52 protein-coding genes (1 of these 52 running past the window's edge) are annotated in these 57,671 nt (G+C 35.4%); 12 read left to right on the top strand and 40 right to left on the bottom strand.

Annotated features, from left to right (window positions below):
• The 16 genes from secA to GXX20_08130 all read right to left on the bottom strand — a co-directional run.
• Positions 1–1,706, bottom strand: partial view of a preprotein translocase subunit SecA gene (gene secA, locus GXX20_08205; GenBank protein ID HHW31639.1) — the 5' portion only. Its footprint begins 1,033 nt before the window's first position; the window shows 1,706 of its 2,739 coding nt (coding positions 1–1,706); it begins with the start codon at positions 1,704–1,706; the stop codon falls past the left edge of the window.
• A 53-nt stretch (positions 1,707–1,759) separates the two neighbouring features.
• A complete protein-coding gene (locus tag GXX20_08200; protein ID HHW31638.1) occupies positions 1,760–2,065 on the bottom strand; it encodes a hypothetical protein in 306 nt (101 codons plus the stop codon).
• A 196-nt stretch (positions 2,066–2,261) separates the two neighbouring features.
• A complete protein-coding gene (locus GXX20_08195) occupies positions 2,262–2,756 on the bottom strand; it encodes a shikimate kinase (protein ID HHW31637.1) in 495 nt (164 codons plus the stop codon).
• Between the two features lie 249 nt (positions 2,757–3,005).
• Positions 3,006–3,689 carry a peptidoglycan-binding protein gene (locus GXX20_08190; protein HHW31636.1) on the bottom strand — a complete coding sequence of 228 codons (684 nt, stop codon included), beginning with the start codon at positions 3,687–3,689 and terminating at the stop codon, positions 3,006–3,008.
• A gap of 138 nt (positions 3,690–3,827) precedes the next feature.
• Positions 3,828–4,400, bottom strand: a complete 573-nt coding sequence (gene lepB, locus GXX20_08185) for a signal peptidase I (GenBank protein HHW31635.1) — start codon at positions 4,398–4,400, stop codon at positions 3,828–3,830.
• A gap of 189 nt (positions 4,401–4,589) precedes the next feature.
• Positions 4,590–5,393: a metallophosphoesterase gene (locus GXX20_08180; GenBank protein HHW31634.1), complete on the bottom strand. Its 804-nt coding sequence runs from the start codon at positions 5,391–5,393 to the stop codon at positions 4,590–4,592.
• Between the two features lie 216 nt (positions 5,394–5,609).
• Entirely contained in the window at positions 5,610–6,767 is a 1,158-nt protein-coding gene (locus GXX20_08175; protein ID HHW31633.1) for an anion transporter, read from the bottom strand.
• 274 nt (positions 6,768–7,041) lie between these two features.
• Complete coding sequence (locus GXX20_08170; GenBank protein ID HHW31632.1) at positions 7,042–7,953, bottom strand: helix-turn-helix transcriptional regulator; 912 nt, start codon at positions 7,951–7,953, stop codon at positions 7,042–7,044.
• 188 nt (positions 7,954–8,141) lie between these two features.
• Complete coding sequence (locus tag GXX20_08165) at positions 8,142–8,489, bottom strand: DUF1667 domain-containing protein (GenBank protein HHW31631.1); 348 nt, start codon at positions 8,487–8,489, stop codon at positions 8,142–8,144.
• Between the two features lie 2 nt (positions 8,490–8,491).
• Entirely contained in the window at positions 8,492–9,892 is a 1,401-nt protein-coding gene (locus tag GXX20_08160; GenBank protein HHW31630.1) for an FAD-dependent oxidoreductase, read from the bottom strand.
• Entirely contained in the window at positions 9,885–11,333 is a 1,449-nt protein-coding gene (locus GXX20_08155) for an NAD(P)/FAD-dependent oxidoreductase (GenBank protein HHW31629.1), read from the bottom strand. The genes GXX20_08160 and GXX20_08155 overlap by 8 nt, the downstream gene beginning before the upstream one ends.
• A 158-nt stretch (positions 11,334–11,491) precedes the next feature.
• The gene (locus GXX20_08150) at positions 11,492–12,832 is read right to left on the bottom strand and encodes a hypothetical protein (GenBank protein HHW31628.1); all 1,341 of its coding nucleotides are present in this window, start codon (positions 12,830–12,832) and stop codon (positions 11,492–11,494) included.
• A gap of 292 nt (positions 12,833–13,124) precedes the next feature.
• The gene (locus GXX20_08145) at positions 13,125–13,694 is read right to left on the bottom strand and encodes a glycerol-3-phosphate responsive antiterminator (GenBank protein HHW31627.1); all 570 of its coding nucleotides are present in this window, start codon (positions 13,692–13,694) and stop codon (positions 13,125–13,127) included.
• Between the two features lie 53 nt (positions 13,695–13,747).
• The gene (locus GXX20_08140) at positions 13,748–15,619 is read right to left on the bottom strand and encodes an AMP-binding protein (protein ID HHW31626.1); all 1,872 of its coding nucleotides are present in this window, start codon (positions 15,617–15,619) and stop codon (positions 13,748–13,750) included.
• Between the two features lie 298 nt (positions 15,620–15,917).
• Positions 15,918–16,109, bottom strand: coding sequence for a cytochrome C551 (locus tag GXX20_08135; protein HHW31625.1), 192 nt, complete (start codon positions 16,107–16,109; stop codon positions 15,918–15,920).
• Between the two features lie 240 nt (positions 16,110–16,349).
• The gene (locus GXX20_08130; GenBank protein HHW31624.1) at positions 16,350–18,203 is read right to left on the bottom strand and encodes an AMP-binding protein; all 1,854 of its coding nucleotides are present in this window, start codon (positions 18,201–18,203) and stop codon (positions 16,350–16,352) included.
• Between the two features lie 213 nt (positions 18,204–18,416).
• On the opposite strand from GXX20_08130, the gene GXX20_08125 reads away from it, so the two are divergent.
• Complete coding sequence (locus GXX20_08125) at positions 18,417–19,697, top strand: LysM peptidoglycan-binding domain-containing protein (protein HHW31623.1); 1,281 nt, start codon at positions 18,417–18,419, stop codon at positions 19,695–19,697.
• Positions 19,698–19,894: 197 nt separating this feature from the next.
• Here GXX20_08125 and GXX20_08120 read toward each other — a convergent pair whose 3' ends face one another.
• Positions 19,895–20,311, bottom strand: a complete 417-nt coding sequence (locus tag GXX20_08120; protein HHW31622.1) for a hypothetical protein — start codon at positions 20,309–20,311, stop codon at positions 19,895–19,897.
• Positions 20,312–20,633: 322 nt separating this feature from the next.
• On the opposite strand from GXX20_08120, the gene GXX20_08115 reads away from it, so the two are divergent.
• Positions 20,634–21,806: an NADP-dependent malic enzyme gene (locus GXX20_08115; GenBank protein ID HHW31621.1), complete on the top strand. Its 1,173-nt coding sequence runs from the start codon at positions 20,634–20,636 to the stop codon at positions 21,804–21,806.
• Positions 21,807–21,984: 178 nt separating this feature from the next.
• On the opposite strand, the gene GXX20_08110 is transcribed toward GXX20_08115, so the two are convergent.
• The 5 genes from GXX20_08110 to GXX20_08090 all read right to left on the bottom strand — a co-directional run bounded on the left by GXX20_08110 (position 21,985) and on the right by GXX20_08090 (position 28,678).
• Positions 21,985–22,797, bottom strand: coding sequence for a hypothetical protein (locus tag GXX20_08110; protein HHW31620.1), 813 nt, complete (start codon positions 22,795–22,797; stop codon positions 21,985–21,987).
• Positions 22,798–22,861: 64 nt separating this feature from the next.
• The gene (locus GXX20_08105) at positions 22,862–24,997 is read right to left on the bottom strand and encodes an ATP-dependent RecD-like DNA helicase (GenBank protein HHW31619.1); all 2,136 of its coding nucleotides are present in this window, start codon (positions 24,995–24,997) and stop codon (positions 22,862–22,864) included.
• A 6-nt stretch (positions 24,998–25,003) separates the two neighbouring features.
• Positions 25,004–26,782 (bottom strand): hypothetical protein, encoded by a 1,779-nt coding sequence (locus GXX20_08100; GenBank protein HHW31618.1) that lies wholly within the window; start codon positions 26,780–26,782, stop codon positions 25,004–25,006.
• Positions 26,783–26,901: 119 nt separating this feature from the next.
• Positions 26,902–27,459 carry a hypothetical protein gene (locus GXX20_08095; protein HHW31617.1) on the bottom strand — a complete coding sequence of 186 codons (558 nt, stop codon included), beginning with the start codon at positions 27,457–27,459 and terminating at the stop codon, positions 26,902–26,904.
• Between the two features lie 343 nt (positions 27,460–27,802).
• Positions 27,803–28,678 carry a mechanosensitive ion channel family protein gene (locus GXX20_08090; protein HHW31616.1) on the bottom strand — a complete coding sequence of 292 codons (876 nt, stop codon included), beginning with the start codon at positions 28,676–28,678 and terminating at the stop codon, positions 27,803–27,805.
• A 226-nt stretch (positions 28,679–28,904) separates the two neighbouring features.
• Here GXX20_08090 and GXX20_08085 point away from each other — a divergent pair, with 226 nt between their 5' ends.
• Entirely contained in the window at positions 28,905–29,798 is an 894-nt protein-coding gene (locus GXX20_08085) for a DUF362 domain-containing protein (protein HHW31615.1), read from the top strand.
• 24 nt (positions 29,799–29,822) lie between these two features.
• Here the strand turns inward: GXX20_08085 and GXX20_08080 are convergent, their stop codons facing one another.
• The 6 genes from GXX20_08080 to GXX20_08055 all read right to left on the bottom strand — a co-directional run bounded on the left by GXX20_08080 (position 29,823) and on the right by GXX20_08055 (position 37,133).
• Positions 29,823–31,235, bottom strand: coding sequence for a LysM peptidoglycan-binding domain-containing protein (locus tag GXX20_08080; protein ID HHW31614.1), 1,413 nt, complete (start codon positions 31,233–31,235; stop codon positions 29,823–29,825).
• 152 nt (positions 31,236–31,387) lie between these two features.
• Positions 31,388–32,152, bottom strand: coding sequence for a MerR family transcriptional regulator (locus tag GXX20_08075; GenBank protein ID HHW31613.1), 765 nt, complete (start codon positions 32,150–32,152; stop codon positions 31,388–31,390).
• 104 nt (positions 32,153–32,256) lie between these two features.
• Positions 32,257–33,342 carry an Ldh family oxidoreductase gene (locus GXX20_08070; GenBank protein HHW31612.1) on the bottom strand — a complete coding sequence of 362 codons (1,086 nt, stop codon included), beginning with the start codon at positions 33,340–33,342 and terminating at the stop codon, positions 32,257–32,259.
• Between the two features lie 436 nt (positions 33,343–33,778).
• Entirely contained in the window at positions 33,779–34,663 is an 885-nt protein-coding gene (locus tag GXX20_08065; GenBank protein ID HHW31611.1) for a carbohydrate ABC transporter permease, read from the bottom strand.
• 15 nt (positions 34,664–34,678) lie between these two features.
• Positions 34,679–35,596, bottom strand: coding sequence for a sugar ABC transporter permease (locus GXX20_08060; protein HHW31610.1), 918 nt, complete (start codon positions 35,594–35,596; stop codon positions 34,679–34,681).
• A 130-nt stretch (positions 35,597–35,726) separates the two neighbouring features.
• Positions 35,727–37,133 carry a carbohydrate ABC transporter substrate-binding protein gene (locus tag GXX20_08055; protein HHW31609.1) on the bottom strand — a complete coding sequence of 469 codons (1,407 nt, stop codon included), beginning with the start codon at positions 37,131–37,133 and terminating at the stop codon, positions 35,727–35,729.
• Positions 37,134–37,992: 859 nt separating this feature from the next.
• On the opposite strand from GXX20_08055, the gene GXX20_08050 reads away from it, so the two are divergent.
• The 3 genes from GXX20_08050 (at position 37,993) to GXX20_08040 (ending at position 40,127) form a co-directional block, all read left to right on the top strand.
• On the top strand, positions 37,993–38,706 hold the full coding sequence (locus GXX20_08050) for an HAD family hydrolase (protein ID HHW31608.1): 714 nt from the start codon (positions 37,993–37,995) through the stop codon (positions 38,704–38,706).
• A gap of 199 nt (positions 38,707–38,905) precedes the next feature.
• Positions 38,906–39,610 (top strand): triose-phosphate isomerase, encoded by a 705-nt coding sequence (locus tag GXX20_08045; GenBank protein HHW31607.1) that lies wholly within the window; start codon positions 38,906–38,908, stop codon positions 39,608–39,610.
• 19 nt (positions 39,611–39,629) lie between these two features.
• Positions 39,630–40,127, top strand: coding sequence for a YjbQ family protein (locus tag GXX20_08040; protein ID HHW31606.1), 498 nt, complete (start codon positions 39,630–39,632; stop codon positions 40,125–40,127).
• Positions 40,128–40,249: 122 nt separating this feature from the next.
• Here GXX20_08040 and GXX20_08035 read toward each other — a convergent pair whose 3' ends face one another.
• Both GXX20_08035 and GXX20_08030 read right to left on the bottom strand, forming a co-directional pair.
• Positions 40,250–41,362, bottom strand: a complete 1,113-nt coding sequence (locus GXX20_08035) for a M20/M25/M40 family metallo-hydrolase (protein HHW31605.1) — start codon at positions 41,360–41,362, stop codon at positions 40,250–40,252.
• 57 nt (positions 41,363–41,419) lie between these two features.
• Positions 41,420–42,778, bottom strand: a complete 1,359-nt coding sequence (locus GXX20_08030; GenBank protein ID HHW31604.1) for an MATE family efflux transporter — start codon at positions 42,776–42,778, stop codon at positions 41,420–41,422.
• 271 nt (positions 42,779–43,049) lie between these two features.
• Here GXX20_08030 and GXX20_08025 point away from each other — a divergent pair, with 271 nt between their 5' ends.
• Positions 43,050–43,595, top strand: a complete 546-nt coding sequence (locus tag GXX20_08025) for a cupin domain-containing protein (protein ID HHW31603.1) — start codon at positions 43,050–43,052, stop codon at positions 43,593–43,595.
• A 52-nt stretch (positions 43,596–43,647) separates the two neighbouring features.
• Here GXX20_08025 and GXX20_08020 read toward each other — a convergent pair whose 3' ends face one another.
• The 7 genes from GXX20_08020 to GXX20_07990 form a co-directional block, all read right to left on the bottom strand.
• The gene (locus GXX20_08020) at positions 43,648–43,854 is read right to left on the bottom strand and encodes a hypothetical protein (GenBank protein ID HHW31602.1); all 207 of its coding nucleotides are present in this window, start codon (positions 43,852–43,854) and stop codon (positions 43,648–43,650) included.
• A 162-nt stretch (positions 43,855–44,016) separates the two neighbouring features.
• Complete coding sequence (locus tag GXX20_08015; GenBank protein ID HHW31601.1) at positions 44,017–44,322, bottom strand: hypothetical protein; 306 nt, start codon at positions 44,320–44,322, stop codon at positions 44,017–44,019.
• Positions 44,323–44,374: 52 nt separating this feature from the next.
• Positions 44,375–45,790 (bottom strand): MATE family efflux transporter, encoded by a 1,416-nt coding sequence (locus tag GXX20_08010; protein HHW31600.1) that lies wholly within the window; start codon positions 45,788–45,790, stop codon positions 44,375–44,377.
• A gap of 275 nt (positions 45,791–46,065) precedes the next feature.
• Positions 46,066–47,463 carry an MATE family efflux transporter gene (locus tag GXX20_08005; GenBank protein ID HHW31599.1) on the bottom strand — a complete coding sequence of 466 codons (1,398 nt, stop codon included), beginning with the start codon at positions 47,461–47,463 and terminating at the stop codon, positions 46,066–46,068.
• Between the two features lie 167 nt (positions 47,464–47,630).
• Positions 47,631–48,968, bottom strand: a complete 1,338-nt coding sequence (locus GXX20_08000; GenBank protein HHW31598.1) for a peptidase U34 — start codon at positions 48,966–48,968, stop codon at positions 47,631–47,633.
• An 88-nt stretch (positions 48,969–49,056) separates the two neighbouring features.
• Positions 49,057–49,209, bottom strand: coding sequence for a DUF1905 domain-containing protein (locus GXX20_07995; GenBank protein ID HHW31597.1), 153 nt, complete (start codon positions 49,207–49,209; stop codon positions 49,057–49,059).
• 3 nt (positions 49,210–49,212) lie between these two features.
• Positions 49,213–49,857 carry a transcriptional regulator gene (locus GXX20_07990; GenBank protein ID HHW31596.1) on the bottom strand — a complete coding sequence of 215 codons (645 nt, stop codon included), beginning with the start codon at positions 49,855–49,857 and terminating at the stop codon, positions 49,213–49,215.
• 155 nt (positions 49,858–50,012) lie between these two features.
• Between GXX20_07990 and GXX20_07985 the strand changes: the two genes are divergently transcribed.
• Positions 50,013–50,414 (top strand): hemerythrin family protein, encoded by a 402-nt coding sequence (locus tag GXX20_07985; protein ID HHW31595.1) that lies wholly within the window; start codon positions 50,013–50,015, stop codon positions 50,412–50,414.
• A 302-nt stretch (positions 50,415–50,716) separates the two neighbouring features.
• Here the strand turns inward: GXX20_07985 and GXX20_07980 are convergent, their stop codons facing one another.
• Positions 50,717–52,546: a heavy metal transporter gene (locus GXX20_07980; protein HHW31594.1), complete on the bottom strand. Its 1,830-nt coding sequence runs from the start codon at positions 52,544–52,546 to the stop codon at positions 50,717–50,719.
• Positions 52,547–52,920: 374 nt separating this feature from the next.
• Between GXX20_07980 and GXX20_07975 the strand changes: the two genes are divergently transcribed.
• Positions 52,921–53,133: a hypothetical protein gene (locus GXX20_07975; protein ID HHW31593.1), complete on the top strand. Its 213-nt coding sequence runs from the start codon at positions 52,921–52,923 to the stop codon at positions 53,131–53,133.
• A 203-nt stretch (positions 53,134–53,336) separates the two neighbouring features.
• On the opposite strand, the gene GXX20_07970 is transcribed toward GXX20_07975, so the two are convergent.
• Positions 53,337–54,059, bottom strand: coding sequence for an N-acetylmuramoyl-L-alanine amidase (locus GXX20_07970; GenBank protein ID HHW31592.1), 723 nt, complete (start codon positions 54,057–54,059; stop codon positions 53,337–53,339).
• Between the two features lie 219 nt (positions 54,060–54,278).
• Here GXX20_07970 and GXX20_07965 point away from each other — a divergent pair, with 219 nt between their 5' ends.
• Both GXX20_07965 and GXX20_07960 read left to right on the top strand, forming a co-directional pair.
• Positions 54,279–54,647 carry a hypothetical protein gene (locus tag GXX20_07965; protein ID HHW31591.1) on the top strand — a complete coding sequence of 123 codons (369 nt, stop codon included), beginning with the start codon at positions 54,279–54,281 and terminating at the stop codon, positions 54,645–54,647.
• A 220-nt stretch (positions 54,648–54,867) separates the two neighbouring features.
• Complete coding sequence (locus tag GXX20_07960) at positions 54,868–55,671, top strand: hypothetical protein (protein ID HHW31590.1); 804 nt, start codon at positions 54,868–54,870, stop codon at positions 55,669–55,671.
• A 105-nt stretch (positions 55,672–55,776) separates the two neighbouring features.
• Here GXX20_07960 and GXX20_07955 read toward each other — a convergent pair whose 3' ends face one another.
• Entirely contained in the window at positions 55,777–56,730 is a 954-nt protein-coding gene (locus GXX20_07955; GenBank protein ID HHW31589.1) for a hypothetical protein, read from the bottom strand.
• A gap of 193 nt (positions 56,731–56,923) precedes the next feature.
• Here GXX20_07955 and GXX20_07950 point away from each other — a divergent pair, with 193 nt between their 5' ends.
• Positions 56,924–57,307 carry a DUF4183 domain-containing protein gene (locus GXX20_07950; GenBank protein HHW31588.1) on the top strand — a complete coding sequence of 128 codons (384 nt, stop codon included), beginning with the start codon at positions 56,924–56,926 and terminating at the stop codon, positions 57,305–57,307.
• Positions 57,308–57,671 lie beyond the last annotated feature (364 nt).

The following is a 57,671-nucleotide window of genomic DNA, read 5'->3' as shown; positions in this document are numbered from 1 at the left end:
TCAGCATCTGTTTCCTTTTTAAAAGTTTCATATATATTTCGGAAAGTTCTTCTGGCTTCAAGAATTATTTCATCATTGGTTTCTTCAAACCCTGTAGCTTTATTTATTAATTCATCTGAATAACCCTTTTTCCTCATCTCCTGTTTAGCCATAAATTCAGGATTCCCACCAAGAACAATATCCGTTCCTCTTCCAGCCATATTTGTTGCGATGGTAACTGCTTTATATTTTCCAGCCTGAGCTATTATCTCAGCTTCCTTTTCATGGTATTTTGCATTAAGAACCTGGTGGCTTATTCCACGCTTTTTAAGCATGGAACTTAACAACTCTGATTTTTCAATGGATATTGTACCTATAAGAACCGGCTGTCCCCTGGAATAACAGTCGGCTATTTCGTTGATGACCGCGTTGAATTTTCCCATCTCGGTTTTATAGACACAATCAGGATAATCCTTACGTATCATGGGCTTATTCGTGGGAATAACAACTACATCAAGATTATAAATTGTTCTGAATTCATTTTCCTCAGTTTGAGCGGTTCCTGTCATACCTGCCAGTTTTTTATACATTCTGAAATAGTTTTGGAAAGTAATAGTAGCCAAGGTTTTACTTTCACGTTCAACCTTTACCCCTTCCTTAGCTTCTATTGCCTGATGAAGGCCGTCACTGTATCTTCTGCCATACATTAACCTACCTGTAAATTCATCAACGATAATTATTTCTCCATCTTTTTCCACATAATCCCTGTCTTTTTTCATTAAACCATGAGCTTTCAATGCCTGGTTAATATGATGGGAAATTGTAAGATTCTCGGGATCTGAAAGATTTTCTATACCAAAAAACTGTTCGGCTTTTTTTACGCCTTTAGCCGTCAGTGTAGCGGTATGAGCCTTTTCATCAACAATGTAGTCTTCTTCAATTTCGTCATCTATATCCTGTTTATTGTCTAACTGGGTAAACACTCTTGCTTTGAGCCTTCTTACAAATGCATCTGCCTTTTTATATAAATCTGTGGATTTATCACCAGCTCCTGAAATAATTAGAGGTGTTCTTGCTTCATCAATAAGGATACTATCAACCTCGTCAACTATTGCATAATTCAATTCCCTTTGAACTATATCTTCTTTATAAATGACCATGTTGTCTCTTAAATAGTCAAATCCAAATTCGTTATTTGTTCCATAAGTAACATCACTATTATATGCTCTTTTCCTTTGCACACTGTCAAGGCCATGAACAATCAAACCAACAGAAAGCCCTAAAAACTTATATATTTTACCCATCCACTCGCTGTCACGGGTTGCCAGGTAGTCATTAACCGTCACAACATGAACTCCCTTGCCTTCCAGCGCATTAAGGTAAACTGGGAGTGTGGCTACCAAGGTCTTTCCTTCACCGGTTTTCATCTCGGCAATCCTGCCTTGATGGAGTACTATTCCTCCAATTAATTGAACTCTAAAATGTCTCATTCCCAGTACTCTTCTGGAAGCTTCCCTGACTACAGCAAATGCTTCGGGAAGAATATCATCAAGGGTTTCACCTTTAGCAAGCCTATCTTTAAATTCACCTGTCTTCCCTCTTAGCTGATCATCGCTCAAAGCTTTTACACTTTCTTCGAGAGCTTCTATTCTATCCACTATGGGAATTATTTTCTTTATTTCTCTGTCACTATAACTGCCAAATATTTTTTCTATTATTTTAAGCATTTACGTTCCTCCAAAATTATTGCATTATCTTTTTCTCATGATATCATGTTCCGTTATTGTTCCTTATTATATGCCGATTCAAGCCTTTCCAATATTAATCTATATCCGTCTGCACCATAATTTAAGCACCTGTTTACCCTACTGATTGTGGCCGTACTTGCTCCAGTTTCTTCACTGATTTCCTGATAGGTCTTTTTATTTCTCAACATTTTTGCTACTTCCAGCCTTTGAGCCATAGCTTTTATTTCCGCAATAGTGCAAACATCTTCAAAAAAACTGTAACACTCATCCACGTTTTCCAATAATAGTATAGCCTCAAATAACCTATCTATTAACTTATCCTTCAACTTGGAATTCATAATTGCCACACTCCCTGCTTAAGAATAAAGGCGGTGAAAATAATAATTAAAATATCATATTTATATTAATAAGAATTATTCTCAAGTCATACATTATCAACTTTTTTTACTATAGTCAAGAACAGGGCAGCTATGAGTGAAATCGCGATAATTACCTGTTACAGGCTTATAGCTTCATGAATAAATATGCAAGGCTTTAAGATAATTTATCCTTTATTAAATTGACTATTTCTTCTACTTCTTTACCAGTACAATCTAATATAATATCTGCATATTTTTCGTATAAAGGTGTTCTTTCATTAAATAAGCCCTGTAAATCCTGTTCTTTCCCAAAAACAATACCTCTTGAAGTAATGTTTGTAAGTCTTCTTTTTATTTCATCATAGCTGGTATTTAAATATACTAAAATTCCATTTTGTTTAAGGTGCTCCATTGCTTTATGGCTGTATATAACGCTTCCTCCGGTTGCAACAACATGATTGTTGCAATTAAGCTCTAATATTATTTCCTCTTCTATCTGAATAAAACTGTCAATACCTTTTTCTGTAATAATATCTTGCAATAATTTGTTTTCTTTCTTCTGAATCAGCAAATCTGTATCAACGAAGTCCATGCCCATTGTTTTTGCAAGAATAACGCCAATTGTACTCTTTCCTGATGCCGGCATTCCTATTAAAACTATGTTTTTCATAATACCTCCAGGATATTCCAAATCATTACATGATAAATCTTCTTTAAAATTTCCTTTAAAGGTAAATACCGTATCTTATGTTTAAATTATTTTTTTATTATTTATTACTTTAATTTAATAACATTTTATCATAATTATTTCTAATATACACAGAAAGTTATATAAAAACAAAAAAGGCCCTATGGCCTTATCAATATATATGATAAATAAATGAAGAAAGTAACTTAATAAGGGTAATGGTATGGCTTACTAAGGATTAACTACTGTAGGTGTACGTCCGATTGATACTGCAGCTTCTGTAAGAGCTTCCCATGTATTACAACCCACAATGCCATCCTGAGTAAGTCCCATTGAACGCTGAAAGTTAATTACGGCATTCCGTGTTCCTGGTCCAAAATATCCATCAAGTCCTGAACCAGAAAAACCCAGAGCATTAAGTGCATCCTGCAGTACAAGTACATAAACGCCTACACTTCCTGTTCGTATAAGTGGATAACCTCCTGCAGCGCAGGCCGGAGGGCTCTGGCGGGCATCAAAATGTACCCAGGTTGGTGTCAGATATGCTGGTTCTACATAAGTCCATACTCCTGATTGTATTGCAGTATTCCGAAGCTGATTTCTTGTATTGTTGTCTAAATTCTGGCCAACATCGAAAGCTACTCCTGCATAATGCTGTGACATAGCTGCATGGCCGCCCTCCCATATACGCTTGAAGGCATATCCCACATATATGGGACGTCCCCATAGGCTTCTTGTAGTATTGAAGGCTTCCATTGCCCGTCTGGTTGTCCATAAAGTGTTAGCCCTGGAGCTTCCCCTGAATTCACCGACAGTCAGTGTTCTTCCAACGTTATAGGGCATTGCATCAGTTTCCCCAAGAACATAATACTCCATGCTGTTAGTCCGGTTATTATATACATAAATATTTGCCATAAGCAATATTCCTTTACATAATCTCTTGCATCCTTTTGTATTATATGCAAAAACCCCACAGATTGTTAATCCAGGGGTTTATAAATATGCTTAACACTTTATTACTGAGTAATAAACATTGTTATAATTTATATTAACCTAAAACTTTATAAACAGTGTCCCTACAATATGGTCAATGGGTATAAATCCAATGTGCCTGCTGTCAGTACTATTATTTCTGTTATCTCCCATTACAAAAACATGTCCTTCAGGTACTTTTATTTTCCCTTCAGGAAAATACATCATCAAATCCTTCACATAGTTTTCTTCCATAAGTATACCATTTAAGTATAGGTTATTGTCTTTATAATCAAGTACATCTCCTTCTTTTGCAATTACTCTTTTCACCCAGTATATTCTAGATTCATAAGAATTATCAAAAAGCTTGTAAGTTATTAAATTATATTTCAATGCATCAATAATATCGTCCTTTAGAGTTCTTTTCCTGTCAATTCTGCTGTCAATTATTACAATGTCCCCATAATTGATATCTTTTTTTAAGTGATGGGATAGCTTGTTAATTATAATCCTGTCTTTGTCATGCAAGGTCGGTTCCATTGACTGCCCTTCCACCTGTGTGGGCTGTATAACAAATACTACAATTACTAAAGCCATTACAAAGGCAATTAATATATGACATGTCCAGTCCAGTATTTCTTTTACTAATTTCATGTTGTATCCCTTCATCCACAAATATTTCAGTCACAAATATACTCAGGATTCATATTCTCAGTGAACTACAATCCATTATTCCCATTCTTGCATCTTAACTGCTTCCTTCATATTTTATTTTATAAAATAATATATTAAAATTAAAGCTTTGTAAAAATCTTGTTAATTTTTATTTAACATTTTTATGTCTTACAGCTCAATAACATTTATCTGCGGCCGTGCAAAAAACCTTATTGGATAATTACTTGCAAAACCAACACCGTTAGATATTAAGACTTGTGTGTGTTCTGTCTTCACTAACCCAGTTCTGTACTTTTGTCCATATTGTGAAGGTACGAAGGGAGACCATAGACCAAAGAATGTTATTTGCCCTCCATGTGTATGACCGCTAAGTACTAAATCTACTTTATTTGTTTTCAGTGTCTCAGCAAAGTCCGGATTATGAGACAATACTATTACAAAATCTGATTCATCCACATCGTGAATGGTGTTTTGGATTATTGTCAGGTCTTCCCAGTAATCTCCTACACCACCTATCTTGATCCTGTCCTTATTCTTATATATCCATAGGGAATCATTGTCAAGACACACTATTCCGGCTTTCCTCATACATTCTTTCGTTAATCTCTCATTTTCCCGATGGTCGTGATTGCCAAGAACACCATATTTCCCTATAGAAGCCTTTAATCTGGCCAATTCTTCAAAACAAGGTTTTATATGGTCCTGGCTATAGCTTACATAATCACCGCCTAATAGAATAATATCCGGATTAAGGCTGTTAACCTTTTCAACTACTTTTCTTATTTGTTCTCTTGCAAAGTTTTCTTTATAGTGAATATCTGTAATGAATACTATTCTGGTATTTTTAAAAGATGGCGGAACATCGGCATCAGTTATTTTAGTAACCTTGATTTGAATCCAAAAGGCTTCAAAAAAACCATAGCCAATAAGAATAATAAACATCACAGTTATTATTATCAATAATTTGGCCATAGGAGGCAGATATAGTGTTGGTGACTTATTTAGCTTTTTCTGCCTATCTGAAATAATAGGTTTCATTGATACAGGTCCCATCAATATTACCTCTGTAATCTGTGTAATCTAGATTATTTTACTTACCTTTGGGATAGGTTATTCTTATATATCAGGTTATTAGCAAAATGAGTCTTTTGCTAAATTCATAACTGTCTATGCATTAATTTCCTGTACTTACCTTCGAATTATAGCAAAGTAGTTAATAAAGGTAAATAAAGCTAAACTTACAATATTGTATATACTAAATTTAATTATGTATTCCCTGCTGCATTCCGGATTTTCTTTTATAAATAGCTTATAAGATATTACACTTGCAAGGGAAGCAATGATTGTCCCCATTCCGCCTATATTCACTCCAAGGAGTAATTCCCTCCAATAAGAAGAAAATTTTGAAAGGAAAACCGCACATGGGACATTACTGATAACCTGGCTCAGTATTATAGAAGAAAAGTATGTTGACTCAAAACTGTTAAGGTTAGTCTTCATGAAGTCAGTTACAGCAGGTATACTTGATATATTTCCGATAAAAATAAAAAAGCAGACAAATGTTATCAGCAGAGGATAATCTACTTTTAAGAATAGCTTTTTGTTCACAAAAAATGTTACTGTTACAGTAAGCAACAAAACCAAAATGTAGTTTACTGCTTCAAAAACAGACAGTATTACAACTCCAAACAGTACCGCCCATAAGCAAATCTTATTGTTATCCTTGGTTTTTATGGGACTAAGGGATAATTCCAAGCTTAGTCTGGCATTTTTAAAATTTAATAAGCATAGCCATATTAACCCAAGTACAGCAAATAAAATTATAGAAGCAAAAAATTGAGAGGCAGTAAGATTATAATAAGAAAAAATATACAAATTTTGAGGATTGCCTATGGGTGTTAAACTGCTTCCTATGTTAGCAGCCAGGGTTTGCAAAACTACAGTTAACAGCACATTCATGCCAGATTTTCTGCTAATAATAAGAGTCAGGGGTACCAGTGTAATTAGTGATATATCATTAGTAATAACCATTGAAGAGAAAAAACTTAATAAAATCATTACCAAAGATACTTTCCGGCTGTCTGTACATCTGTTTATTATACTGACTGCAAATTTATCCAGTAGCTGTAGTTCCTCAAAAGCCTTCACTACTATCATAAGATTAAACAAGCATGCCAGGACTTTAAAATCTATATATTCAATTTTGGGAGAAGCCCAAAAACAGCTTAATAAAGCCAGTATCAAAGATATTAAAAATACAGGATCATTTATAAAAAGTTTGGTAATAAACTGAGCGTGCGCTGTGTTATTACTTGTTTTCAAAAAAAGCTGCCGTGTATGTGCCATAGTTCTTATCCTATAATGTTTGTTAGTTTAAGCAACGTCATATATACGCTATAATTGTTAATATTACTACAAATTTGGCACATGGAAAAGATTTATATTTTCTACTTTAATCGAAAATATTGAAATTATCGTTCGAGTATTTATCCACTCTAAAAGAGTCAATATTATATTGAATATTTTATATTTATTAATATTGAGCATCTTATTTTATTTGCTTTTAAAGAGATAAAAAAAGAGGCCGTTAGGTTCCAGCCTCTGTTCTATAACGTTCCTTCTATTTTTTATTTATCTCCCTGACAGGCCTTGCTTCGATGTATCCTCTGTACCCCAAAGGCTCAAGTTGAATCCTGGGCGCATCTTCATCTGCCCATTGATAACCATAAATCTCAGGATTATAATTATTCATCACTTCCCATAGTTCACTTATTGCTTCTTGAAAATTCTCATCTTCATATGGCTGTCCTTGAAAAACCATCATTTTACACGGCTGCAATTCAATTACATCAAATCCGTCCGGTATCTCTCCCGAATAATCCAAAGATACCTCAACACCCTGGGCATATGTTGATGTACCGGGTTTTCGCATGTTTTCAGGAAGCCACATTCCAAAAGGTTCATAAATAGCCTCTTTTATGTTTGTCAGTACATCCCACACGTCACAACCTACTTCTTCACAATATTCAAAATAATGAGTAGCATTAATCCCTCGTTTAAGGATTAATTTTCTTGCAGGTCTTTCAATTACCTGCACAAAGACAGTTTTTGGGATAGCATCTTTTGTCATCTTAATCTCTCCTTTTTGAAGTTTAAGGTAATAATCTCGGACACGTACGGGCATGAAAAGCTTAATGGGAGGAGCATTTTTACTATATACACGGGGCGTTACACCAAACTGCCTGGAAAATGCTCTTGTGAAACCTTCATGTGAGTCGAAGTCAAAATCCAAAGCCACATCAATTATTCTTTTGCCTGTATTCTGAAGTTTCTCAGCAGCCTTTGACAACCTAAGGGCTCTGATGTATTCAAACGGAGTCTTCCCTGTTAGTTCCCTAAAGATTCTTATACAGTGCCATGGTGAATATTTTGCTACATTAGCCAGCATCTGAAGAGATATATGATCCGTTATATGCTCCTCAATATAATCCTGCATACGTTGCACCGCACTTATCTTTTCCCAGTGTTCCACTTAATTACCTCCAAAAAAAGGATATTACAAACAAATATAAAATTCTTGACTTATATTGCTCATAATATCCTTCAACACATTTCCAAATTACCATAAAATTGTAATTATCATATTTTCTTTGAAATTATTTTATCATAAGATAATCTATGATTATATAACATCATGATAATTTATCCTTTTTCTTTTCTCTAATCTATATCCCTTGTAGTAATAAAATTAGCGCCTGTTCCCAAAATATCCTGAACTACTTTTTCTCCTGCATGAACCGGAGCTGCTATAATTATCCCATCAAGCAGTTTCATGGCATCGAAAATCAAACTCTTGGGTATTGGTCTGTCTGTTTTAACCGGGCAGCGACGTTGCTTTCCGCCTGAGACCCTAATTGTGGAAGTAATGGTTCTGGTTGGATTAGTAAGTTCGATTTTACCGTATTCCTCTCCACGTATGCAGGAATTTCCTCTCACTTCATAATTATTATTTTCATCTACCTGAAGATGACATCCTTTAGGACAAACAATACAAATCAGATGCTTCATATTCATTTCTCCTCTACCATAATTGTAATACTATCATCTTTAACTTTTTCTAACAGTTTAAGAGGCAGAATAATACGCTCCATTTCGCCGGGGGCCATGCGTTCCCGTGAATATTTTGCAATTAATGTGTTCTCAGAACGTAACTGAATAGTGCTTTCACCAAACACCTTATTAACACGGAAAAATATTTCCACATTCTTTTCGATATTGCCTTGCCGCAATTTTTGAGGAACAGTGTATGAAATACCTCTTCCATTTAAAATCCGGATTTCTTGCTTATAAATTTTCTCAGTAAACTTATCATCCTTTATTTCTTGTGCATCTTGTCCATTATTTATGTTAAGACTAGATGAATTTAGGCTGCCTTCTTTCTCCTGTTTAAGCTGAATTATTGATTTATCCTCTTTTTCCTGTCCCTTCATATCACAGCTTAAAACATAGCTCGCAGCAGCTCTGCCTGCCTTCTGGCTTTCAGCTGTCACATAATCTACCAAATCGTGTACATGTACTACATTCCCGCATGCAAATATTCCTGGAACAGAGGTTTCCATATTTTCAAAAACTACAGTGCCTCCTGTACGGCTATCGATTTCAATACCTGCACTTTTACTAAGTTCATTTTCAGGAATAAGTCCTACTGATAAAAGAATGGTATCACAATCAAAATATTTCTCAGTTCCTGGTATAGGCCGTCTGTTTTCATCTACTTTTGATATAGTTACTCCTTCTACTCGTTTTTTACCCTTAATGTTAGTAATAGTATGGGATAAATAAAGCGGAATATCATAATCATGCAAACACTGAACAATATTCCGGTTCAATCCTCCCGAGTAAGGCATGATTTCTACACAGGCAAGTACTTTTGCTCCTTCAAGAGTCATCCTTCTTGCCATGATAAGTCCTATATCGCCTGAACCAAGTATAATTACGCGTTTACCAACCATGTATCCTTCTATATTTACATACCTCTGGGCAGTACCTGCTGTAAATATTCCCGAGGGGCGGTCTCCGGGTATGCCTATTGCGCCCCTGGTGCGTTCCCGGCATCCCATAGCCAAAATAATTGACTTGGCTTTTAATATTTGATATCCCTCTTTACAGTTTACTGCGTGTATCTCCTTTTGCTTTGTAATTTCAAGTACCATTGTATCAAGCTTCACTTCTATGCTTGAATCCTTTAGCATGGATATAAACCTTCCAGCATATTCAGGACCTGTAAGTTCTTCTTTAAAGTAATGTAATCCAAAACCATTGTGGATACATTGATTGAGTATACCTCCTAAATATTGATCGCGCTCAATTATAAGAATACGTTTCAAGCCTGCTTTGTGTGCTTCTATAGCTGCTGCCAGGCCGGCAGGACCTCCTCCTATTACTATAAGATCATATACTTGTTCACTCATTGCATCCACCTCCTGTTTTTGTTTCACCTGTAAGTATGTATGTACCTTCTTTATCCAAAAGTACTTTCTCCGGCTGCAGCTTCAGTTCACGTGCAATTATCTCCAGCACCCTGGGACCGCAAAATCCCCCCTGGCAGCGGCCCATTCCCGCATTTGCTCGGCGTTTTACACCATCCAGTGACCTGGGTGGTATAGGAGAGTGCAGTGCATCTACAATCTCACCTTCAGTAATAGTTTCACACCGGCATATTACCCTGCCATATAAAGGGTTTTCTTCGATAAGTAATCTTTTTTCTTCAATTGGAAGTTGATTAAACCTGATCTGATGTCTGGTGTCTATAAAATCTTCCTTTTTTACAAAATTCAGTCCGGATGTCTGCAATAGTTCAACCGCCATTCTGGCAATTGCAGGAGCCGCAGTAAGGCCGGGGGACTTAATACCTGCGAGATTAATAAATCCTTTTGCTGTTTTAGATTCTGCAATAATGAAATCATCAATATCTGATGTCGCTCTCACACCTGCAAAATTTCTGATTGCCTGGCGGAAATTAATTGATGGAACTGATTTAAGAGCCATTTCTGCCACAAAAGACAGACCATGACTACTGGTAGACACATCTTCAGCATCAGAAATATTCTCAGCATTGGGACCTACTATAAGATTGCCGTGAACTGTAGGTGAAACTAAAACTCCTTTACCCATTTTACCCGGGCACTGAAATATAGTATGTGACACTCGTGTTCCCTCAGATTTATCAAGAAGGTAGTATTCTCCCTTAACAGGTTTAATTGAAAACTCAGGTTCTGCCACCATATTGTGTATTTTGTCTGCATGAACACCTGCTGCATTTAAAACATATCTTGCATGGAATTCTCCTGATTGTGTTGCGATTTTGTAACCATTTCCAATTTTCTCAATAGCATATACTCCACTATTTAAATACAAATCTACTCCATTTCTCACAGCTGTCTCTGCCATAGCCAGAGCATATTCCCATGGAGTGACAATTGCACCGGTAGGTGAATATAGTGCCCCGAGTATATCAGGACTTATATTCGGTTCCATTTTCTTTACCTGTTCTGCAGTCAACAATTCCAATCCTTGTACACCATTTCTTATTCCTTGATCATAAAGCTTTTTCAATATGGATAAGTCTTCCTGTGAAAAAGCAAGGACAAGTGATCCGATTTGCTTATAGGGGACATCCAGACGTCTACACAGTTCTTTTGCCAGTTTAGCCCCTTCAACATTTAATCGTGCCATTAAAGTACCTGGTTTTGTGTCATATCCCGAGTGGATAATTGCGCTATTTGCTTTTGTAGTTCCGCATGCAACATCATTCTCCTTTTCAAGGACTGCAACTGAACAATTGTATTTTGATAATTCATAAGCTGCAGCTGTTCCTACAATTCCACAACCTATAATTATTACATCATACATAATGTGCCTCCTTAAATATACATAAAATAAAAAAGCGAAACATAAACAACCATATGGTTGTAAAAGTTTCGCTCTCAAATCTCACTGAAACAATCAACTATATTTACTTTTGTAAGTATTTAAACTAAATTATATATCTATTATAGCATAAAAAATGTTTAAAGCAATAAATTTAGCTTTACGTTAAAATATCGGAATTCATATTCCGGGGTCCCATAAAAAGCGTCATATAACCGCGCTGTTTGCCCTTTTAATTTCTTAAGTATGTTTGCAGCCTCCTCATATCCTTCTATATACAACCTCATGAATTCTCCTTCCAGGAAACAAAGCTCGTCATGCAGCGGAAACACTTCCCTGAACAAAAACTGTGCATATTTGACAAGTCTGAAAGGCCCGTATGCCCTTTTAGGCTCTCCTTCAATTGCCTCCACTGCAACACTGTACAGATTCTTTATACTATTAATCAAATCATCTTTTTCATTTTTTGATGAAAACACAATTGTATAGTGCCATCCGAAAGAATACACTCCTTCTCTGGAGCTATGAGCATCGCTAACCCCTACAATAGGTATTTTCCTGCCCTTTGCCCTTTCTTCATTGTAGCGCGCAACCTGAAGGGTATTTGAGTCCACATCTGGTTTATTATAGCCCCCAATGACTTCGTTAGCATCATAGGGCTGGTGTTCATACATATATGTGATTACTGAATCTGATATATAGTATCCGGTATTTATTTGCCAGTATGGATGACAAAATATGCCAAGCCCATTTCCTTCACGTATTTTATTAAAACACCATATACATGAAGCACACTGGTAGATTGCGTCAGGATCCGAAACATTTTTGATTGTATTCTCTATTTCCTTAACCTCATTAAAGTATTTATCCTTATCATTTTTAATCAAATCATAAACACTAAAGTTTCCACCAAAATTAACCATATGAACAGGATTACCAGGAGGATGTATCTCCTCTCCGCGGCAGATTAACAAATCGTGTTCTACATCTTCGAAAACATCCTGGGCTTCTATTGATGGTTGATAGTTATTGTGATCAGTAATAGCCATAAAATCCATTCCTATTCTCCTGCAGGAGGCTGCGATAAACCCGGGAGATTCTCTTCCGTCAGAATAATAACTATGCATATGAAGATCTCCCTTATATGGCTTTCTGTCAAAAAGATCCTTTTCTAAAGAATATATTCGAAATTCATATAATCTTGATTTTTCCCCTAGAGTTTCCTTTAATCTCAAAACATGCTCCTGCTCGCCTTTAAAAAACTGCTTAAAGATGATAACTCCATTTTCGGGCTTAACTTTTTGAATCTCCTGATATTTGTATTCTCCTGTTTGAGAATATCTTTCCAAAGGATAATAGTTTATCTCATACTCGGCTTCTTCCTTAAACCTTACATGTAATGCTCTAATACTAATGGTGGCTTCAGTATCTGCAAGCACTATCTTCGGTCTTAGCTCAAAATATCTGTTTTCAGGACCCATTCTCATTTTCCTCCAAGATGCATTCAAAATATCCTCTACGAAACAATCTAAAAGTATTACTATTTATGTTCCATATGGACAATAATTTTTTGCCGTCTCATACATAGCTATAATGTTCTCTATAGGAGTATCAGGTTGAATTCTATGAGATGGGCTAAAGAAATATCCTCCACTGAATTTTTCTTTTAACATAAGCATCAGCAAGAAATCTCCCATCTACAAAGGATGGGAGATTTCTTGCTAAATATTTGCTGTAAGCAACTGATTCCTGGAGTTGTTTGTATAATATACTCTACAAAAACCAAACCTTAGAGTTGGTGGTAGATACTGCTGTTGCACCTGCTGAAAGAGCACTGATAATATCCTCTTTCTCAGTAATTAATCCTCCGGCGATGACAGGTACCTTGCTAATCCTTACAACTTTGCTTATTACATTTGGCATTACACCAGGCAGTATTTCAATAAGGTCTGCATCTTCATAGGAAGCATGTTTTGAAAGGTTTGAAAAAGCTAATGAATCAATCAGGAAAAATCTTTGTATAGTAATTAATCCTTTACTTTTTGCATATCGGATTAAATTATTTTTTGTAGATATTATGCCATCAGCTTTAGTATATTTGACTATAAAATCCACAGCTACATCCTTGGAAGAAAGCCCTTCTATCAAATCAATGTGTACAATTGCATATTTACCTGAGTTTTTAACCTTAGTTACAATATCAGAAATACTGCAAATATCGCCGAATAAAATAAAAACCATGTTGCTTTCTGACTCGATACATCTTTCCAAACCCTGGTAATCCTTTATTGCCGGTATAACCGGCGACTCTGCCAGGATTTTTTCCTGCAAATTTCTATCCACTTTTCCCACCTTCTATCCTATAACCAGCCTGCAATTATTCATCCGGAATTAGGTTAATTATTTGTTTCAACAGCACTTTTATTTTGATTAATTAAAGTATCTATAACTCTGCCCGATGCCTTCCTCATCTCCAGACCTGTCTTTTCCAGTATTGTCCTTATTTTTTCATACTCCACAGACCTTTTTATTTTCAATGTTGTTGTCTTTACAAGATCTTCAAAAGTAATTACGAAGTAACGTATAATCTTATACTGAGGCATGGTCTTGTTAATTTCCCTGATAGCGGCATCATAATGAAGAGCCAGTTCCTCCTCTGAGGGTATATGTCCTGTTTCCTGCTGCAGTTTTTCTTTATCTATTACCAATTTGGCACATACTTGAACTTCACCATTGGAAGATTGGTTACCCCAGACAAAAGACTCTTTTACAGCCGGCAGATTCTTCAACAGCTCTTCATATTCCTCAGGAAATGCCTTTTTACCATTTGACAATACTATCATAGACTTAACTCTGCCTGTTATTTTCATTGTTCCACTTTCGTCAATAATTCCTACATCCCCTGTCCTAAACCAGCCATCTTTATCAATAACTTCAGCAGTTGCTTCAGGGTTTTCGTAATAGCCCAGCATTACACTCTCTCCGCGGGTAATTATTTCACCTGCTCCATTTTCATCAGGAGAATCAATTGCAACTTCCACTCCTGCTATAGGATAACCTACAGTACCTGGTTTGTTTACAAAGTCATTGTTCCCTGAAACAAGAGGGGATGTTTCCGTAAGCCCATATCCTTCTAATATTCTTAAACCAAATTTATCAAAACCTTTGATAATCTCTGGGTTAAGTGGAGCTGCGCCACAGATACCAAGCCTTAATTTTGGTCCCAGCTGGTCGAAAATGCTTTTAAACAGCTTTCTTCTCAAGTCAATTTTCACAAACCGCAATGCCTCTGACACCTTAATAAGGGCATTCACAAGCTTTTCTTTCCCGGATTTTTTTATTCCATCGTTCAACCTCTTATATATCGCTTCAAAAATCGCCGGAACAGCAATTAATATAGTTACTCCAAATTCTTTAATATTCTGGGCAATATGTTTTATTCCCTGGCAGTAGGCTATACAGACTCCACGGTAGATCATATGTGACATTCCCAATGTATTTTCATAGGTATGATGAAGCGGTAAAAGAGAAAGGTGCACATCTCCAATTCCCGCATATACTGAAGCAGCTACTCCTGCAATATTGCTTGTTATATTTGCATGAGACAACATAACTCCTTTGGAGGTGCTCGTTGTACCAGAAGTGAACAACAGCATGGACATTTTGTTTCTGTCAATGGGAGCCTCAACAAATGATTTATCTCCTGACTGAAGTAAAGATTTCCCTTCTTCCATCAATGTGCCTAAAGAAACAAACCTTTTATCAGCATTACCAGCAACAGAGTAATCATCCATACATATAAAGTATCTTATTGTATTGTTTACTTTTGCAATTTCTATCATCATGGGATGGAAATCACCGCTATAAAAAATACCCTCAATCTTTCCTCTATCAATAAGATTTCGGACTTCATTGGAAGGAAGGTTTCTGTCTAATGGAACCACCACTCCGGTTCCGTTTACTACAGAATAATAGCATACAGCCCATTCATACCTGTTTTCACTTATTATTGCTATATGAGAATCTTTAAGTCCCCGTGATATTAAAGCTGTACCTAATGCATCTATATCTTCATCAAACTCTTTATAAGTTTTAGTTACAATCTTATTATCCTTATTCTTAAACTTAAATCCTACAGCGTCTCCATACTTTTTTGCACTGGATTTTACTACTTCTTTAAGGTCTCTTATGTTCTTTTTGCCATAATAACCTAAGCCTTTTATTATTCTTCTTCCGTTTTCAATTGAAATACTTATACCTCTTACCAAATTAAACCAACCTTTCTACCTATAAAACTCTAATTTAATACCTAATGGCAATTTTTTCATATTTTCAGTTATATACCCATAAACAGATAATAATAAACAAAATTATTACTTGGTACTATTATCTTATAATAATTTTATTATGTTATATCATACCTTAAACTCGATAAATATTGAAGAGATTTTTAAAAATTTTTTGAAAATTTTTTACACTAAAATTATATGAAATTCATATTAAAACCTCATGATCAATAACTAGTACAATATAAAAAAGAGAGGTTTTACCCTCTCTTTTGCTCCATTACCATCTATTGCCATAACTTTTGCTTCTGTTACTGTTAAAGCTATTTCTTTGCTGTTTTCTTGCCCTCCTGCACTCAGGACATCTTTGAGGATCATTCTCAAAACCTTTTTCCCTGTAAAAAGCCTGTTCACCTTCTGTGAATATAAACTCACTATTACAATCCTTGCATATAATTTTCTTATCAGCCATTCTATATACCTCCTTAAATATATTTGGAATTAATTCTTCTTGACACTTTGCTCCATTTATTTAAGGAGGCATTGTCTGAAAATTAATCCAATGCTAATACTGAGTACTTAGCTAAGATATTATAACACAAATATAACAGTAATACAATAAATATTTTCAAATTTAATAAAAAATATTCCTAATATTTCAATAAAATTCCTGATGTTATTTATATTACTTCATATTTTATTTCTCATGGTCTTACTGCGTATCACCGCATAGTTTTTCTATTACTTTGCCTGAAGCCTTTCTGATTTCCAATCCTGCTTTCTCCAACATTGCTTTTACTTTTTCCTGCTCAACAGACCTCTTGGTTTTAAGAGTAGTTGTTTTCACAAGTTCTTCATAAGTGATTAAGAAATAACGTATTATTTTGTATTGGGGTATTCTCTTGTTAATTTCCTTGATAGCAGCTTCATATTCTCTGGCCATCTCTTCCTCTGAGGGCATATACCCTTTATCAAGTACCATTCTTTCTTTATCAACTACCAATTTTGCACATACCTGTATATCTCCATCAGGTGCTTTGTTTCCCCAAACAAAAGATTCCTTGACTCCTGGAAGTTTATTAAGCAATATTTCATATTCCTCAGGAAATGCTTTTTTCCCATTAGTCAGAACTATCATGGATTTAATACGGCCGGTAATCTTAATAAATCCGTCCTTGTCAATAAATCCTACATCACCTGTCCTTAACCATCCGTCTTTATCAATGGCTTCTTGCGTAGCAATCGGCTCTTCGTAATAACCTAACATTACATTATCCCCACGGACTATAATTTCTCCAATTCCATTTTCATCAGGATTATCTATAGCGACTTCAATTCCTCCCATTGGATATCCTATGGTTCCGGGGCGGTTAACAAAGTCATTATTTGTTGCAACAATAGGAGAAGCTTCTGTAAGGCCATATCCTTCCATAAGATTGTATCCTAATGCATTAAAACCTTTTATAACTTTGGGATCTATAGGAGCGGCACCGCTTACTCCAAGTCTTAATTTAGGGCCAAGTTTATCGAATATTGGCTTAAAAATTTTTCTTCTTATATCAATTCCAAAAAATCTAAGTGTTTCCGATATTACTAACAATACTTTTATCAGACCTGCTTTTCCTGATTTTTTAATTCCTTCATTAAGCTTTTTGTATATTGCTTCAAATATTGCAGGAACCCCTATTAGTATAGTTACTCCAAATTCTAATATATTCTGGGCTATATATCTTATCCCTTCACAATAGGCTATACAAGTGCCAAAATTTATCATGGCCAGCATGCCCACAGTGTTTTCATAGGTATGATGAAGTGGCAGAATCGAAAGAAAAACATCATTTTGATCCGCATGAATAACAGTTGTTACACTTGTTACATTGCTGGCAACATTAGCATGGGACAGCATAACTCCTTTTGATATGCTTGTTGTACCTGACGTGAAAAAAAGCAGAGACATCTTGTTTCTGTCAATTTCAGCATCAACAAAGTTCCTGTCCCCTGATTCAAGTAGAGTTTTTCCTTTTTCTTTAAGAGTATTTAAGGTAACGAACTTTGAATCATTATTATTTATATCTGGTATTTCATCCATACAAATAAAATATTTTACTCTGCTATTTACCTGAGCAATTTCTATCATCATAGAGTGGAAAGTTCTGCTGTAAAAAATAGCTTCAATCTTCCCACGTTCAATTAGATTCTCTACTTCATTTTTGGGAAGATTTTTATCAAGCGGTACAACTACACCGGTACCGTTAACTACAGAAAAATAGCAAACAGCCCATTCATACCTGTTTTCACCTATGATTGCTATATGTTTCTCTTTCAGTCCTAAAGAAATCAAAGCTGTACCTAGGGTATCCACATCCTGATCGAACTCATTATAAGTTTTTCCTACTATTCTGCCATTACTATCCTTAAATTTAAAACCAACAGAATTACCATATTTTTTTGCGCTCTTTTTTACAAGTTCTTTAAGGTCTTTTACTCCTGAAGCCTCATAGTATCCTAATCCCTTAACTATTTTTCTTCCGTCCTGATAATAAATGCTTATACCCTTATCCAATATAATCTCCTCCTACTCTGAGTAAGATATAATAAATAAAAATAATACCTGGTATTATTACCTTATAATAATTACAGAAATATTATACCTTATTATTGAAAAATATTGAAGAACTTTTTTTGCTCTTCACAAATAACCCAAATACAGACTGAGGAAGGTAACTATTTATTGTCAACCTGAATATAATAAACTAAAGAGAATAGGAGTGTGATTTCCTTGAGAATTCATGTAGTTAGGCCAGGAGATAGTATATATTCTATTTCGAGAATGTATGGAGTATCTGCCCAAAAGATTATTTCTGATAATGAATTGCAGAATCCTGACAGGCTTGTAGTAGGGCAAACCATTGTTATACTAAATGGTGATATGAATTACACTGTCATGCCAGGTGATTCATTATACTCTATTTCCAGAAGATTTGGCGTCAGCATGAATGCAATTTTGTCTGCTAATCCTAATATTACTAATCCCGCTCAGATATATGTAGGCCAGGTTATTATTATTCCTGCAACAAATATTAAGTTTGGTCCTATTGAAGTAAATGGTTATGCTTATCCGGGAACTGACCGGGAGGTACTCAGAAAAACACTGCCTTATCTGACTTATCTAAGTATTTTCAGCTATTCGGTTCGTGAAGATGGAAGCCTCTCAACAATTCCTGATCAACCTTTGATAGATGCCGCAAGAGCAGCAGGTACCGCGCCGTTGATGGTTATAACCAATACTGAAGAAGGTGCTGGATTCAACAGTGATATTGCTCATTCTGTACTTACTAATGCCACTGCTCAGGATAATCTGGTAAACAATATACTTACAACTCTAAGAAACAAAAATTACTATGGCCTGGATATAGACTTTGAATATATATATCCCTATGACAGAGAAAGTTATAACAATTTTCTCAGAAGAATTGTAAATACCCTAAGGCCACTGGGGTATCAGATAACAACAGCTCTTGCCCCCAAAATATCAGCAAGCCAGCAAGGATTGCTATATGAGGCGCATGATTATCCTGTTCACGGTCTTCTGGTAGATCATGTAATACTTATGACATACGAATGGGGTTATACTTATGGTCCTCCCATGGCGGTAGCTCCAATTAACGAAGTAAGAAGAGTCCTTGAATACGCAGTTACCGAAATACCTAACGAAAAAATCTTTATGGGAATACCAAACTATGGATATGACTGGACTCTGCCTTTTACTCCGGGAACGGCTGCACAGGTAATCTCAAATGTTGGTGCTGTTGATCTTGCAGCAAGGGTAGGCGCCAATATACAGTATGATGCCATATCCCAGGCGCCATTCTTTTACTATTATGACAGCAACGGCAGGCAGCATGTAGTATGGTTTGAGGACGCAAACAGCATGCTTGCAAAATTTACACTGGCAAACAGATTTAGAGTTGGCGGTCTGAGTTACTGGACCATTGGCCGGTACTTCCCACAGAACTGGCTTGTGTTGAGCTCTGTATTTGATATAGTTAAAGTCTTATAAATTTTGTATTTAATTGTAATTAAAACCATATATTCCTGAAGTAGGCTTCATGCATACTTTAACCTCCTCAAATAAAGGCATGGCAGGAATAGCTCACTAAATCCGGGTAACAAAAAAACCGGCAGTACAGGCAAAATCAGTTTAGACATAAGATCTTCCCCGGAATCTTCCCAATGCTATTTCCCATGCCTGATATTTTATACCTTTATATAATTACTAAAGCTTCTGCCGACATTTTGGAAGCCCATGTTATTTAGAGATTCCAGAACTGCTTTACGTATTTTTTTAGATGTAATAATCCTGCTGCGGTTATTTCCGTTAACTGCAGAATTAACTATCATAGCAACCACATTGTTTATATCACTTTTTGTCAATGGCTGGTTTATTTCATCAGATGCATTGGCTATACTAATAAAAAGTTTTTCTTCATCAAAAACCTCAAGCCTGCCGTCATTTTTTAAAACATAGAAAACATTTGAGTTTTCCAAAAGCTTTTCTAATACGTCAATCCTAAGCCTTTCAAATAACTCTGCTGCTTCAGGAGCCTTAATATTTTTGCTTTTACAAATCTCAACAATAAAATTAACAAGCTGTTCATATACACTATTTTCCATATCTATAACCTCCTTGCTTCATAATTAGGTAAAAAAGCTTAAAATAATATACCTAATACACAGTTACTTGCGCTAAACGAAACTCATGTTATTAATAAATAACGCATATACCTTTATAAAGTTAGCACAACGAATTAAGTATAAGTTCCCCAACCTCTATATATTTATTTACCACAAAACGGCTGAGTATAATTAAAATGTTGTTATAAGCAAACAAAAATAATTTTGATCTGTTTCATACATAACTTGAATAAAACATGCCAAAATGATATATTTAGAAATAATTACATATGATTGGAGGAGTACATAAATGGATAAAAAGATGACTATTGCAGAAGAAAGTCTTCAGCTGCATTATAACGTTAAAGGTAAAATTCAAATAGTTCCTACTGTATCAGTAAAGGATAAGCATGATCTATCCTTGGCATACACCCCTGGAGTAGCTACTCCTTGTCTCGAAATACAAAAAGATATTAATAAATCTTATGAACTAACAAGACGTTGGAACATGGCTCTAGTGGTAACTGACGGTACTGCTGTTCTTGGTCTTGGAGACATCGGACCGGAGGCAGGAATGCCGGTTATGGAAGGAAAATGTGTTCTTTTTAAAACTTTCGGTAATGTAGATGCTTTCCCTCTTTGTATAAAATCCAAGGATGTAGATGAAATTGTCAATACTATAGTGTTAATTTCCGGAAGCTTTGGCGGAGTAAATCTTGAAGATATTTCAGCTCCCCGCTGCTTTGAAATTGAAAAGAAACTTAAGGAACGTTGTGATATTCCGATTTTCCACGATGATCAACATGGAACAGCTATTGTTACATTGGCAGCTTTAGTAAATGCTCTTAAGATTTGCGGTAAAAAGATTGATGAAATAAGTGTTGTATGTAACGGAGCAGGTGCAGCCGGTATTGCTATAGTCAAGCTTCTTATGGCTCTCGGCCTTAAGGATGTGGTTCTTTGCGACCGCAAAGGAGCTATATATGAAGGCCGTGAAGATTTAAATCCAATTAAAGCAGAAATGGCAGCTATATCTAATAGAATGATGAAGAAAGGTTCTCTTGGAGATGTAATTAAAGGTGCCGATGTATTTATTGGAGTATCCGGACCTGATACGCTAACAGAAGAAATGGTAAAGTCAATGAATAAAGACGCTATTGTTTTTGCCATGGCAAATCCTATACCTGAAATTATGCCTGATAAAGCTATTGCTGCCGGAGCTAAAGTAGTTGGTACAGGCAGAAGCGATTTTCCAAACCAGATTAACAATGTACTTGCCTTCCCAGGTGTTTTCCGTGGTGCATTTGATGTACGTGCTTCTGATATTAACGATGATATGAAGATTGCTGCAGCATATGCTATCGCAAATTTAATTGATGAAAAAGAATTGTCTCCTGAATATATCATCCCTGCTCCTTTTGATGAAAGAGTTGCACCCGCAGTTGCAAAAGCAGTGGCAGAAGCAGCAAGAAAGTCTGGAGTAGCAAGACTGTAAGCAATAACTTTATCAATATTTTTGTATACAAGAAAAGTTACGTTAACTAAAATTAGATATAACTCATTATGAAATTAAGTATGAATTAAATAAAATTAAGGATATATTCTAGAAATATATCCTTTATTTTATTTAAAACCATAAGATATTAATATAAACAACATAAGGCTTTCTTTGATTATGAAGGAGGCATTTGAGTGTTATCCGGGCTTGATTCATAATTATACAAAATAGTCTCACATGCCTTTTTTATGACAGGGTCTGTTCTCTCATTTTTCATCAACCAATCAAAATAACCCCTGTCATTTCTGTAAATTTCTCCCAAAGTGTCGCCTTTATGTTTTGTTCCGAAAGTAATTCTTATTGATTCTGCTTCCGCAGTATCCATTACTGGTATTTCTTCATCATCACGAACATATTCGGCCATATCCTCAAGATCCTGGGTAAAGACTTCCGACAGACTCGCTACTGTAAGTACCGCATCAATTTGAGCCCTTTTTTTAGCCATCTTCAGTACAGTATTAGCCAGAGTATATGGATCATCATTGATTATTTTGAATATTCTTCGTCCAAATCTGTCCGTTCTGGATATGAGGTCATCTTTATTCATATTTTCCGGAACATCATTCTCTCTAACCCATCTCCAACGATATCTTGATTCATAGGTATTACAATGGCCGACTCCCTCGGTAATCTTCTTCCCGTTTTTTGTTAAGAGGCATTTTACCGAGTAGCTGAAAAAACCTCTCCCGAAATCTTCTATTTTATCCAATAGTTCATATTCGGAAGTAAGCCCGAACATTAATAATATTTTCTCAGCACCAGGTTTTAGAAGTGTTGGCTTATTTGTTCCTGGAATAACTCCATAATCATGATCTTTTCTGAGAGTTTTCTGGACAATTGCCTGCATGGCATTTATTTTCTGCATAATTGCAGGAATATTTTGAATATCTATTGATTCAATTATTGACAACTGATTATTTTCTTCCATTATGTGACTTCCTCCTTCATTATTATTCTTTGTTGAATAAGGAAGTCCCATACTTGTAATAATTTCATTTTTCAGTAAGTCTGGCTGAAAGCCGGGTGTTCCGGCGCTGTATTTTATTATTTGAAACAGCAATAGCTACAGCTTTTTTTGAACCAATCAGAATAAATACTTTTTTCGCTCTTGTTACACAAGTGTATAATAGATTTCTTTGCAGCATTATATAATGCTGCATCGTAAAAGGCGCAATGACAATTTTATATTCGCTTCCCTGGCTCTTGTGTACAGTAGTAGCATAAGCTAGAACTATTTCATCGAGTTCAGTGACATCATAATTTACATTATTTTCATCAAAACGTATTACCAGTGTTTTGTCCTCCATATCAATTTCAACAATAGTACCTATATCTCCATTAAATACATTTTTATCATAATTATTCTTTATCTGCATTACTTTGTCATTAAGCCGGTATACTATACCTCCGTACTTTATGCAAACTTCTGTTGGATTTAAGGCTTCCTGCAGTACAATATTCATATTTTGTGCTCCTGCATCACCTTTTTGCATCGGACATAAAACCTGAATATCATTTATGGGATCTATTTTATAATATCCTGGCAGCCTTTTTGTGCAAAGGTCTTTTATGATTTCTGGTATTTTATCCGGTTCTTCCTCTTCAATAAAGAAAAAATCCTTGTTTTTCAAATTTTTTAGAATTGGCATTTGACCTTTGTTTATACGATGGGCATTGGTAATAATTGCACTTCCCATAGCCTGCCTGAAAATTCTTTCTAATCTTACAACATTCACTACTCCTGAATCTATAATATCTCTGAGAACATTACCTGCACCTACTGAAGGCAACTGATCAACATCTCCTATTAGTATTACTGCCGTATCATTTGTTACAGCTTTAAGCAGGTTATAAAACAGAATTATATCAACCATGGAGGTTTCATCAACGATAAGCACATCACAGTCCAGAGGGTTTTTCTCATTTATCTTATATCCTTCAGGAGGTTTATATTCCAGTAGACGGTGAATAGTTTTTGCTTCCATACCTGTAGTTTCTGACAACCTTTTTGCAGCCCTGCCGGTGGGAGCTGCCAGCAATACTCTTTTACCCAATTTTTGAAATATTTTGATGATAGCTAGTGTAGTAGTTGTTTTTCCTGTTCCGGGACCTCCTGTAAGCACCATAAACTTGGAATTGACAGCTGTTTTTATTGCCTGAAGTTGTATCTCATCATATTTTATACCATATTCCTTTTGAATTTGAGAAATTAACCGGTCTATATCAATATTTGATATTATAGCCTGAAACACCTGTATATCTTTAATTCTATTGCTAACACCAACCTCACTGTAATAGAAAGGCGGAAGATAAATTATATTATCCTTATCCAATATAACCAGTTTTTCTTCAATCAATCTGTTCAGAGTACTTTCAATTAATTCTTCTTCCAGTTCTAGAATTTTTTTGCACTCAGATATTAATTGCTCTCTTTCAGCATAACAGTGACCATCATTTGAAAACTCATTCAAGATATAAATAATTCCTGAACGGCACCTTTCATAGGAGTTTTTATCAAAGCCAAGCTGAAAGGCAATTTTATCAGCCGTTTTAAATCCTATGCCCCAAATATCATCAGCCAGTCGGTATGGATTGCTTTTTACCATATTGATACTCTGATTCCCATAAGTCTTATATATTTTCACGGCAAAAGCTGTTGAAACTCCGTTGCTCTGCAGAAACAGCATAACATTCTTTATTTCTTTCTGTTCTTTCCATGCTTTTTTTATCATCTCCAACCGCTTTTCCCCTATTCCTTCTACCTCTGTAAGACGGTCAGGTTCCTCATCAATAACTCTTATAGTATCCTCTTTAAAGTAACGAACAATTCTTTTGGCATATACAGGCCCTATCCCTTTTATAAGGCCGCTCCCCAGGTATTTTTCAATTCCTGCGATTGTGGCAGGTATCACTTCAGTATACTCAATAACATTAAACTGCCTGCCATATTTACTATCGTATTTCCATTCACCTTTAAGCTTAATTGTAGAGCCCACGTTGACAGCAGCAAGATTTCCCACTACTGTTACAAGATCTGAAAACCCCTTGGATTTTATCTTTATAACCGAAAATCCTGTTTCTTCATTTGAATATGTAATTCTTTCAACAACTCCGCTAAGATAATCCATAGGCTCTCACTTTTCTGTATAATTACCAAGAATTTGCTGCCACACATCCAGATATATTTCTATTGTACCATTTTCACCATAATTCGGTATATTGCCCAGGCGCCACAGAGATAGCCCCTTTATGCCAAACATTCTGGCAAGGTCTATTTTGGCTTGTACACTGCGTGAATCTTCATACCAAAGAACATTGTCAGTTTCATCCTGGCTGTCGTAAAAAGTAGCATATGGATTCCGGCTTAATTTCCCATAATTTATTACTGCACCTTTCAGGAGCCTTTGTCTGACTGCATCATAGCTTGGCTTATAAGGATATTGATTATCTACTTTTCCATTTTTAAGCTTCCATTGCACTGTATCAAAGGAAATTTGCAACCAAATTTTATCGAGGTCCTGAACACCTGTGTCCTTATCTGTAATAGCTCTCAAGGCAAAATATACTTCATCCAAAGGTGAAAGAGGAGTAAGCGTGTACCCATTATCCTTTTCTTTACTATTAAGGCTTTTGGCATAATAATCATGCGCCATTAATATGATCCTGTCTGCAATTTCTCCAATAGTCCTGTAGTCATAACCGTCATAAAATTCAAGTCCCGGCTTTCTGCGAGGATGTACTGCTACAAAGAGTTTTTTATTTGTCTTGTCAAGTTCCTTTTTTAATTCCTGAAGGAATATATTAAAAGACTTACTAAGCTCCTCTCCTTTCATGCTCTCAAAATCTATGACTACTCCATCAAAGGAAATCTTTTCATTTTCCACAATCACATCATTAACTTGTTCAATAATGGAATTCACCGCTTGTATACGCTGTTCGGAATTAAACAGTATGTATTCAAGCAGAGGAACCTTTTTTTCTTTATCAGGACTAATTAATGTACCATTATCTGCATATACCATCAACTGCGCTATTACATTACTTTCTTTAGCCTTTTTTATGGGCTCTGAAAAATCAATAGGAAAAGCAAATTCATTATTATTTTTCCTTGTTGTATTTAAAATAACCTGATCATTTTCCTGGTCATATTCCAAACGGCTCCAACCGAAACATACCGAATCAAGCTTTTCGATTAAATCCATCTGTCCAACCGATTGTATTGCATAAAAAGCATTTAATTCTTCAAAATACTGATGCATCTTATTGAACATTCGAATCATCATTGCCGCAGCTTCTTCTCTTGTGGCAGTATTACAGGGTTTGAACAGGTTATCCCCTACTCCGTTAATTATTCCAAAATCCTTTGCAATAGTAATATAACCTGTATTTTGTTCCACATCTTCAAAGGGTTTGCCCAAATAACCCATTTCCTTTGCAAGTGAATCATATCCCAATGTATTCACAATCATTACAGCCATTTCTTCACGGGTAATAGGCTCCTCCGGGCGGAATTTTTCTTCATTCCCGGATATTGCTCCGTTTTTCAGAGCTGTTTCTATATATGAGTAATACCACTTTGAGGTATCTGTGTTGTCAATGAAGCTCCCTTTTTCAGGATATATCAATTCCCATTGCATAAGTCTTACCAAATAGGTTACAAATTCACTTCTGGCAATGGTTAAACCTAATCCAAATTCATTATTGCCAATACCATTAGTAATTTTGAGTTCTCGAAGCCTGTGAATAACATCTTCAGCCCAATGTCCCTCAGGTACATCTATAAACCTGGCTTCCTGACTTTCAGTGGCATATACAGGAAATAAAACAAATATGTATACTATTACCAAAATAAAGCTTAAAATATTCTTTAGCTTTTTGAATACTGTTCTTTGATTACTTTTCTTATTTGTCATTTTGTTATTTGTCCCCCAGAAAAATAGATAAAAGCATATATTGTGCTTAATATTATAGCATTTTTACTAATTGATGTATATTTGTTTCGAAAAAATGGAAATGATGGATGATTGGTATTTTAAACTACATTGATTTGCTTTTTATGAGCAGATCTTTTCTTTAAGAACTTGGGAAGGCTCTTGCTGTACCTGTTTGCATAGCAGCTTGCCACAAATGAATTCGGTTTGATCTTTGCATCGATATCCAGGCCCTGAAAATATGATACCATTTCTCTTATGAGTTTTCTGCTTTCTCCGTTTGTTCCAACATCAATATGTGCCTCCAACTTACAGTCGAAATTCTTATATTTTTCCATAAATTTGCATAAAGAATCTACCAGCTCCTCATTTAGCTTATATACTACTTCATATGTTATTAATGTTTCTCTTGATATTTTCTCCTTAAGATTATTGTATTGTTTTTTCTCAAAATTTCTACTTATGCAGCACCAGGCTCCCTGTCCAATCCTGTGTATATGAATACCTGTAGCAAAGCATGTATATTCTCCGCAAACCTGAGAATCGGTTCCCACTGCTATCCGGTACTTGCTGTCGGGATTAGATTTAATAAAAAACTCAATGCTTTTTATTACATCTTTAAAATTCATATTTTTTTGAACAGAGTTAAAAAATTTCATTCTATCACCAGCTTTCTCTGTCAAGAACAAATGTATTAAACATTAATATTTTATCACTCATTATTATCATCGTAAAAATTCACTAATATACTTCATTTATTTCTAAAAAATGTTTTTTTGCAGCAAAATATCCTGATATATAGTATACCAAAATTCAAGATATTCTGCTTGATAAAATAACTAATAATAAAAATATTAATTTGATATTTACTATATTAATATGAGACTTAAAACTAACTTAAAAACTCACTTATATAAGAAACCCTCTTCTTCTTTATAGAAGGAGAGGGTTAAAAAAGTATTTTTTGTAATAATTAATAAATACATTATTATATCTTCCCAATTATGATTTATTATTATGTATGACAACTGTTACAGGCAAAGGCATAGCAATTCCATTTTTGTTAAAAGCTTCTTTCATCAGTTTTCTTAGCTCCCTTTCAACACCCCAGTGTTTAAGAGGTAATGTACGTACAATTGCCCTTATAGTAATTTTAGAATCTCCAAACTCTGTTATTCCTAATACCTGTGGTTTTTCTACAATATCCTGATTTCCTTCTGCATATTTATTGGCTGTATCCTCCATAATTTTCACTGCCTCACTTACATCGGTGTCGTAGGAAATATTCATATCTATTATAGCCAGCGAGTTGCTTCTGGAAAAATTTGTTACCCGAGTTATCTGACCATTTGGTATTATATTTATATCTCCTTTAAAACCTCTTATCTTAGTTACTCTAAGTCCAATTTCCATTACTGTTCCTGAGATGTCGCCAATAGTAACAAAATCACCCACTGCATATTGATCTTCAAAAAGAATGAAAAAACCGGTTATTATATCCTTTACCAGGTTTTGAGCTCCAAAGCCAATTGCCAGGCCTCCGATACCGGCAGTTGCTAAAATTGATGTGGTCTGAACTCCTAATTCCCCAAGGATTATTAATATTGCTATGAAATATACTACATAAGTCATAATACTTTGAACTAAACTTTTTAGTGTATTATTCTTTCTTTCATCAATTCTTGCATGAGGTATAATACTTATTTGCTTATCAAACATTCTTTTTATGAGATTTCTACCAACCTGTATGATTACTTTTGATACAAAAGCAATAATTAAAATCTTTAATATCTTGCCTCCTACTATTAAATAGCTTCCAGTCTGAAAAAAAAGCCTTATGGTTTTTAACCAGTTTTGTATAACGTTCCCTCCACTCAAAAAACTTGCACTCCTTTCCTTGTAAAAAATAATTAAAAAGTATCTTTCGGACGGCCTTGCCTTAATTATACTATTGAAAAAGGATATTTTATAGTCTTTCTGATAAACTGCTGCCATATTTATGTTACCTGTAATTAATTGTTATATCATAACTTTATATATTTCTGTTTGTTTTTGAGAATAAAATCTAAATAATTAGAGAAAATGTGTGCTGGAGGTGTGCTTCATGAGACAAAGGCGCAGAAATTGTGCTGATATAGGTATAGCTATAAATAGTAATGAAAATGCGGCAATACTTGAATCCTTACGCTTAATTCATGCTGGCAATCTTATTAATTCAAATGATGTAGTAGTGATAACCCCAAACTGGGTATTGCCTAAAGGTCCTGAAACTGCTGATACAGTTGGTCAGGAAAGTTTAAGAACGGTAATCCGGTTTGCAAAAGAAAATAATCCCCGGCGTATTGTTGTAGCTACCGGTTCTGCCGGAAAAAGCACTGCGGAGGTAATGAACCAGGTAGGTTACGAAAAAATAATCCAGGAAGAACAAGTGGAATTTGTGGACCTGAATCATGGTCCCTTTACAAGGATCAGCTTAAATCATAATTCTCCGAATGCTACTAACTTAAATAAATTGTATGATGAGATGACTTTTCTCATTTCTTTTGCTCAATTAAAGTTGCACAGTGAAGCCACCATAACAGCAGCAATTAAGAATATTGCATTAGGATGGCCCCCTACTGAAGAACATGGACATCCCAAGAAAAATCTTGGAATTCACAATGATCTCCATGGATTTATACGAGCGATGGCTGAAAAGATACCTATTGATCTTTCTATTGTGAGCGCAAATCCTGCAATGATAGGAACCGGCCCCCATACCGGAATCCCGAAGCATACAGGAATTGTTATCAGTGGAACCGATCCTGTGGCCGTAGATACCGTGGGGGCAAGATTATTGGGCTTTAAAAATCAAGCGGTCCGATACCTGTGGGATCTGAAAAACATCAATATTGGTATCGGAGATGTCGAGAAAATGAATATCCAGGGTCTGCAGCTTTCAGATGCAGAAAAAGCTTTTAGCTTAGCCGCATATGGCCAGGAGTTTGCAGTGGAATAGCGAAAAATAAAGAACTGATATTAATCATCCTTTCCGTATGGTAAAATTGTCTTCAAGAAGAACCCAGTTTTGTGGAAATGGATAACCTAAAGCCCAGTAACTGATTCCTCTTAATCCGTAGTTTTTTACTGTGTCAAACCTGGCCTGGGCACTTCGTGCATCTTCGAACCATACTTCATGCCTTACTCCCTGTTCATCGGTGTATCTGAAAAAAGGTGACTGAGTTGGGATATCATATTGTATAACTGCTCCATATCTTATTGCTCTTTGTATTGCCTCCTGAACACTGAATGTCTCAGCTTCCTGGCCTTGTACAAATGGCAGGCGCCAATCCCTTGCATATATTTGGAATCCAAAAAAGATTTTTTCCCTGGGTATTACAGAAACAGCATAGTTGAGAACCCGAATAATCTGATTTAAGGGTGAAATAGCCTGGGGTGGCCCTTTCCTATATCCCCATTCATATGTCATTAAAATAACAAAATCTACAATTCTTCCGTGAGCTTCGTAATCGTGAGCTTCATAGAGCAGTCCAACCTGAGTACCGCTTGTTTTTGGAGCAACTGCTGTAGATACAAAATAACCTAAAGGATGCAACCGTTCAACTGTCCTAGTAAGAAAATTATTATAATTTTGCCGGTCTTCCGGAAGAACATTCTCAAAATCAACATTCAGTCCTTCATAACCTTTAGTTCTCATTATATTAATTACATTATCAAGCAATCTCTCGACTATTTGAGGTGTGCTCAGCACAATATGGGCAAGATTTGCACCTGTTGCTGTGGATGTGAAGTTTGTTATTGACATCATGGGTATAGCCCCTCTGTTTCTTCCTGCCTGGATTGCCGGTTCATCCCCTATTGGCTGAAGACTTCCATCCTCTCTTATTAAGTAGGCAAAAGGACTTAAGTATGTTAAATATTCTCCCACTTCTTCTACTATTGGTACTGCCTCCTGACCCAAGATGTATATATATCCATTTACATCTATGGGAGGTCTTGGCTTTACAGGAATAACAAGTACTGTTCCGGGATAAATAATATCGGGATTTTCAATTCTGTTTACTTTTATAATATCCTGTAAAGTAACGCCATATAATCCGGCAATTTGAAATAAAGTCTCCCCAGGCCGCACAATATGACGTTGCGCAGGAATAATTAATCTTAAACCAGGGTATATGTTATTAGGATTTGTAATCTGATTATATTGAACAATTGTTTGGATTGTTGTTCCATATTGCTGGGCAATTCTCCACAAAGCATCTCCCGGTTGTACGATGTAGACTGTAGCCTCTATGGGAATTACAAGAGCCTGCCCTACAACCAGCCGGTTTGGGTTTAAAAGCTGATTTATTGATATAACTTCTGAAACAGAAACACCATAGCGGTTTGATATCTGCCACAGCGTTTCTCCTGAACTCACAACATGTATAATCATAAAAAATCCTCCCTTACCTTTACTTACAATATATGCAGAAAGTCAGGGAAGTGTATACAGTTGGATGGAAATGCCGGGACGGTTCTTTTGCTTCCATCAAAGCGGAAGCAAAAGAACCGTCCCTGTGCTTCAGGAGAACCGTCCCTGTGTTTCTAATCCTTCATACCTGTGTAAATAAGAATGGCATCTCTCAGGAACTCTGCAGCTCCGGGTACATCTTTATCGTAATATGCTTTGAATCTTTCATCTTCTACATACATTCTTGCCAGACCTGCATGAGCTTCTTTACTGTAGTTATCCCAATAGAAGCTCAGCCACCTGCGATGCAAATCCGCTGTTTCCTGAGCCAGTTCACCAGCAGGATCACCTGTTTTATAAGCCTCATGAAGCTTTCTTATAATTTCCTCTGAAAGTCTGGAAAGCTCATCATATTCCTGCTGGGTCATATTCATTAACTTTCTATTTGATTTTTCAACTGCCTCATCGCCGTACTTTTCACGTGCTTCCTTACCATATTTTTTTTCATTTTCTTCAATGAGCTTTTTCTTAAAGCCTATAAATTTTTCTTTATCATCCATAGCAATGCCCCTTTCTTTTTCCAATATTGTTCTGTCAATATTAGCAATAAGAATATCCAGTTGTACCCTTTTCTCAAGAAGCTTTTCACGGTGTTCTCTAAGTGCTGCCATTTCATCATAAGAAGGTGCATTTACTATCTCTTTAATTTTATCCAGGCTTACACCTAATTCTCTGTAAAAAAGTATCTGCTGCAGTTTATCTACTTCTTTTTTACCATAGATTCGATATCCTGACGAATTAACCCTTGCCGGCTTAAGAAGTTCAATTTCATCGTAATATCTTAACGTTCTGGTACTTATACCTGCCAACTGACTTAGTTTCCTAATGGTGTATTCCATGGACCCACCTCCTTTAAGTCCACTATACACATTGACGTAACGTTAATGTCAATAGTTTTTTACACTAACATTAAATTTTTTATTTATTTTATAATATTTTCCGGTTATTTCCTAAAGTAAGCTCCAAAATCCATATTAAGGTCTTTACAAAGATCCTGCATTTCTTTAACAGTTTTATCATTTACCGGAATACCATTTTTCATTCTGTCGATGGAAGCCTCTATTTCCTTTTCCCCGTGAGTATAAATACGAGACTGGCCTTCAGCTTTTTCAGAATTTCGAAGAACCTCTAAATAATTAGAAAGGTGGGCCTTAATATCATCAGCATTTCCGAAAATACTAGGATTAATTGCTATAAAGCCATGACATACTCCGCATTTATTTCCATTGTATGTATCGTTGGAGGTTGTACCTAAAGATAAAATTGAAGAAAATATCTCACAAATCAAGCCAAATCCATAACCTTTATGACTCCCAGTTTGCTCTGTGGACCCTCCTAAAGGTACTATCCCTCCTCCAGCTTTATTACCTATATTCTTTAATACATCTGCAGCATCAGTAGTATCATGTCCCTGCGCATCCAGTGCCCAACCAAGCGGAAGAGGCTTTTCCATTTTATTGTATACTTCAAGTTTCCCTCTGGTTACAACTGTTGTTGAAGCGTCAAAAAAGAAAGGATAGGGATCTGCCGGTATGCTTACTGCAATTGGGTTTGAGCCCAGCATAGCTTTTCTCCCAAAGGTTGGAACCATTATGGCAGCTGAATTGGTAAATGAAATTCCAATAAATCCCTCATCACAAGCCTGTTTCGCATAATATCCCGCAATCCCATAATGATTGGAATTCCGAGCCATAACAAAACCGGCTCCGCTTTCTTTAGCTTTTTTAATGGCAATTTCCATACAATAGTGCCCTATAAGCTGTCCCATGCCGTCATGTCCGTCAATTACGGCAGAAATAGGCGTCTCAAAGACAATTTCAGGTTTTGCTTCTACTTTAATCATACCGCTCTTAATGCATTTATGATATCTAGCTAATCTTTGCATTCCATGGCTTTCAATACCATAAAGATCAGATAAAAGCAAATTATCTGTTATAATTTTGCTGTCCTCTTTTGAAAATCCAAATCTTTCAAATGCGTCTACACAAAAAACTTGCAAATCACTATAATTAAATTTTATATAAGCCATTCTTCTCCTCCTCTTCATATATTTAAGTCTGATGTTCTTATATGGCACTTACTTAAAAGCCGGAAAAAATTAAAAACAAAAAACTGCTAAACTATTCTCAGTTTAATAACTATTATGAATTATATAACTTTTATTATCAAGAAGTATGCAAGTGAACAAATTATACTAAATTGTATATATATAATAAATGTATTAAACTGCAACAAAATACTGTTGCAGTTTAATAAGACTTTATAATTGAAGCGCTATTAACATCAACGCTTATATTCAATTTTTTACAATTCTATACATTAAAATAAAATAAAACAAATACCACATTATGCATAAATATATATCATAATCGTGCATATTTATGCTGATCAAAAGAGTTCTATTCCTTATTTAAAGTCCGCCATATATAGGCTATATATCATATATAGGTTATATGCTCTTTCTTCTAACCTTTTACTGCTCCTTGAGTTATACCGGCAATAAAGTATCTGTTTAATGCCAGATATATGACAACTATAGGAACAAGTGAGAACATTGTTCCTGCCATAAGCAGGTTATATTGTGCTGCACCTTCGCCGCCGAAACTCTTAAGCGCAACTACTCCTACTACCAGCGGATACTGTGCAGGTTTCCCCAATGTAAACACCATTGGAAGCAGATAATCATTCCATGCATGTCGGAAGCTCATTAAAGCAATGGTAGCAAGTATGGGCTTACACAATGGTAAAATTATATTATAATAAGTCCGGAAGAATGAACAGCCATCAATCTTCGCAGCGTTATCAATCTCTTTGTCTATTGTTCTCATATATCCCATGGTTAGGAACAAGTTGGCAGCAGATGTCGTGAATATTTGCACAATGGAGGCACCGTAAAGGTTGTTCATACCAAAAATTGATGCCAGCTTCACTACCGGAAAGATAGTAATTGAACCTGCAGCAATAAACATTGTAGCCAGGAAAATATTATATAATAACTTTCTCCCCGGAAAATCACCTCTTTGGAAACAGTATGCACTCATAGAGGTAAATATTACTGTACCGACAACAGTAATAGAAGCCAGTATTATTGAGTTTACTGTATAGTCAGCAAAGGTAACTACCTTACGCCCTACTGCTGAGCCACCTGAAGAGCCCATGGTCCAGGCGATAATATAGTTATCTACTGTGAAATTCTTAGGTATAATATGTGCACCACCGCTCAGGATTTCTGTATTTGGTTTAAAAGATGCTGATACGGTATATACAATTGGAACCAGCGTAATAAATACCATAATTAACAGGAAGAGGTACAGGACGATTTTCCAGAATAAATTACTTGTTGTAGCCATCTATCTTTACCTCCCTTAATAAATCTCGCTGCTCTTTTTAGTCATTCTGAGATAGATTAAAGTTATAATACCCAGTATACCTGCAGTAATAATACACAAAGCAGAAGCATAACCATAGTTGTTGGCAGTTCCTGCCTGTACACTGCTAAAGAATTGCTTATATATATAGCTCATCATAACCTCCGTCTTACCATTTGGTGCACCGTTTGTCATAACAAGAACAAGATCGGTAACCTTCAAGGAGCCAAGCAATGCGTTCATAACAACCATCTGAGTTACAGGTCCTAGCATTGGTATTGTAATTTTAAAGAATCTCTGAGCAGAACTTGCCCCATCAATTGCGGCAGATTCATATAATTCAACAGGTATACTCTGAAGTCCCGTCATAAAAAACAGCATATTTATTCCAAAGTTCTGCCATATGGATGTAATCATCAAAACAATCATTGCAAGAGTACCGTTGGTGAACCAAGATATTCTTTTCCCTCCAAACGCCACCAACACTTCATTGACAACACCATTATAAGAACCAAACAGATAAAAGAAAACTATACCTATGACTGCTACTGAAAGCATGGAAGGCAGAAAATATATGGTCCTGAAAAAGTCTTTACCTTTAAGGTTACTTGCCAGTATATATGCAAGGACCAACGCCAAAGGCAATTCTACCGCCAGCTTTCCTATGGCAAATACAAATGTATTACCTACAGCTTGCCAAAAACGTGTACCGGTTTCTCCGAAAATCTTTGCAAAATTTTCAAATCCTACATATACAGGTGCAAGAATACCGCTATAGTTATACAAGCACCATCTGAAGGTCCAGCCTATAGGATATATAACAAACAGACAAAGGCCTATTACACTGCAAGCGATCATAACATACGACTGAATTATCTCTTTTCTCCTCAAAGTAAGAGCATTTTTTCCTTTCATTAAATCGCCTCCTGTTTACTGCATTAAACGTTGGCTATACAAATATAGGGGACGATTTCATAATTCGCCCCCTATTAGCCGAATTCATAAGATGCGTCCTAATAATGCCCTAATAATTACAACTTATTATTTATTTCCTCTTGCCAGGATCCCATGGTGCTTCATAGATTGATACATCTATAAGCCCTTGATCTTTTGCCTTTTTATATGCATCATTGTAGCGTTTGTTAAGAGCATCGATTTCAGCTTCCCAAGTAGTTTCACCCAACATTATATTGGTAAATACTGTATGGTAATTATCACCATCAAGAGTAAGTAACCTATCAGGTCTTACAGGTTCTCCTACATAATAAGTTATATCAGACATTACAGACCAGTTGGGCATTTCGTATTCAAAACCTGCTTTTTTAACTTCTTCGATTAATTCCATTTCATGAGGAATAATAGCGCTGTTGGAATAGAGTTTCTTGTAGAGTTCCTTGCTGTGCATGAATCTGAAAGCTTCTATAACAGCAGGCAATCTGCTTTCTTCAACCCACTTGGTAATGGAAATATTTCCACGGTTGAGTGCTATTCCGTTGTATATTAAACCTTCTTCAGTTATTGCAGGAACTTCGCAAACTCTCCAGTCAAATTTAGCCGGGAACTGGCTGGTATAAACTGATACGTCATATGAAGGAGCAATTTCCATACCAACTAACCCTTCAGCAAATCTGTTACGAATGGGGTCAATGTGCTGATCAAGTGGAGTCGGGAACATTGAACCTTCCTGATACATTCTTGCAATCGCCTTAATAACCTTTTCGAATGGTTTGAAGTCATAAGTTCCTGTATTATTGTTGAACCAACCAACACCAGTGCTGCTTATTGTAGCTTTCATTGCAAGGCGTTGGAAGGAAGCAGTCCACATTGTTGTCCATCCAAAACCATAGTACTTTCCATTTCCTTTTTCAGTAATGATTTTTGCATAATCAGCCATTTCGTCCCAAGTCTTGGGAGGTTCAGTCAATCCACATTCTTTAAAAATCTCTGCATTATAAACCATCTTGAGAGGAACTAATTCAAGAGGCAGAGAGTACAGCTTGTCGCCTTGGAGGTTAATACCTTGTGAAAGGTAGGGTTTAAAACGCTCTACTAAGTCTTGAATTTCTTTAATCTCATACAAGTTACGTGCATAACCAGCTTTCAACATATCAACTCTTGCATACATATCAGCCAAATCAGGATATGTGCCGGCCTGTATCATGGTCTCAAGCGCAGTACCATAGTTGTCAATATTTGTTTCCATTACTATGCGCACACCCTTTTGAGCGCCTTCACCGTTATTCCATTTCTCTATTTCCTGTTCAAGCAAAGTTTTATATGCGCCAATGGATGAGAAGAAATAGACTTCTTCAACTTTCTTTTGAGATGTGCTGTCAGTGCTAGTACCTGTACTTGCTTTGTCGTCAGTACCACCAGGAGTCTCTTTTTTGCCGCAACCAGCAAAACTAAGCAGCATAACTACAACTAAGAGAATAGAGATGACTCTTTTCATTGTGTTTCCCCCTTAATACGTTTTTTTATTTTTATTTTATTGCCTGCAGCATATTTCTTTTTGAAAAATGTTCAGGCAAATATATTCATATTTTCGAAAACTTATTCATAATTATTGAAATACTCCTTGCGGGTTCTAAATAGTCTGTAAATCTCTCTGCAGAAATGATAATAAATAGTCTATACAATAAAACCAATACTTTTTAATAAATTATTTTTATGAATTTAGTATATCATTTTCGACAACTTTGTCAATATTCAATTTGTGTTAACCAATACAATTTATTTTTTACATTTAAATATTATGTGTCATTTATTATGAAATGAATATGTAATTATATTTTAATATTTACTTAATATATGCATATGTAATTTCATTAATCTTTTCGCAAAGCAAAACCACTTACTAAATTATATGACGCAGGTATTACTAATTTGCTGAATATTACTATATTCTTAATTCTTAATTAATAATTCTCCTGTTACTATTCATCAGCAAAATCGCTTCGCGAGATTGTTATAATAGTTTCGCATCAATTTAACTTCCCCTTGTAGAAGCGAGGGACTTCTTGAAAGTTTATTTAACAGGTCTTTTGCTGAAGCTGCAGTTGAATAAGTAGTTAAACTGCCAGCTTTAAGAGATTCATACCAGCGATGCAACTAATAAAAAATGTTTTAATAATTAATTATTTTATTTTCACTTTCATTACATTTGGATTATGAAAACTTTCGAAAATTTTACTGATATGTCTTTTCCTTTTATAACTTAACAGAAGGTTAAATCCATGATAACATTACAATGGACATAAATTTTTATAGATTAATATGAATCTTAAATATCAATTTTGGGGTGAATTATTTTGCACAATGTCATTTTATTTGATTTAGATGGAACTTTATTACCATGGGATACAGATGAATTTATTAGTAAGTATTTTAAAGATATAACTAGTTATTTTAAAGATATGATTGAACCTGAAGTTTTCTTTAAACATTTTATGCATTCTATAGATATCATGATGAAAAACCAAGGGAACATGTCAAATGAAGAAGCTTTTATGAATAGCTTTATCCCTGCCATAGGTAAAGACAAGGAAGCGATGTATGGCCATTTTTTCAAATTTTACGAGAAGGAATTTCCCAAACTTAAGTCTATTGCTAATTATTCTTCGTTACCATCTCGGATTGTTCAGAATCTGGTTGAAAAAGGTTATAATATTGTTCTGGCTTCAAATCCTGTCTTTCCCCTTTCGGCAATGTTGGAAAGGATGTCCTGGGTTGGTGTTGATAAATTTCCGTGGCGTTTTATTACTACCTATGAAAACAGCTATTACTGCAAACCAAACATAAATTATTATAAGGATATATGTCATATACTAAATGTATCTCCAAATAATTGCCTAATGATTGGAAATGATGTTCAGGATGATATGATAGCAAGTAGCATCGGTATGGGCACATTTCTTGTTACCGATTACATGATTGATCGTGGAAACCCTCAGTTTAAGCCAAATTATCAGGGCACCCTGGAAGATTTATATGAATTTGTCAAGCAGATGCCGGATATAAAATGAATCAACTTTATACAATGAATCCATGGATTCTGGCAGCCCATACCCTGCTTTGAGGTAGGGTTGACTTATGGATAAAAAAAACATATACTAAAAAAGGAAACGAGGTTACATGCTGCATTAAAGGATAAATGCATACATTCTCGGAGTACATAGCTTTTAACATACAACAATAAAAACTGTTAGAAAGGCAGTGCTACATATGAAACCAAAAATTAGAACTCCATTTTTTGAAATTGGCACAAAGAACTATATCTACGGTGATGCAGTGCTTGAATTAGCAAAAGCAGCTGATGCTGCTGCGAAAAAGTACGATATAGATGTGCTTTTTATTGCTCCGTATACAGAGCTTAGAAGGATTGTAGAAAATACTGATAACCTGATCGTTTTGGCACCCTACATGGACACCCTTCGTCCCGGACGCGGAATGGCCGACATACTTCCAGAAGCAATTAAAGCGACCGGTGCCGTAGGTGTAGTGGTTAATCACTGCGAACGTCCCATGACTCTATCTGCTATTAAGAAGACCATTGAAAGAGCTCACGAACTGGATATGATAGCATTTGCTTGCGCTGACTCCGTTGCTGAAATGAAAGCTATCGCGCATTTAAATCCGGATATCATTAACCCGGAACCAACCGAACTTATCGGCAGTGGAACCGCTAGTGACTTGAGTTATGTCTTGGAATCTGTAAAAGCAATTAAATCTATCAATCCTAATATTTTAGTTGAGCAAGCGGCTGGTATAACCACCGGACAACAGGTTTATGACTTTATAATGGCAGGATCTGAAGGTGCAGGGTCTGCTTCCGGAATCCTTCTGTCAGATGACCCATTTGCCAAACTTGAGGAAATGGTTGCAGCTGTACGGAAAGCAGCAGATGATCTGGCGAAAAAGAATAAGTAATTTGTAGGAGGATAAAAAAATGAAAAATATTAGAGAAACCTTCCAGGTAAAATCAACCGGTTTACGTCCTACCTTCCATAGAATTACTAATCAAGTTCAGGAAATTGTTGACCGTTCAGGTGTTAAATCCGGTATATGTGTAGTTTTTTCACGCCATACAACTTGTTCTGTTATGATAGAAGAATGCTCCTTTGATGAAGCCTACTCAGGTCTGGAGTTCCTCCAACAGGATTTAGTAGATGTCCTTGAGAAAATTATTCCTACCTGCCGTAAGGAAGGACAGTATATGCATCCCGGTCCAAAGCTTACTGAGTTTGCAGCTCAGCACGGTGAAGACAAGCCGGGAACACTAAACACCGATGCACATTTAAGGTCTTCAATAATTGGGCGCAGCGTAACCATCCCCATTGACAACGGCAAACTGGAACTGGGAAGTTTTGGCCATATCCATTTTATAGATTTTGACCAGACCCGTGCCCGTGAACGCACTGTTACTGTACATATAATTGGTGAATAACAGAATAGTAACGTAATATATGTAAATCTGAGCAAACCAGATCATTGAGAGGGATGTTTGCTTTACATCATAGTGATGGTAAAGGTAACATCCCTTTTGTTTTATGGTACCATCCGGCGATTTTATTTCCTGGAATAGTATCTGATTAGTCCTGCAACCATTTCGCCTGCTTTTATTAGATCATTTATATATATTTCTTCATAAGTACTATGGTTATTGAGATAGCCAGTTGCCACGCCAATACTTTTAATTCCTTTAGAATTAAATCTATTAGCGTCCATTCCGCCTCCTCCGCCTTGAACATAAGCATCAATACCAATATCACTTAAAACATCTTTAAGGGTTACTATCAAGTCATCCTCCTCAGGAATCTCAAACCCTTCAAAGCAAAACTCGGTCTGAACCTCAAATTTTGCGCCAGTTCCTGAAATTACTTCTTCACAGTGCTGCTTTACATAACTAATATATTGTCCAAGTTTGTTCGGATTATGGCTACGTGCCTCTCCGCCGATACGTACATAATCACAGACAACATTGGTAGTTTTACCGGCTGTTATAAGTGCCCAGTTAGCAGTAGTCTCACTATCAATACGCCCTTCTTCAATATCTGACAGAACCTTTGCCGCTATTTTCAGGGCATTTATTCCCTTTTCCGGTGCTTGTCCCGCATGTGCGGTCTTACCATAAACATTTATAAATAACTTTACTTTATATGGTGCTGCATTAATAATTCTGCCAATACGTCCAGGAGAATCTAAACAATAGCAGTGTTTTGCGGTTAACAGATCATAATTAAGAAATTCGCTGCCTTTAATAGAGTCTTCCTCACATACTGTAAAAACTACCTCAACGTTGCAATGCTCTTCCCCACTTTCTTTTATTCGGCGCAAACCTTCAAGTATACTGACAATACCGCTAACATCGTCAGCAGCCAATATGGTTGTCCCATCAGATGTAATTTTCTCATTGGTTACAACATGACGAATATTATCTCCATTAGCCACCCGATCCATATGAGCAGCAAGGATTACAGGTTTCCCCACTTTACCCCTGAGTATCCCAATCACATTGCCTGCTGTACCGCCAATCTTTCCGGCAGTATCATCCTCATACACATCACAGCCGATTTCAGTCAATTTCTTTTTTAGAATGTCTGCCATCCGTCTTTCACCACGTGATGGAGAATTAATACTGGTTAGCTCAATAAATTCTTCAATAATAGCATTATTTTGCATGGGAAATTCTCTCCTCTCTGCAAATCAAATTAATAAACCATATTTTATACTTAAATTTTATAAATCACATTTAATTTCCCACTTGTGCCCTCTATATCTTCCTATAAAAAAGGTACCTCTCACAATCCAGTCTATAATCATTGCCAGCCAAATACCTAATAGTCCCATATTAAAATATTTGCCCATTATTATGCCAAAAATTATCCTAAAAGTCCACATAGAACCTACGCTAACCATCATGGTATAACGTACATCATTTGAAGATCTGAGGGTATTAGGTAGTGTAAAAGAAAATGGCCATACTATGCACGAACATATCCCATGCAATAATATAACCTGTCTTGCCATTTCAGCAGTTTCTGATGAGAGGTTATATATTCTCAATATTAATGGCATTGAAAGTATTATTACTGAATTTACAATTAATAATGATATATATGTAATTTTCATCAGCTTTCTTGTATAATATCTTACTTGCTCATAATCGCCTGCCCCAACGCACTGACTTACCACAGTTATTAGTGCCAATCCTATGGCTGCACCGGTAATAATCTGGAAAGTAGAAACTACATTTCCTACTGCATTAGCTGTTATTGAAGCCGTTCCAAATGTGGAAATAACACTCAGCAATACAATTTTACCAAGCTGAAACATACTATTTTCTATACCATTTGGAATCCCTATACCCAGTATCCTGATTACAAGTCTCTTGTCAAACTTATAGCGAAATGGCCTGCTAATGTGAACTGTCAGGTTTTTATCCATAAGAAGTACTATAATTATTACAGAACCAACCACTCTTGAAATAAGTGTTGGTATTGCTGCACCTTCTACTTTCATATGAAATCCATATATAAAGATAGCATTACCCATCACATTGACAGCATTAACAATAATTGAAGTAATCATGGTTGTTCTGGAGTTGCCCATGGCCCTAAATAACGCTGCACCGCCGTTATAGAGGGCCATAAAAGGTATACTTGTAAAAACAATAAGCATATATGTATTAGCATAAGCTTCTACATCATATTCAATTTTTCCGAATATTACGTTAAGAATAAAACTTCTGCCAAAAAGCATAAGAACCATAACAAAAACAGAGATTAATGCTACAAATACAAGTAGTTGTTCTCCTGCTTTCCGTGCCATATCAGGACGATTCTGGCCGATATATTGACCTACAATTACCGCTCCTCCGGCAGAAAGAGCGGCAAAAATATTAAATAGCAATATAATTATTGAATCCACCAGTGAAACTGCAGATACTGCACTTTCACCAATACTTGCCACCATAATGGAATCGGCCAATCCTACTGTTATTGCAAGCAGTTGTTCAACCATCAGCGGCAAAATTAACTTCATCAGTCTCTTATTAGTGAAAATATAATTATTGCTATTACTTAATTCTGTATCCATTTTTATTCTTCATCCATTCTTAATAACTTTGCTATAACATCTTTGCAAGCATCTCTAGCTCAAACTTTTACATATTAAGCATAAATTTGTTTACATAAAGAGTAATTATTGTAGAATAAAAAGTAATTATAATAGATTTATTTATATAATTCAATTGTCAAAAATCATTTATTTGCCAAAATATTACCAAGCCCTTAATTAATTCACCTTTTGAGTCATTATGCATATTATATTAACAAATAATAAATAGCCTGATAAAGGAATGAGTATTATGTTTAATGAATATAAAACATTTGCCGGCTATCATGACTGTAATATACCAACGCAGAACCCCTACCATGGTTATTTTTGCCCTTATTGGACTACTACTCCTACGTATATACCTGGTTATATGAAGCAGCCTATTATGTTAAGGGATTATGGTCCCAATCCTTTTGTGATTGATATTAAAGAGGCAACCTTACAGAATGAAACTTTCCGCACTGCTTTATGGACAGGAAAACATCTTCAGCTTACTTTAATGAGCATTGGTGTTGGAGAAGATATAGGCTTAGAGATTCATCCGGAACTTGACCAATTTTTGCGCGTTGAACAAGGCCAGGGACTGGTTATGATGGGTGACAGCAAAAATAATTTGAATTTTCGGCAAAGAGTTTATAGTAACTGCATAATAATCATACCGGCTGGTAAATGGCATAATGTATATAATACAGGTCGTATACCACTTAAGTTATATTCTATATATGCACCCCCAGCCCATCCCCATGGCACAGTTCATAAAACAAAACAAGATGCAGAAGAGCACCATGGGCATTAGGCTTTGGAAATAAGATTATTAATTATCTGTAACTGCCTGGAAAGCTGGTTAATCAATTTTCTTCATCGGGGTCGGCTTCATAACCGTCAGTAAACATAAGACCCTTATATTTATCGGGAGATATTATTTCTGCACAATCTCCCATATCAATAATTGTAATTTTTGTTCCTTTGGGTATGGTAACTTCCTCAACTAAATTACCATTATCATCGAATCTTTGTGCCAGAATATCTTCCATTACTTCTGTAGTAGTATACATACTCTCTGTCCTCCTCATGCTTCAACTGTTTAGCAAACTTGCTTTGCTTAAGAAAAAAGTGGGGGCTTTGTAACCCCCCACTTAACAGTAATACTATCATATATTATCTCTTGAAATTATCCTATTATTCTATAAACTATACTGTTCTGACAGAAATGAGTTTTATTTATATAGTTCCATAAACATCGGAGGCACCTTGCAAGGTTTAATCTCAATTTTTCTCCAGACATCTCCCACTACATAAGGTTCATTTTTCAACCATTCATCCAGTTCTTTTCTTGAAGGATAATCCACTACCATCATCGAACCTATCATTTTTCCGTCATCATCAAGTATTGCTGCAGCGTATAAATGCTCTCCAGCTTTAAATCTTTTTTCAATTGACTTAAGATGCTCTTCCCTGGCTTTTAGCCTTCTCTCCATAGCTTTCTCATCAGTACCATCATAAGCTATAACAATAAACTGCATACCAAATTCCTCCTAACTTATAACATACTAATATATTTAATATATAAAAATACTAATCTTCTTGGTCATTCATTTTTGCCAATTTATATACTCCTTTATGAGATTCATACTCTTTTTCCATTTTGCGCAGTTCAACGAATATCATCATTATAGCTACCGTTGCCGCAATGAAATCCGCAATGGGTCCCGCATAAATAATTCCGTTGATGCCCATAAAAATAGGGAAAATAATTATTAAAGGGAGTAAAAATAATATTTGTCTTGTCAGTGATAAGAAAATGCCTTTTTTCGGTTTTCCTATTGCTGTAAAAAATGTTGATGATATAGGTTGAATACAGTTTATGAATGTAAAAAGTAAATATATCCTGAAATATTTAACTGCAAACTGGAAATATAATTCTGAACCAGAACCAAACAAAGCCATGATCTGCCGTGGTACAAGCTGAAACAGGAAAAATGCCACCGAAGATATTATAAGTCCGCAGCGTATAGCAAGTGAATAAGCCATTTTCACCCTATCATATTGTTTTGCACCATAGTTAAAACTTGCGATAGGTTGCAGTCCCTGAGCTAGTCCTATTACGACTGAGAAAAATAACTGATTGACCTTGGTAATAATACCTGCACAAGCCAAGGGTATGGATTGACCGTAAGGAGATAAAGCTCCGTAATAAGCAAGAGATTTATTCATTGCTATCTGGACTAACATCATGGCAACTTGATTTAAAAAAGAGGCGGCACCCAAAGACATAATTCTGAAGGTATATTCCACCCTGGGAATTAAATGCTTTTTCTCTATTTTTACTGTCTTATAATGACATAGATACCAAATTGCCAGGCAGGCAGAAAATATCTGTCCTATTATTGTTGCCAGAGCAGCACCAGCCATTCCCATATTAAAACTAAAAATGAATATCGGATCTAAAATAACATTAATAATTGCACCTGACAGATTACAGAACATAGTATATTTTGGACTTCCATCCGCCCTTATCAGATGCCCTCCCCCAATAGTCAGTATTAAGAAGGGGAACCCAATAGAGGTAATACTTGTATAAGTTCTTGCATAATCCAGTACGTTCTCCGGGGAACCAAAAAAACTCATCAAAGGTGTCAGGAAAAGTTGAACAATTATACTTAAAATCGTACCGATACCGAATAGCATTACTGAAGCATTTCCAACGTAATAAACGGCTTTTTCCTTATTTCCTGCACCTAATGTAAGGTTAAATGCGGCAGCTCCTCCTATTCCGAACAATAAAGCTATTGACGTACAGGATATAGAAAGAGGAAATGCTACATTTGTAGCCGCATTTCCTAATTCACCAATGCTTCTGCCTATAAAAAACTGATCTGCAATATTATAAAGAGCACCAACAAGCATAGCAATAATACTAGGTATTGCAAATCTTTTTAATAATCTTCCTACCGGAAAATACCCTAAAGGATTTTCTTTTTTTATTTCCATACGCTTCTCACATATTACGGCTGACATGTATAACGAACCCTCGAAATTTTTTATATATACCTAAGTCTGATTAATTTTCACTTTATTATACATCACTTTTGTTTAGCAATACTTTTTTAGTATACCATTTATCAAATTCTAAGCCAAGCTTTTATGAGGAAAAACCTCAAACCTTGATTATGTATGTACTTGTCATAAATAAGAAACATTTTGATTTTAGCTCAAACAATGCCATATTTTAGAAAAATAAGAATTATAAAATTAGAAATAAGGCTTTATAATTTTGCACACTCAACTTCTGGAACGACACTATCAGCTTCTGAAACTTCACGCTTTCGAATCTGATGCCGAGCATAGAAAAAGCAACCCACCTGCCCGATTCCTGCCAGAGTCCAGGTAATGGGATAGCAGGCAAAAAGCATAATCATTGTAGGATACCAGGTGAAAAATGTAGCCAGCCAAACTATTCTCATAAGGCAGGCACCTACCAGTGTGCAAATCATAGGCGATACTGAATAACCCATCCCACGGGTTATCCCTGGAAACACGTTCATTATTCCACAAGTAAAATACGTAGTCATCATCACAACCATGCGCAACATTCCTAATTCAACAACCTCTTCACTGGATGTATAAAATCCAAGTAATTGTCTGCCAAAGAGTAAGGTTGCTCCACCAAGAATAAACCATGTTGCTAATACTAGTACAGTGCACACCTTGGCAACAGTGTCAATGCGATCGTACTTCTTCGCGCCCATATTCTGTCCGGTAAAGGTAATAGCAGCATTATAATATGCATTAAGAGGAGTGGCTACAAATCCTTCTACGTTGCTTGCAGCTGAACTGGCTGCCACCATAGTAGATCCAAATGAGTTGACAGCTGACTGAATCATTACATTGGAAATCGAAAACAACAAACTCTGCATACCTGCAGGCAGACCGATCTTTATAATATTTTTCAGCTTATAACCGTCAATATGCATACTCTGAGGTATAAACCGAATGGCACTATGGCTCCTGTAAAGACATATCATAATCAGAAATACTGAAAGATACTGGGAAATTACAGTAGCCCATGCCACACCGTCTACACTCATATGCAACACAATAACAAAGAATAGGTTAAACATAACATTCACAGTTCCTGAAATGACAAGATAGTACATGGGACGGCGGCTGTCACCTATTGCACGTAGTATGGCAGCTCCAAAGTTGTATACCATGGTCGCCGGTATACCCGTAAAGTAGATTTTCATATATAGTACTGATAAGTCTATAATATCCTCCGGGGTACCCATAATTTTCAGCATTGGTTCACAAAAAATAAAACCCATAATCATAACAATTATTCCGCAAATAATGCTGATGGCAATAGAAGTATGAACTGACCGGCTCACAGCATCTGGTTTACCAGCTCCATAATCTTGGGCTACTATTACACTGGTGCCAACAGACAAACCTATAAACAAATTGACCAAAAGATTAATTAAAGAACCTGTCGCACCCACTGCAGCCAGTGCCTTACTTCCTGAAAAGCGGCCTACAACTATCATATCGGCTGCATTGAACAGAAGCTGAAGGATGTTCATCGCCATAATAGGCAATGAAAAAATCAATATTTTACTAAACAGCGGTCCGCTGCACATATCCATTTCATTTTTTTGTAAAGCCATAAAAAATACGCTTCCTTTAAGTACTATTAAGCCAGAAGTACAAAAAGGATTATATCAGAATAATATATTTATTTCTACGGCTATTTTTTACAAAGTGAAGTGAATTAGAAGGCTTATTATTGATATTTGTCATAAAACCCGGCAAAAACAAAACATATATACTATATTTATCTAATATTATGTTTATTAAGATAAAAACGCTTGTTTACTTTTTTCCAATAATATTTGAAATAGAAATTTCCCTTTATTTTTGGTGAATTGTTTTCACAGGATTTAATTATATTTGTAATTAACTCTTCTTCTTTTGCCAATGCATAGTTCATTATTTCAATAAGCTTATTATTATCAATACCGGTATCATCTTTATTAAGATTATCAACCAAGCTTTCTAATTCTTCCTCGATTTCATTTCTTTCACTTAAGAAGGATTCCAAACTTGTAAGTCTATTTTCTAATATGTATCTGTGAGCTATCTCTCTCTTTCTCCAAAACTCAACTGCCTTATCCTGCTGCTCTTCACTAAATGTAAGATTCTCGCCAGGTATAAGCCATAAAGGTTTAAAAATGGATATGCATGGTGTTGAACTTCCAGTAACCCAATAAGTCTGAATTTTCTTACCTATGGATGCAATATAGCTTCCCGTCGTATGATCACCATAGATGAATCCTCCATGCATACAAACACTTTTTAGGGAGTGTCTTCTGAAAGAACTTTTTTCCATACTCCCGTGGTGAGCTCTAAGTATGTTTTTCATTGTTCCTACAGTAATATTCCCTTTGGCATTCTCTATAATGCTGCTGGTCGTTTTGATTCTTTCCAGCGCACCACTTAATTTTGTTATTAGAGAATCGGTATAGCATCCGGAAAAATTAAAATCCTTTTCATTCTTGCACCAGCCTTTATCTACAGCATGTTTAATGAGTTCAGGATGACTCTTATCCATTTTACTTCCAATTGTAAGGCAATTGGATATGCTTCTCACATCTGCCACTTTTTCGGCTGCCCAATACTTTCCGGCAGTTTCCAGAACCCATGCTGATTCTTTATCTGCAATCAAGAAGGAATTATGATATGTAAACTTTTTTTCGTAGCCACAGTTACCACCCTGTCCGTATCTTTCCAATAAACTAATTATCATCTCAAGGGCTTCATTACTTGTAGCACAGCGTTCCAAAGCAATACGGACCATATCCATGCCAATTAAAGCCTCTTTTCCGTATTTTTCTTTCGTAAACACTGCTTCGTTCCCTATATTTAGCCCGTATTCGTTGCAGCCCATTTCACAACCCCATATCCAGGATGGTTTTAACAGCAGTACTTCATATGTCTCTTTCGCCTGATCTATTTCAATGTATGTGCACTTTAATTTTTCTCCTGCTTTATATTTCTTCCTAGGTATTCTTATAATTATATGAGGTTCATTTGGTTGACGGTCACTGTTTTTTGCAAAAATCACAGACCCATCTTTTGTAGAATTTCCTAATGCAACAATTGTATCACACATAACTTTGCCAGCCACCAGGAATATCGGCTTTTATTCTTCGTGGCTCCTCCTTCTCAATCTTTTATAAACTCTATTATGCCAAATCCTTTTAACACAAGGGTTCACCGTCAAAAGTTACTTGGACTTTTACCCTGCCCTTACCAAGCTCCTTCTTCACATTATATGGAAATTCAACATATGCTCCATCTATGTCGGGTACTTTCTGAATAATGGCTTCATATTCGTAGACTTTTATGTTCATAATTTATACTCTCACAATCGGATGCCGGATTACGGTTTTTAGCTTATCGGGTGCAGTTTTTCGCGGATCACTAAGATAAATCTCGTGATGCTGCCTCAAACCAGACATCTCTGTTCTATACCCCTGTGATTTTATGAAGTCTTCCAGTACTGCAACAGTAGCAGGTTCATCGTCATAGGGACCAATATGCATTATCTGAGCACATAGGCCTTCTGTGAAATCCTCCAGGCGTGCTTTTGAAGTATCAATCTCCGGTTTCTTCTTTAATAAGGTTGTCTTTGCTGCTTCAAAAACTTCAGGTGTAACAAACTCAGGTTGACGGATCATCATTATCCAGCAAAATTCATTCTTCCTTCCGATAACATTGCCGTCAAAAGGTTTATCTTCTTCGAACCACCATAGTCCTTCCAGGGGCGGAACCACGTAATCGAAATACCCCTCCGGCTGAACACCGCCCATCTTGCTCATTTTTATGGAATAAGACAAACCATACAATACTTCCAAAGCTTCTTTATATGAAGCTGAAGTGTTTGGATCACCCTTTCCATCAACCATAATGAAACGCATGGTTGGCACATCAATTATACTCGGTTCATTCTTGGGTAAATACAGGTGCTTATATTCCTTCTTAAAATCAAATGCAGCCATAAAATCTCTCCTTTTTCTTCCTATTTTATATTGTCTCCGTTTTGTCTGTCAAACAGGATAATATATGCATTTGAAAATTTCCATTATTTTACTTGCAATTATAAAAAATAAATTATATAGTTCTGAATAAGCTTATACATGAAAGGAGCAGTTTTATGGCTATCAAGTGGACTTCAGATTTATCAGTCGGGGTAGAATACATTGATTCTCAGCACAAGCTGTTATTTGAAAAAGCCAATGACCTTTTTGAAGCAGGAAAAAACCGAAAATCAAAAGAAGTCATTGCCGAAATGCTTAATTTTCTGGATGAATATACTAAGCAGCATTTCAGAGACGAAGAAGCCTATATGGCAAAAATTAATTATCCTGATCTCGAACAACATAAAAAGCTTCATAAAGATTTTATAGCAGAAATTTCTAAGTTAAGGCAGGAATACCAGCAGTCTGGTGGCAATATTGTCCTGATTATAAATGCCAATCATCTGGTTAGCAACTGGTTAACCAAACATATCTCAACTATGGACAAAAAAATAGGACTTTATGTAAAAAGTTTATAGACTTTAAGCCGTAGCATATAAATATACTTTATATACTTTGCTTCGGCTTAATATCACTTCTTTCTGATATATTTTGATTATTGCCATATTGCTTCTTTTTTCTATTTCACCGTCTCACACCTTTCACTCTCATTTATTTTTTTATTTTTCTGTTTCTAAAGTCAATTATCTGTGATGAAAATTTTCTTCTCCTCCAATTTTTTTGACATAATCTTTTATATATTTCTCAAGCAAATCCGTAATATAATCTAAATTCGCTTTCTACATATATCTGATACATTTCCTGTAATACAATGTAATGTTTAATGACATGAAGGTAGTCCGCTATTATCTATAAATTCTTGTATAGCCGGAATATATTGATTTACATCATTCTTTATTGCATCAATATCAATTTCGTTAATATCGTCAACAACTTTTACATAGCCGTAGAATGTGTTATCAGCAGTACTAAAATCGAAGTCGATGTCAGGAATTAAAAGGATTTCATTATCCCCTTCCCGCATATCTATTTTGGTGTTATACTTAGGAAAAATTAGTGTTCTGCTGCTGTCATTTATTCCAATACCTTGAATATTCCATGTTGTTTCCATTCCTCTTTGTACTACCACTACTGCCGGAGAAAACCTGTTTTCTTTCATGCTTATTTCAACAAAATGTTTTCCGTCCACTATTCTTGATACAGCAATTTTGTCTGTAGGTATTTTATTATCTGACTTTTGAACACTACCACCAGTGCCGGATACATTAAAATTATTAACATCATCAACTACAGTGATTTTACTCCTGATCATACCCATCCAGCAGCTGTACCCAAATGTACCGGTTTCAGTTGGGTTAAACTCTATTATATTGTCTCCTGCCTCAAGCTTTTTGCTTGTATTAAATTTGGGTATTATTATTTTGTTATTACAGCCATTAATGTCACTATTTTGTGCCTTTATAGTCCACCTCACGGGTATACCTTTTTGAACTGTAATAGGTTCATACCTGCCTGAAGACAGCTTTGTAGTAACTATCTGAACACCGTCTTGTATTATTGCAACATTGCTGCCCTGTGTGCCGCTGTTTGCACCAAATGCTGCAGATGGGATTGAAAAGCCTGACAATGCCAGACCTCTATTTGTCATAACCACTCCAAGTATGATTATCAGCATAGCGCTTACTTTCATCATCTTATGGGTAAATTTTCCACTTAGTATTGTACTCACTGCCCCAAATCCAAACATTAAAGGCACTGTTCCAATACTAAACATAAACATGGATAATGCTCCCGCTGCGAAACTTCCGGTCCCTAAAGCATAAATCTGCATTGCCTGAAGAGGGCCGCACGGCATAAAGCCATTGAGCAATCCAACATAAAAAGGTCCATATTTTCCATTGTTATTGTGTATTTTATCGCCAAATATTTTAGGCATTCCCGGATTAAATTTCCTTAGCCATGGGAATATGTTGAGCATATTTAACCCCATTATTACCATAAATACACCAGATATAATAGCCACAATTCCCTTTGCGGCACCTGAAAAGCTTATGCTGGAACCTAAGCCTCCTACTATACCTCCGATTATTGTATAGGATATCACCCTGCCGCTGTTATAAAGCAAACTTGGTTTTAATTTTGAAAGCCTGCTGGTGTTCCCGTTGTCAACCTTATATGAAACACATTGAGAAAAATTTATTCCTCCACACATAGCTATACAATGCAGTGAAGTCAGCAATCCAACAAAAAACAGAATTCCATATCCCATTGATTGATTAATCTCAGGTATAAAGTTAAACCCCACTGTGTTCTTAACTATAATGTAGAGGGCAAACAATATAATCCCTATTCCCAACAGTTGATTGATTGACATTTTATCTTCTGCTGCTTTTTTTATATTTGGTTTTGGAATATCCGCAGCACCAGGTTTATTCTTGACTACATAATCCAGCTTTTCTATCTTTTCAATAATTTGTTCCAGCCCTATAACATTTGCATCGTAGGTAATGTAAACATTGGAACTGCTAAAAATTGCCTTGATTGCCTCTATTCCGTCAAGCTTTTTCAGAGCATTCTCTATTCTCATTTCACAGCTTGTACATGTCATACCCTCTATTTGAAGAATTTTCTTTATTAACCACTGCTCCATTCAATACCTCCTGTGCAAGGATTACTTAAATCCTATTTTTTACTCCTGCCGCTTGGCCGGTTTAGCTGACATCAGTCAAGAGAACTCTTTCCAAAGGATTATTCATTTTCTTGGTATCTCTGCCTGTCTTTTTGTAAATTCTGTTCTGAACCATTTGGGCTATTTTATCATATAATTTCGTTTCTCTTATGCCTTATTATAGTAAGTAAATGTGAAGATATTATGAAGATAAAATGAATGATTTGTAAACTGCACTACATTACTTAAACATGCAATTTATAAAAAAGAGTTTAATGTTTTATATATTGAAACCTAACTGGCTTTCTTCTATAATGATTATGTGAATTATATGGCAAATTTATGTCACGGAGGGTTTGAAATGGCTTGCAACAATACTATTAATTGCACTTGTACATATTCCTGTTCTCGACACAGCAAATGCTGTGAATGTGTCGCATACCACCGCAGATTTGGAGAAGTTCCAGGATGTTTCTTTTCTAAAGCTGGTGAAAAAACATATGATAGGTCAATTGAAAATCTCTATAGAGATTATAAGAAGAACGTTTAAGTATTCTGAGCAGTATTAGCAGTCCATTATGATCATTTATTCCATTATGATCGTTTATAATGCTATTTTGGCTGACAAAATTGGCTTAGCTTTAAGTCTATATAAACTGAGGCATAGTTTTGAATCTACTAACAATAATGTTCGAGTAACAACTCGAACATTATTATAAAAATTCGTCTTTACAACACTTCATTGGATATTTCTCTCATTGACCTATCACTGTTATCGTAGAAGATTTCTACTTCTATATAACATGGTAATAACTTCCTGCCTTGTAGCATATGCTTTTGGGTTACTTCCATCAGTAATTCCTTTTTCTATCCCCCAATTCCATGCTTCTTTTGCCCATTCATCAGGAACATTATTAACAGGTACATCAATCCAGTTCTTGTCCAAATACTCCATAATTCCTTTTGCTATCCCTGTTGCTGCCTTTTGTATAAATATATCGTCTTTCAGTAATTGTTCTTCTTCCGGATTAGAGATAAAGGCTGCTTCAACCAAGATTGCGGGCATCACAGTATATTTTAATACATAAAAATTAGCAACTTTTATACCTCTGTCATTTAGTCCCGTTATTTGTACAAGATTTCTTTGTACTGATTTCGCTAGTATTTCCGCCTCGCTGCCTTTTGTATATACATAAGTCTCTGTGCCTTTAGCTTCATTATTATTAAAGCTGTTATTATGAATGCTAACGAAATATTTTGCTTTTAAATTATTGGCAAGCTGGACTCTGGCAGCTAAATCTTCCGCTACTGTGTTGCCAAGTAGTATATCAGTTGTTCTGGTATAAGATATTTTTAAGCCCCTGTCTGCAAGCATTTTACCCACGTTTAATGCTATCTTCAGATTTACATCTTTTTCTTTTAAACCTGTGGGACCTATAGCTCCAGGATCATTTCCTCCATGTCCTGCGTCTAGTATAATATCAACATTTTCCAAATGACCACATCCTCTATAATAATAAGTTTTAAACTTTTTACTATCTTTTTTATTTATATATATATAAATTATGTAAAGTCATGAATAGTTGTTACAATGCCTTGTTTATTAAAAAGATTAAAATAATAATTATCTGTTAAAAGGCTCATATTGTATAACCATTTTCTTCAGCCTTTCATATAATGATACTGGAATTAGGTGGTCACAGAGGTGTCTATTATGGTGAAAGTTAATGAAATAGATGACGTTGGATATAAAAGTGGATGGAAGCCGGTAATACGGGAAAATGCAGATCATCTGCCCTTACCCGGTAACGTATCACTTAATCCCCACGCAAGCAAAAAAATTAATGAGAATATTAAACATCCAAAAAATGATGACAATAATTCAGCTGCCCAGTATCAGGATATGTCAGCTGTATTGTCGCAACTTGAAAACTACAATAATCAAATAAATAAAAAACTTGATGATATAATCAATGAATTAAACACCTTAATATCGCTGATTTTGGAAATGAATACTCAGAAAACTGAAGAAAAGCCTTCAAGAATAAAAAAACTTTTCAGCAGAAAATCCAGTGCTAATTAGCATCTTTGTTACTGGCAAAAGAAAATATTATGGAACCAATATATAAACCATCTCATATTATGTACTACATAATTTAATAAAGCCGATGTGAGATAACTGGTGTAAGGCAATATGGATTGTCTACAAGTCTATGTTAAGCTTACATAACAAATATCTGACATCAGCTAAATAAATCCTAGAATTATATTTATGAAATTATAAATGGAAAGGTGGTAAGTTTATGAGTGAAGCTGTAAAGCATTTTCCAAATCCGCAAGTTCTGGATATTTTTATTAAACGTATTTTGGCAAAGAAAACTTTAACACAATATCAAGTGGTATTCCAAGAAAACGTCGTAGACAATACACCTACTGGAGAAAAAGTTCCGCTTAAGATTTACATTATTAACAAGCTTGATGCAAATAATGAACCAATACCTGTAAGATGCTTAAAACTGTGCAGAAGAGTAATTCTTGAAGGATATCCTCAAAACACAATAATATGTAATTCAAAGTCAAAAGTTACCTTAAGATTCCAGTTGATATTTTTGGTGGAATATGCAGATAATACATTTGATATTCTTACACTACCAAATGATTTATCAAATAGGTCTCAGTATAATCCTAATACTACAAAAGCATTTGTTGTAGGTAGTGTTATAAACAGTCAAGGTGTTCCTCAGCTCCAGCGCCAGAACAAAGTAGTTCCATATGAAACATTAATTATCAACAGCAATGGGGTTAACGACTATCCATCATTTAATTATTCAGTAACAATACCTTTTACTGAATTTGATAATCAGCTTAGACCTTGTGAATTGGCAGACCCGACACTCCAGTCATATATATTGCTGAAGAGTCTTTCATATGATGTTGATGTCGTCGATGTAATTACTTTAGATGCAACAGATATAGTTAATAACCAGGCTGTTCAATTGTCTGTATCAGAGGTTGATTTATCAGTATCTGAAGACATAATCGACAAACTTGGAATTGACCAAGATATATTGGTACAAGGCGAACCTGAACTGGAATGTGAAGATTGATTAATGCAAAAAGATACAAATTAGTATTAAAGGATATTGTAATTAGCCATAAAAGGATGTACAAATAATAGTACATCCTTTTATGGTTGATATAAAATTTCACAACTATATAATATTCTGCATTTTCATCTTAAATCTTTCCATAATCCTGTTTGCCTTTTTATCCCGCATACCCTGAATTTTCTCCTTTAGTTTTGAATTTTCATCTGTCAATTCTTTTAAAGATTTTTCCTTTAAAGATAAATCTTCTTCAAGTTTTATTATAACTTTGTCCTGATTGTTTATTTTTTGTTTTAACTCCTTTAATTCCATATTTAATTCATTAAAACTCCTCTGTAGCTCCTGGTTGGATTCCTTAAGAGATTTTATTGTTCTCTCAGAATACTCTATTTGTTTTTCTTTACTGATCAATTTTTCCCTGAGGTCAGAATTTGTGTTGTATAAATTAACAACTTTGTTCATTGCATCACACAGACTCATTTCAGCTTTTGCCAGGCTTCCCGCAACGTCGCTGCCATATTCCTTCTCTTTCTGTTCTAATATTGGAAGTCTAGTACTATCATGAATGTTAATAATTAACTCATCCTCATGTTTTTCCGAAAAATCATTTAAAGATATAAGTTCTTCCTTCGCAAGGTAACTATCTATAAACCCTGACATAAACACAATAAACTTTTCCTGATTGGGGGATGTATCAACCTTATATTTAACCTTTTTTATATGGTTGATTAGCTTAAGGTCGGTTATATCTAGTGTGGAAGCGCCATATACATTTGCATTAATTTGAAAGGTTTTTTTCACCTTTTCTACAATAATATCATAGCTTCTTTTTGTTGTTTCACAATCTTCAAATTCATATAATAGTAGCACATCAAAAGTAATATCAATATTGATTCTTGTACTATAATAGAAGGAATAATCTTTTATATTTTTTAATTCGCAAGATATAATATTTTTCATGATTTTATTATCTTTAAGATGAACATCATACTCCTTGTGAAATAACAATTCATCCTCCAAATAATAAATACCTTTTACTATATTTGCTATTATCAGCATTTATTTGCCACACCTTTAATTTATGACACGTTAAGTTTTTTTATAATTACATTTTTAATTAATATATATAGATTATTTTTTGAAATTATGATGTAATAACGTGAATTTGACCAGTTTACCATGGAAAATCACATAAATTATGTAAAGTACATATTATAGAGTATAATAAATCAATTGCAAAGGAGGTCGGAATATGGCAGCCGCATTAATTAAACTTGTAGTCACTGCAGAAACACAAACAACTGTTTTAACTAAACCAACTGTGGAAAAATACTTTTATAAATTTGATACACAACATCTTGACGATCAAACAGGAACCTTAACTATTCCCGCAAACGCTTTTGTTGATGATCAAGGAGATTCCGTAGATAGCATTACTCCAATCAGTGAGAATAATGGATATTATTTACTGTTTATTAATGGTGCATTACAACAGGATGGCTTATATACAGTTGATACAGACGAAGAAGAAGTAGTAATTCAAGATGCAGGCAGCATTGAGGTAGATTCGCCAATTGTTTTAGTAGTAACAAACTTCCAGCCAGAAGCAAATTCTGATACTACAGTAAAAACTTAATTATTAATTATGGGTGGGCTATCTGGCACACCCTACTTTTTTTTAAGTAACTTTAAAGATTTCTTTAGAATAGAATATAGAAAAATACTTATTAAAGTTTTCCTGGAGTGAAATTGATGTCTTGCACTAGGTCATCAAAAATTATTTGTTTTCTGACTGATGAAGATGGAAACATCTTAAATCCATATAAGCCTAATGCAGTTAGTTATATTAATATAACTCCACTAAAAAACACTACTTATAATGATACCAGAAATTAAGACAGACAAAACGGCCAAAATAAGTTAGAATGGAACTATGGAAAAGAGAAGAAATTTTACACCGGAAGAAAAAGCAAAAATAGTGATTGAGGTCTTAAGGGAAG

The organism is Clostridiaceae bacterium, assembly GCA_012840395.1.
In the GTDB taxonomy this organism is placed as follows: Bacteria; Bacillota; Clostridia; order Acetivibrionales; family DULL01; genus DULL01.
Note: the sequence above shows the minus strand (reverse complement) of the source record. Positions and strands in the feature narration are given on the sequence as shown.

Coding starts and splice junctions, on each gene's coding strand:
- GXX20_08025 (HHW31603.1), top strand. CDS start 43,050: ATGTTTAATGAATATAAAACATTTGCCGGCTATCATGACTGTAATATA.
- GXX20_08075 (HHW31613.1), bottom strand. CDS start 32,152: ATGGAATACACCATTAGGAAACTAAGTCAGTTGGCAGGTATAAGTACC.
- GXX20_08175 (HHW31633.1), bottom strand. CDS start 6,767: ATGGCACATACACGGCAGCTTTTTTTGAAAACAAGTAATAACACAGCG.
- GXX20_07995 (HHW31597.1), bottom strand. CDS start 49,209: ATGAACATAAAAGTCTACGAATATGAAGCCATTATTCAGAAAGTACCC.
- GXX20_08035 (HHW31605.1), bottom strand. CDS start 41,362: ATGCAAAATAATGCTATTATTGAAGAATTTATTGAGCTAACCAGTATT.
- GXX20_08190 (HHW31636.1), bottom strand. CDS start 3,689: ATGGCAAATATTTATGTATATAATAACCGGACTAACAGCATGGAGTAT.
- GXX20_08055 (HHW31609.1), bottom strand. CDS start 37,133: ATGAAAAGAGTCATCTCTATTCTCTTAGTTGTAGTTATGCTGCTTAGT.
- GXX20_07980 (HHW31594.1), bottom strand. CDS start 52,546: ATGGAGCAGTGGTTAATAAAGAAAATTCTTCAAATAGAGGGTATGACA.
- GXX20_07990 (HHW31596.1), bottom strand. CDS start 49,857: ATGGCTGCATTTGATTTTAAGAAGGAATATAAGCACCTGTATTTACCC.
- GXX20_08010 (HHW31600.1), bottom strand. CDS start 45,790: ATGGAAATAAAAAAAGAAAATCCTTTAGGGTATTTTCCGGTAGGAAGA.
- GXX20_08105 (HHW31619.1), bottom strand. CDS start 24,997: ATGGATTATCTTAGCGGAGTTGTTGAAAGAATTACATATTCAAATGAA.
- GXX20_08045 (HHW31607.1), top strand. CDS start 38,906: ATGAAACCAAAAATTAGAACTCCATTTTTTGAAATTGGCACAAAGAAC.
- GXX20_08085 (HHW31615.1), top strand. CDS start 28,905: ATGAGACAAAGGCGCAGAAATTGTGCTGATATAGGTATAGCTATAAAT.
- GXX20_08070 (HHW31612.1), bottom strand. CDS start 33,342: ATGGCTTATATAAAATTTAATTATAGTGATTTGCAAGTTTTTTGTGTA.
- GXX20_08195 (HHW31637.1), bottom strand. CDS start 2,756: ATGAAAAACATAGTTTTAATAGGAATGCCGGCATCAGGAAAGAGTACA.
- GXX20_08120 (HHW31622.1), bottom strand. CDS start 20,311: ATGGAAAATAGTGTATATGAACAGCTTGTTAATTTTATTGTTGAGATT.
- GXX20_08040 (HHW31606.1), top strand. CDS start 39,630: ATGAAAAATATTAGAGAAACCTTCCAGGTAAAATCAACCGGTTTACGT.
- GXX20_08015 (HHW31601.1), bottom strand. CDS start 44,322: ATGCAGTTTATTGTTATAGCTTATGATGGTACTGATGAGAAAGCTATG.
- GXX20_07950 (HHW31588.1), top strand. CDS start 56,924: ATGGCAGCCGCATTAATTAAACTTGTAGTCACTGCAGAAACACAAACA.
- GXX20_08080 (HHW31614.1), bottom strand. CDS start 31,235: ATGATTATACATGTTGTGAGTTCAGGAGAAACGCTGTGGCAGATATCA.
- GXX20_08065 (HHW31611.1), bottom strand. CDS start 34,663: ATGGCTACAACAAGTAATTTATTCTGGAAAATCGTCCTGTACCTCTTC.
- GXX20_08180 (HHW31634.1), bottom strand. CDS start 5,393: ATGGCCAAATTATTGATAATAATAACTGTGATGTTTATTATTCTTATT.
- GXX20_08135 (HHW31625.1), bottom strand. CDS start 16,109: ATGGCTGATAAGAAAATTATATGCAAGGATTGTAATAGTGAGTTTATA.
- GXX20_08160 (HHW31630.1), bottom strand. CDS start 9,892: ATGAGTGAACAAGTATATGATCTTATAGTAATAGGAGGAGGTCCTGCC.
- GXX20_08150 (HHW31628.1), bottom strand. CDS start 12,832: ATGGGTCCTGAAAACAGATATTTTGAGCTAAGACCGAAGATAGTGCTT.
- GXX20_08005 (HHW31599.1), bottom strand. CDS start 47,463: ATGGCTTTACAAAAAAATGAAATGGATATGTGCAGCGGACCGCTGTTT.
- GXX20_08200 (HHW31638.1), bottom strand. CDS start 2,065: ATGAATTCCAAGTTGAAGGATAAGTTAATAGATAGGTTATTTGAGGCT.
- GXX20_08020 (HHW31602.1), bottom strand. CDS start 43,854: ATGTATACTACTACAGAAGTAATGGAAGATATTCTGGCACAAAGATTC.
- lepB (HHW31635.1), bottom strand. CDS start 4,400: ATGAAATTAGTAAAAGAAATACTGGACTGGACATGTCATATATTAATT.
- GXX20_08155 (HHW31629.1), bottom strand. CDS start 11,333: ATGTATGATGTAATAATTATAGGTTGTGGAATTGTAGGAACAGCTGCA.
- GXX20_08030 (HHW31604.1), bottom strand. CDS start 42,778: ATGGATACAGAATTAAGTAATAGCAATAATTATATTTTCACTAATAAG.
- GXX20_07965 (HHW31591.1), top strand. CDS start 54,279: ATGGTGAAAGTTAATGAAATAGATGACGTTGGATATAAAAGTGGATGG.
- GXX20_07960 (HHW31590.1), top strand. CDS start 54,868: ATGAGTGAAGCTGTAAAGCATTTTCCAAATCCGCAAGTTCTGGATATT.
- GXX20_08060 (HHW31610.1), bottom strand. CDS start 35,596: ATGAAAGGAAAAAATGCTCTTACTTTGAGGAGAAAAGAGATAATTCAG.
- GXX20_08095 (HHW31617.1), bottom strand. CDS start 27,459: ATGAAATTTTTTAACTCTGTTCAAAAAAATATGAATTTTAAAGATGTA.
- GXX20_08115 (HHW31621.1), top strand. CDS start 20,634: ATGACTATTGCAGAAGAAAGTCTTCAGCTGCATTATAACGTTAAAGGT.
- GXX20_08100 (HHW31618.1), bottom strand. CDS start 26,782: ATGACAAATAAGAAAAGTAATCAAAGAACAGTATTCAAAAAGCTAAAG.
- GXX20_08165 (HHW31631.1), bottom strand. CDS start 8,489: ATGAAGCATCTGATTTGTATTGTTTGTCCTAAAGGATGTCATCTTCAG.
- GXX20_07955 (HHW31589.1), bottom strand. CDS start 56,730: ATGCTGATAATAGCAAATATAGTAAAAGGTATTTATTATTTGGAGGAT.
- GXX20_08110 (HHW31620.1), bottom strand. CDS start 22,797: ATGGAAGAAAATAATCAGTTGTCAATAATTGAATCAATAGATATTCAA.
- GXX20_08000 (HHW31598.1), bottom strand. CDS start 48,968: ATGTGTGATACAATTGTTGCATTAGGAAATTCTACAAAAGATGGGTCT.
- GXX20_07985 (HHW31595.1), top strand. CDS start 50,013: ATGGCTATCAAGTGGACTTCAGATTTATCAGTCGGGGTAGAATACATT.